General features: G+C 70.9%; 50 protein-coding genes and 3 pseudogenes (2 of these 53 only partly in view). 25 read left to right on the top strand and 28 right to left on the bottom strand.

Annotated features, from left to right (window positions below; genetic code table 11):
• Positions 1–109: pseudogene (locus ACIPSJ_RS45390) on the bottom strand (D-alanyl-D-alanine carboxypeptidase family protein); its annotated part reaches 737 nt to the left of the window's first position; the annotation flags it as partial.
• 206 nt (positions 110–315) lie between these two features.
• Positions 316–1,464: a transcription termination factor Rho gene (gene rho, locus ACIPSJ_RS45385; protein WP_359217409.1), complete on the bottom strand. Its 1,149-nt coding sequence runs from the start codon at positions 1,462–1,464 to the stop codon at positions 316–318.
• Positions 1,465–1,824: 360 nt separating this feature from the next.
• Here rho and ACIPSJ_RS45380 point away from each other — a divergent pair, with 360 nt between their 5' ends.
• From ACIPSJ_RS45380 to ACIPSJ_RS45365, 4 genes are all read left to right on the top strand, one after another.
• Positions 1,825–3,066 carry a cytochrome P450 gene (locus tag ACIPSJ_RS45380; protein ID WP_401355122.1) on the top strand — a complete coding sequence of 414 codons (1,242 nt, stop codon included), beginning with the start codon at positions 1,825–1,827 and terminating at the stop codon, positions 3,064–3,066.
• Positions 3,067–3,190: 124 nt separating this feature from the next.
• Positions 3,191–3,961 carry an SDR family NAD(P)-dependent oxidoreductase gene (locus ACIPSJ_RS45375; RefSeq protein WP_401355120.1) on the top strand — a complete coding sequence of 257 codons (771 nt, stop codon included), beginning with the start codon at positions 3,191–3,193 and terminating at the stop codon, positions 3,959–3,961.
• Positions 3,962–3,967: 6 nt separating this feature from the next.
• Positions 3,968–4,408, top strand: coding sequence for a VOC family protein (locus ACIPSJ_RS45370; RefSeq protein WP_401355117.1), 441 nt, complete (start codon positions 3,968–3,970; stop codon positions 4,406–4,408).
• 13 nt (positions 4,409–4,421) lie between these two features.
• Complete coding sequence (locus tag ACIPSJ_RS45365; protein ID WP_401355114.1) at positions 4,422–5,939, top strand: MFS transporter; 1,518 nt, start codon at positions 4,422–4,424, stop codon at positions 5,937–5,939.
• A 71-nt stretch (positions 5,940–6,010) separates the two neighbouring features.
• On the opposite strand, the gene ACIPSJ_RS45360 is transcribed toward ACIPSJ_RS45365, so the two are convergent.
• Positions 6,011–7,297, bottom strand: a complete 1,287-nt coding sequence (locus tag ACIPSJ_RS45360; protein ID WP_401355111.1) for a cytochrome P450 — start codon at positions 7,295–7,297, stop codon at positions 6,011–6,013.
• 388 nt (positions 7,298–7,685) lie between these two features.
• Between ACIPSJ_RS45360 and ACIPSJ_RS45355 the strand changes: the two genes are divergently transcribed.
• Positions 7,686–8,642 (top strand): hypothetical protein, encoded by a 957-nt coding sequence (locus ACIPSJ_RS45355; RefSeq protein WP_401355109.1) that lies wholly within the window; start codon positions 7,686–7,688, stop codon positions 8,640–8,642.
• 3 nt (positions 8,643–8,645) lie between these two features.
• On the opposite strand, the gene ACIPSJ_RS45350 is transcribed toward ACIPSJ_RS45355, so the two are convergent.
• The 8 genes from ACIPSJ_RS45350 to ACIPSJ_RS45315 form a co-directional block, all read right to left on the bottom strand.
• Positions 8,646–9,416 carry an SDR family NAD(P)-dependent oxidoreductase gene (locus tag ACIPSJ_RS45350; RefSeq protein ID WP_401355106.1) on the bottom strand — a complete coding sequence of 257 codons (771 nt, stop codon included), beginning with the start codon at positions 9,414–9,416 and terminating at the stop codon, positions 8,646–8,648.
• 49 nt (positions 9,417–9,465) lie between these two features.
• A complete protein-coding gene (locus ACIPSJ_RS45345) occupies positions 9,466–10,452 on the bottom strand; it encodes a LysR family transcriptional regulator (protein WP_401355104.1) in 987 nt (328 codons plus the stop codon).
• Positions 10,453–10,636: 184 nt separating this feature from the next.
• A complete protein-coding gene (locus tag ACIPSJ_RS45340) occupies positions 10,637–11,593 on the bottom strand; it encodes a fumarylacetoacetate hydrolase family protein (protein ID WP_401355101.1) in 957 nt (318 codons plus the stop codon).
• Positions 11,594–11,599: 6 nt separating this feature from the next.
• Positions 11,600–12,970, bottom strand: coding sequence for an FAD-binding oxidoreductase (locus ACIPSJ_RS45335; RefSeq protein WP_401355099.1), 1,371 nt, complete (start codon positions 12,968–12,970; stop codon positions 11,600–11,602).
• A 31-nt stretch (positions 12,971–13,001) separates the two neighbouring features.
• Positions 13,002–13,871 carry a cyclase family protein gene (locus tag ACIPSJ_RS45330; RefSeq protein ID WP_401355097.1) on the bottom strand — a complete coding sequence of 290 codons (870 nt, stop codon included), beginning with the start codon at positions 13,869–13,871 and terminating at the stop codon, positions 13,002–13,004.
• Positions 13,868–14,872, bottom strand: a complete 1,005-nt coding sequence (locus tag ACIPSJ_RS45325) for an amidohydrolase family protein (RefSeq protein WP_401355094.1) — start codon at positions 14,870–14,872, stop codon at positions 13,868–13,870. Before ACIPSJ_RS45325 ends, ACIPSJ_RS45330 begins: the two co-directional genes overlap by 4 nt.
• Positions 14,869–15,993, bottom strand: a complete 1,125-nt coding sequence (locus ACIPSJ_RS45320; protein ID WP_401355092.1) for an FAD-dependent monooxygenase — start codon at positions 15,991–15,993, stop codon at positions 14,869–14,871. The genes ACIPSJ_RS45325 and ACIPSJ_RS45320 overlap by 4 nt, the downstream gene beginning before the upstream one ends.
• A 50-nt stretch (positions 15,994–16,043) precedes the next feature.
• Entirely contained in the window at positions 16,044–16,349 is a 306-nt protein-coding gene (locus ACIPSJ_RS45315) for an antibiotic biosynthesis monooxygenase (RefSeq protein ID WP_365688991.1), read from the bottom strand.
• A gap of 254 nt (positions 16,350–16,603) precedes the next feature.
• Between ACIPSJ_RS45315 and ACIPSJ_RS45310 the strand changes: the two genes are divergently transcribed.
• The 6 genes from ACIPSJ_RS45310 to ACIPSJ_RS45285 all read left to right on the top strand — a co-directional run bounded on the left by ACIPSJ_RS45310 (position 16,604) and on the right by ACIPSJ_RS45285 (position 23,653).
• Entirely contained in the window at positions 16,604–17,569 is a 966-nt protein-coding gene (locus ACIPSJ_RS45310) for a fumarylacetoacetate hydrolase family protein (RefSeq protein WP_401355089.1), read from the top strand.
• Positions 17,566–18,501, top strand: a complete 936-nt coding sequence (locus ACIPSJ_RS45305) for a VOC family protein (RefSeq protein WP_359217454.1) — start codon at positions 17,566–17,568, stop codon at positions 18,499–18,501. Before ACIPSJ_RS45310 ends, ACIPSJ_RS45305 begins: the two co-directional genes overlap by 4 nt.
• 48 nt (positions 18,502–18,549) lie before the next feature.
• A complete protein-coding gene (gene hisD, locus ACIPSJ_RS45300) occupies positions 18,550–19,851 on the top strand; it encodes a histidinol dehydrogenase (protein ID WP_359217457.1) in 1,302 nt (433 codons plus the stop codon).
• The gene (locus ACIPSJ_RS45295; protein WP_359217460.1) at positions 19,848–20,609 is read left to right on the top strand and encodes an SDR family NAD(P)-dependent oxidoreductase; all 762 of its coding nucleotides are present in this window, start codon (positions 19,848–19,850) and stop codon (positions 20,607–20,609) included. Before hisD ends, ACIPSJ_RS45295 begins: the two co-directional genes overlap by 4 nt.
• A gap of 296 nt (positions 20,610–20,905) precedes the next feature.
• Entirely contained in the window at positions 20,906–22,813 is a 1,908-nt protein-coding gene (locus ACIPSJ_RS45290) for a hypothetical protein (protein ID WP_359217464.1), read from the top strand.
• A 99-nt stretch (positions 22,814–22,912) separates the two neighbouring features.
• Positions 22,913–23,653 (top strand): class I SAM-dependent methyltransferase, encoded by a 741-nt coding sequence (locus tag ACIPSJ_RS45285; protein ID WP_401355086.1) that lies wholly within the window; start codon positions 22,913–22,915, stop codon positions 23,651–23,653.
• On the opposite strand, the gene ACIPSJ_RS45280 is transcribed toward ACIPSJ_RS45285, so the two are convergent.
• The 7 genes from ACIPSJ_RS45280 to ACIPSJ_RS45250 form a co-directional block, all read right to left on the bottom strand.
• Positions 23,631–24,374: a GntR family transcriptional regulator gene (locus ACIPSJ_RS45280; protein ID WP_359217470.1), complete on the bottom strand. Its 744-nt coding sequence runs from the start codon at positions 24,372–24,374 to the stop codon at positions 23,631–23,633. The genes ACIPSJ_RS45285 and ACIPSJ_RS45280 overlap by 23 nt on opposite strands.
• A gap of 121 nt (positions 24,375–24,495) precedes the next feature.
• The gene (locus ACIPSJ_RS45275; protein ID WP_359217473.1) at positions 24,496–25,662 is read right to left on the bottom strand and encodes a serine hydrolase domain-containing protein; all 1,167 of its coding nucleotides are present in this window, start codon (positions 25,660–25,662) and stop codon (positions 24,496–24,498) included.
• Positions 25,663–25,750: 88 nt separating this feature from the next.
• A complete protein-coding gene (locus ACIPSJ_RS45270; protein WP_401355082.1) occupies positions 25,751–26,155 on the bottom strand; it encodes a nuclear transport factor 2 family protein in 405 nt (134 codons plus the stop codon).
• Positions 26,156–26,168: 13 nt separating this feature from the next.
• Positions 26,169–27,137: an acetylxylan esterase gene (locus tag ACIPSJ_RS45265; RefSeq protein WP_401355079.1), complete on the bottom strand. Its 969-nt coding sequence runs from the start codon at positions 27,135–27,137 to the stop codon at positions 26,169–26,171.
• A 246-nt stretch (positions 27,138–27,383) separates the two neighbouring features.
• Positions 27,384–27,971, bottom strand: a complete 588-nt coding sequence (locus tag ACIPSJ_RS45260) for a hypothetical protein (RefSeq protein WP_401355076.1) — start codon at positions 27,969–27,971, stop codon at positions 27,384–27,386.
• 251 nt (positions 27,972–28,222) lie between these two features.
• The gene (locus ACIPSJ_RS45255; protein WP_359217485.1) at positions 28,223–29,002 is read right to left on the bottom strand and encodes a ferredoxin reductase; all 780 of its coding nucleotides are present in this window, start codon (positions 29,000–29,002) and stop codon (positions 28,223–28,225) included.
• A complete protein-coding gene (locus ACIPSJ_RS45250) occupies positions 28,995–29,600 on the bottom strand; it encodes a sulfite oxidase-like oxidoreductase (RefSeq protein ID WP_401355073.1) in 606 nt (201 codons plus the stop codon). The genes ACIPSJ_RS45255 and ACIPSJ_RS45250 overlap by 8 nt, the downstream gene beginning before the upstream one ends.
• A gap of 310 nt (positions 29,601–29,910) precedes the next feature.
• Here ACIPSJ_RS45250 and ACIPSJ_RS45245 point away from each other — a divergent pair, with 310 nt between their 5' ends.
• The 3 genes and pseudogenes from ACIPSJ_RS45245 to ACIPSJ_RS45235 all read left to right on the top strand — a co-directional run bounded on the left by ACIPSJ_RS45245 (position 29,911) and on the right by ACIPSJ_RS45235 (position 32,470).
• Positions 29,911–30,489: a DUF2637 domain-containing protein gene (locus ACIPSJ_RS45245; RefSeq protein ID WP_401355071.1), complete on the top strand. Its 579-nt coding sequence runs from the start codon at positions 29,911–29,913 to the stop codon at positions 30,487–30,489.
• Positions 30,490–31,435: 946 nt separating this feature from the next.
• Positions 31,436–31,641 (top strand): annotated as a pseudogene (locus tag ACIPSJ_RS45240) (transposase); the annotation flags it as partial.
• A 544-nt stretch (positions 31,642–32,185) separates the two neighbouring features.
• Positions 32,186–32,470, top strand: a complete 285-nt coding sequence (locus ACIPSJ_RS45235) for a hypothetical protein (RefSeq protein WP_401355069.1) — start codon at positions 32,186–32,188, stop codon at positions 32,468–32,470.
• A gap of 42 nt (positions 32,471–32,512) precedes the next feature.
• On the opposite strand, the gene ACIPSJ_RS45230 is transcribed toward ACIPSJ_RS45235, so the two are convergent.
• A complete protein-coding gene (locus ACIPSJ_RS45230) occupies positions 32,513–33,412 on the bottom strand; it encodes an alpha/beta fold hydrolase (RefSeq protein WP_401355067.1) in 900 nt (299 codons plus the stop codon).
• An 85-nt stretch (positions 33,413–33,497) separates the two neighbouring features.
• On the opposite strand from ACIPSJ_RS45230, the gene ACIPSJ_RS45225 reads away from it, so the two are divergent.
• The 7 genes from ACIPSJ_RS45225 (at position 33,498) to ACIPSJ_RS45195 (ending at position 42,780) form a co-directional block, all read left to right on the top strand.
• A complete protein-coding gene (locus ACIPSJ_RS45225) occupies positions 33,498–34,088 on the top strand; it encodes a TetR/AcrR family transcriptional regulator (protein ID WP_401355064.1) in 591 nt (196 codons plus the stop codon).
• Between the two features lie 57 nt (positions 34,089–34,145).
• Positions 34,146–37,400 carry a hypothetical protein gene (locus tag ACIPSJ_RS45220; RefSeq protein WP_401355062.1) on the top strand — a complete coding sequence of 1,085 codons (3,255 nt, stop codon included), beginning with the start codon at positions 34,146–34,148 and terminating at the stop codon, positions 37,398–37,400.
• Between the two features lie 64 nt (positions 37,401–37,464).
• On the top strand, positions 37,465–38,973 hold the full coding sequence (locus ACIPSJ_RS45215) for a hypothetical protein (RefSeq protein ID WP_401355059.1): 1,509 nt from the start codon (positions 37,465–37,467) through the stop codon (positions 38,971–38,973).
• 26 nt (positions 38,974–38,999) lie between these two features.
• Positions 39,000–40,340: a hypothetical protein gene (locus ACIPSJ_RS45210; protein ID WP_401355057.1), complete on the top strand. Its 1,341-nt coding sequence runs from the start codon at positions 39,000–39,002 to the stop codon at positions 40,338–40,340.
• A gap of 270 nt (positions 40,341–40,610) precedes the next feature.
• Positions 40,611–41,483 carry a DUF6192 family protein gene (locus ACIPSJ_RS45205; protein ID WP_401355054.1) on the top strand — a complete coding sequence of 291 codons (873 nt, stop codon included), beginning with the start codon at positions 40,611–40,613 and terminating at the stop codon, positions 41,481–41,483.
• Positions 41,484–41,485: 2 nt separating this feature from the next.
• Entirely contained in the window at positions 41,486–41,896 is a 411-nt protein-coding gene (locus ACIPSJ_RS45200) for a hypothetical protein (RefSeq protein WP_401355051.1), read from the top strand.
• The gene (locus tag ACIPSJ_RS45195; RefSeq protein ID WP_401355048.1) at positions 41,896–42,780 is read left to right on the top strand and encodes an IS5 family transposase; all 885 of its coding nucleotides are present in this window, start codon (positions 41,896–41,898) and stop codon (positions 42,778–42,780) included. Before ACIPSJ_RS45200 ends, ACIPSJ_RS45195 begins: the two co-directional genes overlap by 1 nt.
• 106 nt (positions 42,781–42,886) lie before the next feature.
• Here the strand turns inward: ACIPSJ_RS45195 and ACIPSJ_RS45190 are convergent, their stop codons facing one another.
• Positions 42,887–43,030, bottom strand: coding sequence for a hypothetical protein (locus tag ACIPSJ_RS45190; RefSeq protein ID WP_401355045.1), 144 nt, complete (start codon positions 43,028–43,030; stop codon positions 42,887–42,889).
• A gap of 46 nt (positions 43,031–43,076) precedes the next feature.
• Positions 43,077–44,189 (bottom strand): RICIN domain-containing protein, encoded by a 1,113-nt coding sequence (locus ACIPSJ_RS45185; protein WP_401355043.1) that lies wholly within the window; start codon positions 44,187–44,189, stop codon positions 43,077–43,079.
• 380 nt (positions 44,190–44,569) lie between these two features.
• Between ACIPSJ_RS45185 and ACIPSJ_RS45180 the strand changes: the two are divergent.
• Positions 44,570–44,900: pseudogene (locus tag ACIPSJ_RS45180) on the top strand (hypothetical protein); the annotation flags it as partial.
• A gap of 270 nt (positions 44,901–45,170) precedes the next feature.
• Here the strand turns inward: ACIPSJ_RS45180 and ACIPSJ_RS45175 are convergent.
• The 7 genes from ACIPSJ_RS45175 to ACIPSJ_RS45145 all read right to left on the bottom strand — a co-directional run bounded on the left by ACIPSJ_RS45175 (position 45,171) and on the right by ACIPSJ_RS45145 (position 54,253).
• Positions 45,171–45,377 (bottom strand): hypothetical protein, encoded by a 207-nt coding sequence (locus ACIPSJ_RS45175; protein ID WP_401355041.1) that lies wholly within the window; start codon positions 45,375–45,377, stop codon positions 45,171–45,173.
• A gap of 375 nt (positions 45,378–45,752) precedes the next feature.
• The gene (locus ACIPSJ_RS45170) at positions 45,753–47,231 is read right to left on the bottom strand and encodes an aldehyde dehydrogenase family protein (RefSeq protein WP_401355039.1); all 1,479 of its coding nucleotides are present in this window, start codon (positions 47,229–47,231) and stop codon (positions 45,753–45,755) included.
• Between the two features lie 23 nt (positions 47,232–47,254).
• A complete protein-coding gene (locus ACIPSJ_RS45165; RefSeq protein ID WP_401355036.1) occupies positions 47,255–48,277 on the bottom strand; it encodes an ABC transporter ATP-binding protein in 1,023 nt (340 codons plus the stop codon).
• Positions 48,270–50,252: a dipeptide/oligopeptide/nickel ABC transporter permease/ATP-binding protein gene (locus ACIPSJ_RS45160; RefSeq protein ID WP_401355033.1), complete on the bottom strand. Its 1,983-nt coding sequence runs from the start codon at positions 50,250–50,252 to the stop codon at positions 48,270–48,272. Before ACIPSJ_RS45160 ends, ACIPSJ_RS45165 begins: the two co-directional genes overlap by 8 nt.
• Positions 50,249–51,187 carry an ABC transporter permease gene (locus ACIPSJ_RS45155; RefSeq protein WP_359224071.1) on the bottom strand — a complete coding sequence of 313 codons (939 nt, stop codon included), beginning with the start codon at positions 51,185–51,187 and terminating at the stop codon, positions 50,249–50,251. The genes ACIPSJ_RS45160 and ACIPSJ_RS45155 overlap by 4 nt, the downstream gene beginning before the upstream one ends.
• Before the next feature lie 59 nt (positions 51,188–51,246).
• Complete coding sequence (locus tag ACIPSJ_RS45150) at positions 51,247–52,875, bottom strand: ABC transporter substrate-binding protein (protein WP_401355031.1); 1,629 nt, start codon at positions 52,873–52,875, stop codon at positions 51,247–51,249.
• A gap of 574 nt (positions 52,876–53,449) precedes the next feature.
• On the bottom strand, positions 53,450–54,253 hold the full coding sequence (locus tag ACIPSJ_RS45145) for an IclR family transcriptional regulator (protein WP_401355029.1): 804 nt from the start codon (positions 54,251–54,253) through the stop codon (positions 53,450–53,452).
• A gap of 165 nt (positions 54,254–54,418) precedes the next feature.
• Here ACIPSJ_RS45145 and ACIPSJ_RS45140 point away from each other — a divergent pair, with 165 nt between their 5' ends.
• From ACIPSJ_RS45140 to ACIPSJ_RS45130, 3 genes are all read left to right on the top strand, one after another.
• On the top strand, positions 54,419–55,285 hold the full coding sequence (locus ACIPSJ_RS45140; protein WP_401355027.1) for an alpha/beta hydrolase: 867 nt from the start codon (positions 54,419–54,421) through the stop codon (positions 55,283–55,285).
• A gap of 316 nt (positions 55,286–55,601) precedes the next feature.
• On the top strand, positions 55,602–56,180 hold the full coding sequence (locus tag ACIPSJ_RS45135) for a carboxymuconolactone decarboxylase family protein (RefSeq protein WP_401355024.1): 579 nt from the start codon (positions 55,602–55,604) through the stop codon (positions 56,178–56,180).
• A protein-coding gene (locus ACIPSJ_RS45130) for an aldo/keto reductase (protein ID WP_401355021.1) crosses the window boundary here: on the top strand, positions 56,180–56,951 show its 5' portion. 161 nt of this gene lie beyond the right edge of the window; the window shows 772 of its 933 coding nt (coding positions 1–772); its start codon is at positions 56,180–56,182; the stop codon falls past the right edge of the window. The genes ACIPSJ_RS45135 and ACIPSJ_RS45130 overlap by 1 nt, the downstream gene beginning before the upstream one ends.

Raw genomic sequence — 56,951 nt, 5'->3', positions numbered from 1 at the left:
TGCCGGCGGCCGCCGTGCCGGGCGTCAGGGCCAGCAGGCCCGCCACACAGAGGGCGCAGGTCGACACCGTCACTCGGCGAGAGAAGCGGTCAGGGAATCCGATATTCATATGATCAACGTAGGAAGGTGGGCGCTGGACGGCGCGCGGCCTGGGCCGGACGGGCGTCTTGAGCAACCCGGATGCCGCACGCACGGCTCACCCGCCGGTCCGCCGGTCCGTCGATACGCCGGTCCGCCGGTCCGTCGATACGCCGGTCCGTCGATACGCCGGTCCGCCGGTCCGCCGGTCCGCCGGTCCGTCGATACGTCGGTCCGTCAGCCCGCCGGCAGGGTCGGCTGGACCCGGCGCAGGAAGGTGGCGTTGTCCGGGGTCTCGCGCATCCGCTCCAGGAGCGTCTCCAGCCCGCTCGGAGTGCCCTCCCGGCTCTGCAGGGCCCGGCGCAGTCCGCGTACGGCGGTCAACTCGGCCGGGGTGAGCAGGAGTTCCTCGCGGCGGGTGCCGGAGGGGGCGATGTCCAGGGCCGGGAAGACCCGCCGGGAGGCCAGCTCGCGGTCCAGGCGCAGCTCCATGTTGCCGGTGCTCTTCAGCTCCTCGAAGAAGTAGCCGTCGGCCCGGGAGCCGGTGTCCACCAGGACGGTGGCCAGGATGGTGAGCGAGCCGCCCTCCTCGGCCTTGCGGGCGGCCCCGAAGAACCGCTTGGGGCCGAGCAGCGCGCCGGCGTCGACACCGCCGCTGAGGGTGCGGCCGTTGGAGGCGGCCGCGTTGTTGTGGGCCCGGCACAGCCGGGTCAGGGAGTCCAGGAGGATGACGACGTCCCGGCCCTCCTCGACGAGCCGCTTGGCGCGCTCGACGACGAGTTCGGCGAGCGCGATGTGCTCCTTGGCGGGCCGGTCGAAGGTCGAGGCGTACACCTCGCCCTGCACGGAGCGCCGCATGTCGGTGACCTCCTCCGGGCGCTCGTCGAGCAGCAGCACCATCAGGTGGCACTCCGGGTGGTTTCCGGCGACGGCGGCCGCCAGCTGCTGGAGCAGTACGGTCTTGCCGGTCTTCGGCGGGGCCACGATCAGCCCGCGCTGCCCCTTGCCGACCGGCGCGAACAGGTCGGCGACCCGTCCGGCGAGCCCGGCGGCCGGGTGTTCCAGGCGGATCCGCTCGTGCGGGTGCAGCGGGGTCAGCTCACGGAAGTGACGGCGACCGCGCAGCTCTTCGGGCGTACGGCCGTTGACGCGCGTGACCTCGGTCAGCGCGCGCTGATTGCCCCGGACGCCCTCGACGAGGTCGCCCTTGCGCAGGCCGTGACGGCGGATCAGCGCGGCGGGGACCTGCGGGTCGGCGGGGGAGGTCAGGCAGCTCGGGGCCCGCAGCTGCCCCTTCCCGCTCGCGTCGATGTCGAGGACACCGGTGACGGGACGGGCGGCGTTCTGGGCCTGCTGCCGTACGGGAGGTTCGAGTGTGGTGGTCATGAGAGGTGGTCCTTTCGAGGACGGAAGTCAGAAGAGAAGGGGGAGTGGGCCGCGAGCGGGAGGGCGTGTGCGCATGCCTCCGTGCGGCGGGAACGACACCTCGGCGACGGCGGAGAAGCCCTGGCCACGAGGTGGTGCTGAGAAGCCGGCGGGCCGGTCGGGAACCGACGGGCGGTGCGGCTGGAGGAGGTGGAACGGGCACGGCGCCCAGCAGTGGGGCGGCCACACGTGCTGATCGCACTATACCCAGCGTTCCGCGATCGTCAACATGGCACCGGTCACGGATATTCCCGCCCCGCGGGCACCCGGGCGCCTACGATCAGCCGTGTCCGCTCGTACGGCTGTCCGTCAGGAGACCCGGTGGAGACCCCGTCCGTGCCGCACCGCCGCTACCCCGCCACCGGCTGTCCGCATGCCGACAACGCCCGGCTGCTGGCGCGCGGAGCCGTGGCGCCGGTCGTGCTGCCCGGTGGCGTCGAGGGCATGGCCGTCCTCGGGCACGAGACGCTCAGGGACTTCCTCCAGCATCCCGAAGTCGCCAAGAACGCACGGCACTTCACCGAACTGGCGGAGGGCCGGATCCCCGTCGGCTGGCCGCTGCTGACCTTCGCCACGGTACGGGGTATGACCACCGCCGACGGGGCCGACCACCGCAGACTGCGCGGACTGGTCAGCCGGGCGTTCACGCCCCGCCGGGTGGAGCGACTGCGGCCATGGATCGAGGAGTTGACCAGCTCGCTGCTCGACGCGCTGGAGCGGGCCGCGGCCGAGGGCGACGGCGTCGCGGACCTGCGGCGGCACTTCGCGCTGCCGCTGCCCATGGAGGTGATCTGTGAACTCCTGGGCGTGGACGCCGAGTTCCGGCATCGGCTGCACCATCTGTCCAGCCAGGTCGTGAGCACCGACATCGCACCGGCCGAGGCCGTCGCCGCCAACCGGGAGCTGGTCGCGGTGCTCGCCGCCGTCGCCGCCGCCCGGGCCGAGCGCCCCGGCGACGACCTCACCAGCGCCCTGATCGCCGCCCGGGACGAGGCCGGCGACCGGCTCGGCCAGGAGGAGCTGATCGGCACCCTGGTGCTGATGATCATCGCGGGCCACGAGACCACCCTCAACCTGATCACCAACGCCGTGCGCGCCCTGTGCGGCCACCGCGACCAGCTCGACCTCGTCCGGAAGGGGGACGCGAGCTGGGCGGACGTGGTGGAGGAGACGCTGCGCTGGGACGCGCCGGTCAGCTTCTTCCCCTTCCGCTATCCGGTGCGGGACCTGACCGTGGACGGCACGACGATCCCCGCGGGCACGCCCGTCCTGGCCGGCTACTCCGCCGCCGGCCGTGATCCGGCCGCGCACGGCCCCGACGCCGACCGGTTCGACGTCACCCGGCCGGCGCGTCCCGACGCCGTACGCCACCTCTCCCTCGGCCACGGCGCCCACTACTGCCTGGGCGCCCCGCTGGCCCGGCTGGAGGCCACGGTCGCCCTGGAGTGCCTCTTCGACCGCTTCCCCGCCCTGGACCTCGCCGTGCCCGAGGACGGCCTCGCCGTGCTCTCCGGGTTCGTCGGCAACAGTGTCCAGGCCCTCCCGGTGCGGCTGCGCACCTGAGGCGCATACCAGCCATACGAACCCCCGATGGCGTTTCCCCGGTGCATTTCTTGTTCTGGGCAAAGGCCCTACCTACGCTGCCAGCACCGCACTCGGGCGGCATGGGACAAGGGACTTGGCAATCATGGGTCGATTGGCCGGAAAAATCGCTTTCATCAGTGGAACGGGGGCAGGAATCGGCCGGGCCGCGGCCCAGGTATTCGCGGCCGAGGGCGCCACCGTATTCGGCTGTGACATCGATGAGAACAGCGCCGCCGAAACCGTCGCACTCGTCGAGAAGGCCGGCGGTGTGATGCGTTCGCTGGCGCCGGTCGACCTTTCCACCGAGGCCGGGGCCCGGGAGTGGATCGAGACGGGGATCGCGGAATTCGGCGGGATCGACATCCTCTACAACAACGCCTCCGCGCTCCGGAACGGCCCGTTCGAGACGATGCCGGCCGAGGACTGGTATTTCACCATCAAGAACGAGCTGGACATCCCCTACTTCTGCACGCAGGCCGCCTGGCCGCACCTGATCGCGCGCGGCGGCGGGGCCGTCCTGAACGTCGCCTCCGTGGCCGCCGAGCGCGGGGCGCTGTTCATGCCTATGGTGCCGCACGGCGCCGCCAAGGGCGGGGTCCTCGCGATGACCAAGCACCTGTGCGCGGCCGGCGCCCCGCACCACATCCGGGCCAACAGCATCGCCCCCGGCATGACCCGCACCTCCGCCACCGCGCCCTTCCTCGACGACCCGGACGGACCGAAGGCCCAGCTTGAGGCCCGCATCCCGGTCGGCCGGGTGGGGCAGCCGGAGGACATCGCCCGTGCCGCGGCCTTCCTCTGCTCCGACGAGGCGGCCTTCGTCAACGGCGCGAACCTCATGGTCGACGGCGGCGACAGCGCGATGGCGGGCTGAGCGCGCATGCACGCACGACTCGACCACGTGGGCCTGAACGTACACGACCTGCCTGCCCAACTCTCCTGGTATCAGACGGTCTTCGGACTGGAGACCGTCTTCGAGTTCCATCTCGACGGCCCCGGACTGACCGGAGTCGTCCTGGAACACCCGCACGGCTGGCGCATCGAGCTGCTCGCCAGGCCCGGATCCACACCCGGCCTCCGGGCACCGGACCCGATGACGGCCGTACTCACCGAGGGGTACGGGCACTTCGCGGTCACCACCCCCGAACTCGACCCCGTGTACTCCGTGTTGACGGCTCATGGAGCGAGCGAGGTACTCGCTCCCGGCCCGTCCCCCGAACCGGGGGTGCGGATGGCCTGGGTCAAGGACCCCGAGGGAAATCTCATCGAACTCATAGAACGCGGCGAAGCGACCGAACGCGGCACCACTGTCCATCCCTGAGACGGAGTACGGAATGACCGACGCTGTGAAGAAGCTGGACGTGGGCACGCTCATAGCCTGTTGTCTGGCGGTTGCCGCCGCGCAGCTGTGCATTACCGTCCCCTCGCCCATCAACGGGGAAATCCAGACCGCGTTCGGGGCCTCAGGATCGCAAGTCGCCTGGGTCACCTCGGCGTTCATTCTGCCCACCGCGATCCTGGAACTGAATTTCGGTGTGGTGGGCGACCTGTTCGGCCGTAAGCGGCTGCTGGTCCTCGGCGGATTCGTGCTGGCGCTCGGTGAACTCCTCAACGCCACCTCCCAGAACATCACCATGCTCTGGATCGGCCAGGCCCTCGCCGGTGTCGGTGCCGCCGCGCTCTTCCCGAGCTCCCTCGCCGTGATCGCCGCCGCGACGCCCGAGGAGAAGGACCGCGCCAAGGCGGTCTCCATCTGGGCGCTGAGCATCTCCCTCGCCTCCGCCGTGGGCCCGCTGTCCTCCGGCATCCTGGCCACGGTCGCCGACTTCCGCTGGGCGTTCGTGCCGCCGGTCGTCCTCGGCATCGTGGTCGGCATCGCCGCCTGGGCGCTGGTCACCGACTCCAGGGCGCCCGAGGGCCGGGCCCTGGACTGGCCCGGTCAGATCAGCGTCGCCGTCGGTCTCACCGCTCTGCTGTGGGGCATCATCGAGGGCGGCGACCGCGGCTGGAGCAGCCCGTCGATCGTCTTCGCGCTGACCCTGGCCGCCGTGGCCCTGGTCGGCTTCGTGATCGCCGAGAAGCGCGCCGTGTCCCCGATGTTCAACCTGGACCTGCTGAGGATCCCGTCGTTCGCGGCGGCCGCGGTGGTCGCGCTGACCGGCATGTTCGGCTTCATCGGCACGGCCTACGTGGTCTCCATCCGGCTGGGCGCGGTGATGCACCTCAGCGCGCTGCGGGCCGGCCTGCCGTTCGTGATCCTCCAGCTGATCCCGCTGCTGCTCGCCCCGGTGCTCAGCAAGATGCTCACCCGGGTCGAGCCGCGCTGGCTGCTGATGGGCGGCCTGCTGCCGATGGCCGCCGGCCAGTTCTGGATCGCCGCGCTGCCGATCACCACCACCTCCCTCGCCGCCTTCATCGGCCCGGTGCTGCTGCTCGGCGTCGGCTTCATCTGCGTGGTCTCCTCGCTGACGTCGGCCGCCGTCAACGCGGTGCCGATCGAGATGACCGGTATGGCGAGCGGCGCGACCAGCCTGGTCCGCGAGTTCGGTCAGGGCCTCGGCCCGGCCGTGATCAGCACGGTCGCGATGAGCGCGGCCTCCTCCGCGCTGGTCGGCAAGCTGTCCGGCGCCGACGCCGGCATGGAGGCGGCGGCCGGTCCGCTGGCCGTGGTCAACGCGGGCAGCGACAGCGCCAAGGCCGCCGCGCGGGACGCCCTCGCGCACGGCATGTCCCTGGGCGTGGTGATCTGCGGCTGCGCCTCGCTGCTGGGCGCGGTGGTCACCCTGCTGCTGGTCCGCAGGAGCACCGCCCGTGCGACGGTCACGGCGCCGGTGCCGGCCGCGTCCGCCTGATCCGCAACGCGCCGGGAAGGCCGGGGCCGGTGCCCCGGCCTTCCGCCGTGCCGGGACCTGCTCGCCCCCGATCAGTGAAAGCGGGCCCGCAGGCCTGCCGGTGCGAGGCGGCCGGCGAACTTCGGGGCCGCCGAGGAGGCGTTCGGTGACTCGATGGTGAAGCGTTGGGCGAGCCGCGAGGTGGCCAGGGTGAGCTGCCGCACGGCCAGGGCCGACCCCAGGCAGACCCGGGGTCCGGCGCCGAACGGAAGGTAGGCCGCACCGGGTGCCGTCCGCCCGTCCAGCCACCTGGCGGGGTCGAACTCGTCCGGGTGCGGCCACCACCGGGGGTCCCGGTGTATCAGGTAGGCGTTGAGCAGGACGTCGTCGCCGGGGTCGAGCGACCAGGGACCCAGGCCGGTCGCGGTGGCGGCGGTGCGGGTCATCAGCCACGCGGGCGGATACAGGCGGAGCGTCTCGCGGACCACGGCCTCGGCCAGCGGCAGCCGGCCCGCCGACGCCGGGGCGCCGCCCTTTACCGGCCCGTCCGCCTCGGCGCGCAGTTCGGCAACGAGCCGGGGCCTGCGGGCGAGTTCCCGTACGACGGAGGTGAGCGCGGCGGCGGGCACCCCGTGACCGCCCATGAGGATGCTGTGCAGCGCCGACGCCACGGTGGCGTCGGGCATGGCCGGATCCGCGTCGAGCAGGAACCCGAGCAGGTCCTCCCGTGGCGTCCCGGCGTCGGACGCCCGCCGCTGCCGGACGATCGCGGTCATCGCGTCGATCAGGCGCCGGTAGGCGTGGAAGAAGCGCCGGTGACGGCGGACCGGCAGCCACGCGGGGAACTCGTAGGACGACTCCGTGAACGGCTGGGTGGCGCTGATGAGCTCGTGGAGCAGGCCGGGGACGCCGGCGGAGTCCGTGCCGAAGCAGTAGTCCGCGATCGCCCGGGCGGTGAACGCCCGCATCGCGGTGAGCACGTCCACCTCACGGCCGGCACCGCCGGCCAGGACCGCGTCGAGGAACCCGGCCGTACGGTCGTCGGACGAGGCCGCGGCCGAGCGGCTGAGCCCCGGCCGCAGGGTACGGCGTGCGGACATCCAGGCGGCGGCCTGCGCGGCGGCCTGGTCGAGATCCCGCCGCATGTCGAACGGCGCGAGCTCCGTCACGAAGCCGTGGCCGGTCCTGACGAGCGTCTCGTGGGCCAGGTCCGGGTCGATCACGAACACGGTGTCCTCGTCGAAGGAGAAGACGTCACCGTAGGCGTGGTGGCAGTGGCGCAGGAAGCCGATCCGGTCGGCCTCGTAGGCGCGCATGTTGCCGGTCAGCCAGTGCCCGCGCGGGCCCGGCGGTCGGCCGGACTCCTCGCCGTGTGCCATCCGGCCTCCCCAGAAGGACCGCAGGACCCCTGGTCCGAGATCCTGCGATCGGTGTCGTCCGGTGCCCGCGGGCTACCGGAGTTGGTAGGGCCAGTACGGGTAACGACCGCTTACCCGCTTCCTGCCGACCAGGCGAGCCACCAGGCGTCGTGTCCGTTTCATGAACACCCCACTGCCAACTGGGCGAATATTTGTCCGATCGTGGCACGGTCCCCGACAGCCCGGCAATATGCGCCGACCTGGGTTTCCGAGGAAGGCGCAAAACCATCTGACGATGGGTCAGGTGGGTTTCCTGAGCCGACGGACATGGGGAGAACCTTGGCGTCCGCTGCATAACGGTCCTGGCTGGAGCGGGACTTGATGTCGGGTTATGCCTTATCTTCACGACATGTCCACGCCACCGCAGCAGCCGCCGTCCTCTCCGCAGCAGCCGCAGCCCCCGCAGCAGCCGGCGCAGCAGCCGGACCAGCCACCGGCGATACCGCCGCAGCCGGCCCAGCCCGTCCCGTCGGCCCAGCCCGTTCCTCCGGCTCAGGCCGCGCAGCCGACCGCGTACCCGTATCCGAACCCGCAGTCGCCGCCGCCCCCGCAGAACCCCTACGCCCAGCCGACCCTCGCCAGTCAGCATGCCCAGCCGCAGCAGCCCAACCCCTATGCCCCGCAACCCGGTTACGGCTATCCGCCGGTGGCCGCCCCGCCGTCGGGCGGCGGCGGGGGCAGGGCGGGACAGGCCGTGCTGTGGGCGGCGGTGGGCGCGGTGGTGGCCTCCGCGGCCTGGGCGGCCGGCGTCTTCCTGACCGGGGGCTTCGGGGACAGCGCGGACCTGCGCGGCTACCAGGCGCCCGCCAACCTCTGCTCCGGCGCGGACTACTCGTCGTTCAAGGACGAGTACCCCGAGGACGACTCGTCCCCGACCAAGAACGCGCTGAAGGACCCGGCCCTGGACGAGAGCTACTGCAGTCTCAGTCTCAAGAAGACCGGGTCCAGCTACGGGGACGCCTATCTCACCCTGCAGGTCGACCTCCACAAGAAGACCGACCCGGGACCGGAGTTCACGGCCACCTGGAAGAACTACGGCGACAGCCACACGGACTACGACGTGAGCCCGGTGAGCGGTATCGGCGACGAGGCCTACCTGGTCACCGAGGACACCAGCAACGGCTCCTCCACCAGCGGCTCGCGGTACGCCACCCTCGCGGTCCGGGACGGCTGGATGACGTACACCATGAGCTACAGCGCGTACTTCTCCTCGTACGACAACGACACCGACCCGCCGTCGCTCGACGACGTGACGGGCTGGCTGAAGACGGACACCAAGTCCACATTGGAGCAGCTCAAGGGCTGACGCTCAGTCCTGGTCGAGGGCGTTGGTGATCGCCTTCACCGGGCCGTGCGAGGAGTAGCCGCCGTCGACGGCGATCTCCGCGCCGTTGACGTAGGACGCCTCGTCGGAGAGGAGATAGACGACGAGCGGCGCCACCTCGTCGACGGTGCCGGGGCGGCCCTGGGGCGTCATGGCGAGGTGGGCGGCGACGAACACCGGGTTGGCGGTCGCCATCAGCGGGGTCTCGATGTACCCGGGGTGGATGATGTTCGTCCGGATGCCGCGCGGGGCCAGCTCCAGGGCCGCCACCTTGGACAGGCCCCGCAGCGCCCACTTGCTGGTCGTGTAGGCGACCGCGTGATGGGCGGTGAGCCCGGCGACCGAGCCGACGTTCACGATCGAGGAACCGGCCGGCATCAGCGGGGTGAGGGCCTGGATGCCGAGCAGGGCGCCGGTGGTGTTCACGGCGAAGGCCCGGTTCCAGTCGGCCGGCTCGACCTGGCCGAGCCGGGCCCGCATCGGGATGCCCGCGTTGTTCACCAGGCCGTGCACCACGTCGAGGGAGTCCGCCAGCGCGGCCCAGTCCTCGGCCGAGGTCACGTCCAGGTGGACGTAGCGGACGTCGAGGCCGTCGGCGCGCAGGGTCGCGGCGAGCTTCTCGCCGGCCTCGTCCAGCACGTCGGTCGCGATCACCGTGGCGCCCTCCCGGGCGGCCGCGGCCGCCTCGGCGGCTCCCTGGCCCTGCGCGGCTCCGGTGACGACGACGGTACGGCCCGCCAGGCGCGTGCGGCTCACGGCTTCCACGGTTTCCTCCAGGGGCGTGCGGGGTGTCCTCCCGTCCACGCTAGGAAGCCGCGGACAGCTCCGGAAACGCGCTCTCGGGATGGGTGGCATCCACGTCGGCGATCTCCAGTGGCGGCGGCTCCTCGCCCAGCGCCGCCCCGACCCGGCGGACGGTGTCCCGCAGCCAGCGGTGCGCCGGGTCCGCGTGCCGGTTGTGGTGCCAGTACATGGCCTCCACCAGCGGCACGTCCGGGAACGGCGCCGGTACGACCGCGCAGCGCGCGAAGTCCTCGTAGCGCCGCGCCAGCCGCTCCGGGACCATCGCCACCAGGTCCGTGCCGCTCACCAGGAACGGCAGCACGCTGAAGCCGGGCGTGCTGACCTGCACCTTCGGGGTGATCCCGAGGGTCTCCAGCTGGCGCTCGGCGGGGGTGTGGCTCTTGCCGATGGCGCAGGCCGCGTGCGGCATCTCGGCCAGGTCGCGCAGGGTGAGCCGGCCGTCCACCAGCCGCGGGTTGTCCGGGTCCACGATGCACACGAAACGGTCGTGCATCACGGCCTCGCTCACCCCCGGCAGCTGGTAGCCGAGCGGCACGATCATCAGGTCGTGGCAGCGCAGATGCGTCTCCGTCTCCAGCTGCCCGTCCACGATCGGATGGAAGTCGATCCGGATGCCGGGCGCCTCGGCCGCGATCACCCGCAGCAGCGGCTCCACGAACACCGTCATCACGTAGTCCGACATCACCACGGAGAACCGCTGGCGGCTGCGCCCCGGCTCGAAGTGCCGGGTCAGCGACAGCGCCTCCTCGGCCTTCTGCAGCGAGCCCTGGACGACCGGCAGCAGCCGCTCCGCCAGCGGGGTGAGCTCGTACTCCCGGCCCACCCGGATCAGCAGCTCGTCGTTGAAGTGGCGCCGCAGCCGCGCCAGCGAGCCGCTCATCGCGGACTGGCTGGTGGACAGTCGTACACCCGCGTGGGTGACGTTCTTCTCCTCCAGGAGTGCTTCCAGTGCCACCAGAAGATTGAGATCGATCGCTCCGAGACCCACGGATGTCCCCTTCCGGCCGGCCACGTCTTTGAAGCTTCGGTGAAACGCGAGGTTAACCAGCGGACGGCCGTCGAGGAAGGGGGTCGGGCCGACTCTCAGGAAGATTCGATGCCAGGCATCCGGTCGCCGGATACCCGCAGGTGGGGGGTCTGCGCGTACCACAGGCCCCCCACAGGTCCCCGTGTTACGGCCGGGGCGTGCGACCCCTTTTGCGGGCCCGCGGAAGGTACGCGTCCGCCCGTCCGGGCACGATCCTGTTGGACACCGTGCCCAGTCCCTCGACGGTCAGCGTCACCTCGTCCCCGGCCCGCAGCGGGGGCGGTGTGCGCTCCCCCACACGGCCCCAGAACTCCGCCAGGGCGCCCCAGCCGCAGGTGCCGGACCCGAGGATGTCACCGGGGCGCACCCAGGCGTCCCGGCTGGCGTAGGCGATCATCTCCTCGAAGGTCCAGGAGACGTTGGCCAGGGTGTCCCGGCCGATCAGCTCGCCGTTCAGGGTGACCGTCATCTCCAGGTCCAGGAAGCCGTCGGGGTCCCGCCGGTCCTCCACCTCGTCGGCGGTGACCAGGAAGGGGCCGAGCGTGTTGGCGAAGTCCTTGCCCTTGGAGAAGCCCAGCCCGAGGTTCTTCTCCGGCTTCTGGAGGTCACGGGCCGACCAGTCGTTGAAGACCAGGTATCCGATGATGTGGTCCTTCGCCTGCCCGGGCGTGAGGTCCCGGCCGCTGCGGCCGATGACCGCGCCGACCTCCAGCTCGAAGTCGAGCACCGAGCAGCCTGCCGGGATCGGCACGTCGTCATAGGCGCCGTAGGCCGCATGGGGGTTGGTGAAGTAGAAGTTGGGCGCCCGGTACCACTCCTCGGGCACGTGCTCCAGACCGTCGAGCGACTTCGACACGCCCTCGATGTGCGCCTCGAACCCGACGAAGTCCCGGATGGACGGCGGCTTCAGCGGTGGCAGCAGCCGCACCTGATCCACCGTCAACTCGCCTGACCCGCCCAGGGCTTCGATGCCGGCGGCGTACAGCACCCCGGCCTCGATCAGGGCCAGCAGGGTCACCCCCTCGGGCAGCGGGTGGATCACCCCGTCCCGCACCGCGCCGGCGCGCTCCTCGCCCTGGTACTCGTATGTCGCGAAACGCATGGCTGCTCAGCTCTCCCAGTGGTTGGTGTTGGTGACGGTCCCGGCGCTCAGATATCCGGCGAACACGCCCTTGGGGTCGCGGGCGGCCCGGATCCCGTTCAGCCGCCGCCACTGCTCGTCCCCCATGAACCTCACCTGCCGTACGGTGAAGTCGGAGTCGCCCAGGTACTGGCCCGCGGTCACCGGCTGCATGGCCGCCATCGCCTCGTCCAGCCAGGCGCGCAGCTCCGCGTCCCGTGTGGAGTCGTCGTGGACGACATAGGTGGCGCTGTAGATCTCCGACTGCATCGAGAAGGCCATGTCGGGCAGTGCGCGCAAGGGGGCCATCGAGAACCAGATGGTGAAGGTCTGCCGGGTGGGGTGCTCGGTGAACGCCTTGCGGATCGCCGGGACGACCTCCTCGGCGGTGCCGGTCAGCCAGGCGTTGTCGACGAAGTAGCGGTGGCCCTCCGGGTTGGCGGTGCGCTGGCCCGCCAGCTGCTCGGCGAGGGTGGTGGGCTGCGCCTCGACGCGGAACAGGGCCCGGTCGGCGTACGGGTTGGCGTGCAGCGGCGCCAGCGCCTCGGCCGCCTCCTCGGGGGTGTCGGTCATCGAGACGCCGGTGACCAGCAGCACCGGACCGTCGAGGTCGGGCGGGGTCTGGGTGAGCGCGACGATCTCCACCAGGTCGGAGACCGTGTGGTGGGTGTCGTGCAGCCAGGTCATGACCTCGTCGAAGAGGTCGAGCGGGTAGGCGTGCACGGTGTGCGCCAGGTGCCGGGGGAGGGGGCGGGTGCGCAGGTGGAAGCGGGTGACGACGCCGAAGAAGCCGGGGCCCGCCCCGCGCGCCGCCCAGAACAGGTCGCTGTTCTCGCTCTCGTCGGCCCGGACCAGCTCGCCGTCCGCCGTGACGACGTCGATCGCCACGATGTTCTCGGCCGCCCAGCCCCAGCCGCGCGCGTTCCAGCCCTGCCCGCCCTGTAGCAGGAAGCCGCCGATGCCGACGGAGGGACAGTGCCCGCCGTTGAAGAAGCGCCCGAACCCGCCGAGATACGGGTTGAGTTCGTCGCCGCCCTTGACGCTGGGGGTGGCGGAGACGATCCCGGTGGTCTCGTCGTACGCCATCTCGCGGAAGTCGCCGAGGTCGATCAGCAGCGCGTCCCGGCGGACCGACCAGGCGGCCCAGCTGTGCCCGCCGGAGCGGACGGCGACCTGCCAGCCGCGCTCCAGGGCGAACCGGACGCCTTCGACGACGTCCTGTTCGGTGGCCGCCCTGAGGACGGCGGCGGGGGTGCGGTCGGCCGGGCGGCGGGCGTTGAAGACCCGGCCGAGGCAGGCCTCCTCGAAGTCCTCGTCGCCGGGGAGGTGGAGGGTTCCGGAGAAACGGTTCGTGTTCACGTGGGGGCTCATTTGCGGCTCGCTGGACGGGTCACTTGACGGCGATGGGGCTGACGGGGGCACCGACCGCGCCGGTGACCGGGAGCGGGGCGGCGACCAGCAGGAACTCGTGGACACCGTCGGCCGCGCAGTCCTCCGCGAGGGCGTCCAGGTCCCACATCCCGCCCAGCGGCAGGCCCATGGCGGGGATGGCGATCCGGTGCAGCGGGTCCGCCGCCGGCTCGGCGAACTCGTGCGGCCGTACCTCCAGGCCCCAGGTGTCGGTGGCGACGGCCGCTATCTCCGTGCGGTGCAGCCAGCCCAGGGTGGTGAAGGACAGGCCGGGCGCGTCCCCGTCCGCGTACCCGTCCCACGCGCCGAGCCGCCGTACCCGGCCCAGCTGGCCGGTGCGGACGAGAACGATGTCGCCCCGGCGCACGCTCGACGTGGCGCCCTGCGCCTCGATCGTGTCGCGCAGGTGCTCCTCGGTGATCGCGAAGCCGTCCGGGAGTTCACCGCGCGCGTCCCCGGCCACCCGGCCGACATCGAGGAGCACCCCGCGGCCGGTGAACGCGCCCCGTATGCGGTCGATGCCGGTCACGGAGTCCCCGCCGCCGGTGACGGCGGTGCGCGGACGGTCGTGCCACGCCTGCTCGTCGCCGTGGACACGGCCCGGCCCGTCCCACCGGGTGGCGGCCCGTGACGGCAGCAGGTCCCGGTCACCGCGGTGCGGGCCGGACTCGTCGAACTCCTGGGCCAGCGAGAAGGAGCGGCCGCGCCGGACCAGACTCGCGGCGTGCGCGCGGATCGCGTCGTCGATGAGGTTGAGCGTGCCCAGTACGTCGCCCTCGCCCCAGCGGCCCCGGTTCCGGTAGGCGGCGCGGGCCTTGGCGAGCTCTTCCTCAAGGGGGCCCAGGATCATCGGGCGTCTCCTTTCACCAGCAGGTCGAGCGCGTTGCCCCCGGCGATCGCGTCCCGGGCCGCCGGATCGAGACCGGCCGCGTCCAGGCGGGCCACCGGGTCGGTCACGCCCATGTCGAAGGGGTGGTCGGTACCGAGCACCACCCGGTCCGCGCCCACCTCCTCGACCAGGTGCCGCAGCGCGCGCGGGGTGTAGACGAGGGCGTCGAACCACATCCGCCGCAGATAGGAACTGGGCGGCTCGGCGCAGCCGCGCGCGTCCGGCCGTACCCGCCAGGCGTGGTCGGAACGGCCGATGTACGTCGGCAGGTAGCCGCCGCCGTGCGCGGCCACCAGCTTCAGCCGGGGGAAGCGGTCCAGGACCCCGGTGAAGATCAGCCGGGAGAGCGCGACCGTGGTCTCGGTCGGCTGGCCGACCGTGTTGCCGAGGTAGTGCGAGGCGAGCCGCTCGCCGAGCGAGCAGCCCCACGGGTGGACGAAGACGACCGCGCCCAGCTCCTCGGCCTTCAGCCAGACCTCGTCGTGCGCCGGGTCGGCCAGCTCGCGCCCCTCGACCGTGGTGGAGACGCTGATGCCGGACAGGCCGAGTTCGGTGACCGCCTTGTCCAGCAGGGCCACGGCCAGGTCCGGGTGCTGCAGCGGTACCGTGCCGAGGCCGCGGAGCCGTTCGGGTACGGCGGCGCAGTGCTCGGCGACCGCCTCGTTGACGGTACCGGCCAGCCGTACCGCCAGATCGGGTTCGGCCCAGTAGTGGTGCATGGGCATCGGGCCGACCACCTGGAGGTCGACGCCCATCGCGTCGAGATCGGCGAGCCGGGCCTCCACGTCCGTCAACTTCCCCGCCAGACGCTGGAGTTGCGCCCGGTTGGTCGCGAGGGACTCCGGGGAGTGGGCGCGCTGCTCGGCGGCCAGCTCGGCCGCGAAGCCCTCGGTGCCCGCCACCAGGGCGTCGGCCTCCGGGACCGCGAGGTGGCCGTGGAAGTCGACGACGGGCGTGCTCATGCGGCGGCCGTCAGCGAGGAGAGCGTCTCCGACATGATCCGCGCCGGGTCGGCGCCCGGGGTGTCCGGGTGGATCTCCCACTCGGCGAGCTGGAGGGAGTTGTCCAGCACCATGCGGACCCGCGGCAGGCGCCGGGCCATGAACCGCTCCAGGGCCCGCTCCAGCGGTTCGTCGCCGACGACCAGCTCGGCCAGCAGCACCGCGTCCTCCATGCACATCGCGGCACCCTGCGCGATCAGCGGCGGGCAGGCGTGCGCCGCGTCGCCGATCACCATGGTCCGGCCCCGGTACCAGGGCTCGTCGATCAGGATCGCCTCGATCCACCGGTAGTCCACCGCCGTGTCGTCGGGCAGCGAGGCGAGGATCTTCCCCCAGGTGCCGCCGTAGCCGGCGCCGCGCTCGCGCATCAGGTCCAGGGAGGCGCGCGGGCCGATCAGGGAGGCGTCCAGGTTCTCGTCGAGGAGGTAGGCGTAGCACTGGTCGTCGGATATCGGGCTGTACCCGGCCTTGTAGCGCGGGCCCCCGTAGTAGACCTCGGCGCAGTCCATCTCGGCGGGACGCCGCGCCACCACCCGGAAGATCGACATGCCGACCGGGCGGGGCTTCGCCTCGATGCCGATGAGGGCCCGCATCGACGAGTTGATGCCGTCCGCGCCGACCACCAGGTCGTAGCGGCCGGTGGAGCCGTCGGTGAAGGTGACGTCCACCTGGTCGTCCTGCTCGGCCAGCTCGCGCACGCTCAGGCCCAGCCGGACGGTGACGCCGTGCGCGTGCACCGCGTCGCAGAGCGCGTTCTGCAGGTCGGAGCGGAGCGCGCCCGCCGTCGACGGCAGGTCCTCGCCGCCGGTGTGCGGGGTCCGCAGTTCGGTGATCAGATCGCCGTCGGCCCGGCGCAGCCGCATGTGGTCGAAGGGCACCGCCCGGGCCAGAACCCGGTCCAGCACGCCGACCGAACGCAGCGCCTTGAGCGCGTTGCCCTGGATGGTGATGCCATGTCCCACCCCGAACCACTGGGGGGAGATCTCGACGAGCTCCGCCTCGACACCGCGCTGGGCGAGGGCGAGACACAGCACGCTTCCGGTGATGCCGCCGCCGACGACGAGCACCTTGTTCACGGGCATGGGCGATCCTTGCGAAGGTAGAAAGACAGACAGTTGGGGGTCAGCGGCACTCAGCCGGTGTAGCGGGGGCCCAGCTCGTGGTAGTGCTCGACGGCCGGCGGGGCGGCGAAGAACGGGCCGACCAGGGCCCGCCAGCGGGCGAACCGCTCCGACTCCCGGAAGCCGACCGTGTGCGCCTCGACCGACTCCCAGCCGACGAGCAGCAGGAACGTCCGCGGCCGCTCGTCGCAGCGCAGCAGCTCGGCCCAGCGGAAGCCGTCGGCCTCGGCGAGCACCTCGCGGGCCTTGCCGAAGACCTCCTGGAACTCCGCTTCCCGGCCTTCCTCGACGGTCAGCTCGGCATGCTCGACTACCACGGTGTGCTCCTAGCGATCGGGGTGGCATCGAGCCTGATCGGCGGTACCTGCAGGGTCAACGGATCGAGTCATCGGCAAGGGGGACGTCATCCATCCCGTACGGCGATGGAGCCGCCCGCCCGGCCCGGCCGCATCCGCGCAGGCAGGGGGTGGGACCGCAGCCGATGGCAGCCATCGTGAACGGCCATTTCCGCCGACCGCGTGCGATGCCTAGCGTCGAAGGCGAGCCCCCACCCGTACGAGGAGAGCCGCCCGTGCCCGAACCTTCCCCCTCCCACGCCGGACCCTTCGCGCTGGGTACCTTCCGCGGCGCCGCGGCCGCCTTCCCCGGCCTGGTCGCCGGCCCACGGGTCCGCGACCTCTCCGACCGGGCCGGGTCGGTGCGCGAACTCGTCGAGGACTGGGACGCCTGGCTGCCCCTGCTGCACGAACTGGCCGCCTCCGCCGACGGCACCTGGCACGACCTGGCGGACCTGCGGGTCCTGACCCCGATCGAGCCCGGCCAGATCCTGCAGAGCGGCGCCAACTACCGCAAGCACGTGGTGGATCTGGTTGCCGCCGAGAAGGAGAGCGTGCACGGCGCCACCCCCGAGGAGGCCCGCGCCGACGCCGAGAAGATGATGGACGAACGGAGCCGCAACGGCGTCCCGTACATCTTCCTCGGCTCGCCGCGCGCACTGTGCGGACCGTACGACGACGTCGTACTGCCCGCACTCGGCGAACAGCACGACTGGGAGCTCGAACTCGCCCTGGTCATCGGGAAGTCGGGCAAGGACATCCCGGCCGAGGAAGCCATGTCGTACGTCGCCGCCTACACGATCAGCAACGACCTGACGACCCGTGACCGGCTCTACCGGCCCGACCTGAAGGCCATCGGCACCGACTGGTTCACCGCCAAGAACGCCGACACCTTCCTGCCGACCGGACCCTTCCTGGTCCCGGCCGAGTTCGTCGGGGACCCGGGCGACCTGCGGATCACCCTGCGGCACAACGGCGTGGTCCGGCAGGACGAGTCCACCAAGGACATGATCTTCGACATTCCCCGGCTGATCGCCTACGCCTCCACGACCACCACCCTGCGCCCCGGCGACCTGCTGCTCACCGGCTCCCCGGCCGGCAACGGCGCGCACTGGGGGGTCTTCCTCAGGCCCGGTGACGTGATCGACGCGGAGATCACCGGCCTGGGCCATCAGCGCAACACCGTCAGGAGCCACGCATGAGCTTCCAGCCGATCACCCACCTGCGCCATGTCGACCTGGCCGTACCGGACTTCGCCACCCAGCGCGCCTTCTACGGCACCACCTGGGGCCTGACCGAGGTGGCGAACGACAGCGGCATCGCGTTCTTCGCCGCCGAGGGCAGCCCGGAGCAGTACATCGTCCGGATCCGCGAGGACGAACGCAAGCGGATGGACCTGGTCGCCTTCGGGGCGGTCTCGGCCGCGGCGGTCGACGAGCTGGCGGTGCGGCTGGGCCGGGCCGGGGTGCAGATCATCCACGAACCCCGCGCCCTCGACACCCCCGGCGGCGGCTACGGGCTGCGCTTCTTCGACCTCGACGGCCGGGTCGTCGAGGTCTCGGCGGACGTGGCCACCCGCACCCACCGCAAGATCGAGGAGCGCGAGGCCATCCCGGTACGGCTCTCGCACTGCGTGATCAACTCCCAGGACCCCGAGCGGCTGCGCGACTTCTACATCGAGCACCTGGGCTTCCGGCTCACCGACACCCTGTACTCCACGCACATGGGTGACCTCATGTACTTCCTGCGGTGCAGTCCGCTGCACCACTCCTTCGCCATCGCGCGCGGCCCCCATGTGTCGCTGCACCACGCCTCGTTCGAGATGCGCGGGGTGGAGGAGTACATGCGCGGCACCGGGCGTGCGCTGCGCGCCGGGACCCGCCTCACCTGGGGCCCGGGACGGCACCTGGCGGGCGACAACACCTTCTCGTACTTCCACGACCCGCACGGCAACACCGTCGAGTACACCACCGAGCTCGCCGTCCTCGAAGAGGACCTGTGGCACCCCGGCCGGCACGACGTCGACGACCCGATCACCCAGGACCAGTGGGGCACCGCCGACCCGATGAGCGAGTCGGTCGCCAAGGAGCAGTTCAACGACCCCGACGTGCTCTTCGAAGCGCCTCCCGTCTGATCCTCCGATGATCCTCCGAGCCGAGAACTCTTGAGAAAGGCCGCAGCTGTGGCAGAGATCCTGAAGCACGCCGTGCCCAAGGCCGAGGTGGCCGCCTCCCTCGACCAGGTACGCGAGACGGTGGCCGGTGTCATCGCGGACATCCGGGAGCGCGGTGACGAGGCCGTCCGCGCGTACTCCGAGAAGTTCGACAAGTGGAGCCCTGACTCCTTCCGGCTGAGCGCCGAGGACGTCGAGAAGATCGTCGCCTCGGTGCCCCAGCAGGTCATCGACGACATCACCTTCGTCCAGGAGCAGGTCCGTAGTTTCGCCCGCCACCAGCTCGCCTCGATGGGCGAGTTCGAGGTGGAGACGCTGCCGGGCGTGCGGCTCGGGCAGAAGCACATCCCGGTGCAGGCGGCCGGCGCCTACATCCCCGGCGGCCGCTACCCGCTCACCGCCTCCGCCCACATGACCATCGTCACCGCCAAGGTGGCGGGCGTGCCGCGAGTGGTCGCCTGCACCCCGCCGATCCGCGGCGAGATCCCCGCCGCCACCGTCGCCGCCATGCACCTGGCGGGGGCCGACGAGATCTGGCTGCTCGGCGGTGTCCAGGCGGTGGCCGCGATGGCCGTGGGCACCGACACCATGGAGCCGGTCAACCTGATCGCCGGACCCGGCAACGCCTATGTCGCCGAGGCCAAGCGCCAGCTGTTCGGCGAGATCGGCATCGACCTGTTCGCCGGACCGACCGAGATCCTGGTCCTCGCCGACGACCAGGCGGACCCGTTCGTCTGCGCGGTCGACCTGCTCTCCCAGGCCGAGCACGGCCCGGACTCCCCGGCCGTCCTCATCACCACCTCCCGCGAGGTCGCCGAGCGGACCGTCGCCGAGGTCGAGCGGATCCTCCCCTCCATGCCCACGCGCGACTACGCGGAACCCGCCTGGCGCGACCACGGCCAGGTGCACGTCGTCGACTCGATCGACGAACTGTACGAACTCGCCGACGCGTTCGCCTTCGAGCACGTCGAGGTGCTGACCGCCGAGCCGCGTCTCGCCCTGGAGCGGATGACCCAGTACGGCGCCCTGTTCCTGGGCGAGGGCACCTGTGTGTCGTTCGGCGACAAGGTCATCGGCACCAACCATGTGCTGCCCACACGTGGTGCCGCCCGCTACACCGGCGGCCTGTGGGTGGGGAAGTACCTCAAGACGGTCACCTACCAGGAGGTCACCGACACGGGGTCGCAGGCCTTGCTCGGGCGGCTGTGCGGGCGCGCGTCCCGGGTCGAGCTGTTCGAGGGCCACGCCCGCTCCGGTGACGTACGGGCCGCGAAGGCCGCGGGCGACGAACTGCCGTGGAACCAGGCGTGAGCCTGGACGGCCGTACGGCGCTGGTCACCGGCGGGGGCGGCCCGCTGGGCCGCGCCTTCGCCCTGGCGCTCGCCGGCGCCGGGGCCCGGGTGATCCTCGTCGGACGCAACGAACAGGCCCTCGCCGAGGCGGCGGCCAAGGTGGGGGAGGCGGCCCGCACGGCCGTGTGCGACGTCGCCGACCCCGCCTCCGTACGCGCCCTGGCCGGGGAACTCGCCGACGAGGACGTGTCGGTGCTCGTCAACAACGCCGGCGTCGCGGGCCCGGTGCGGCCGCTCGTCGACATCGAACCCGACGAGTGGGACGACGTGTTCGCCGCCAACGTACGCGGCGTCTACCTCGTGTGCCGGGCGTTCCTGCCGCCCATGCTGGCCGCCGGACGGGGCGACATCGTCAACGTCGCCTCGGTCAGCGGCAAGCGCCCGCTGCTCAACCGCACCCCGTACACCGCCTCCAAGATGGCGCTGATCGGCCTCACCCGGACTCTGGCGGGCGAGGTGGGCCCGCGGGGCGTCGCGGTCAACTCCCTGTCCCCGGGCCCGGTGCGCGGCCCGCGGATGGACCGCAACTTCCGGCTCACCGCCGAACTCACCGGCTGCACGGTCGAGGAGGCGGAACGGGACTTCGCGTCCCGGGCCGCGCTCGGCCGGCTGGTGGAGGAGGACGAGGTCGCGCGGGCGCTGGTCGCGATGCTCGCGATGCCCGGACTGTGCGGCGCGGACATCGACCTGTCGGCGGGGATGATCGCACCGGCGTAACCACAGAGACGTAACCACATAGAGGAACACGGCGAGGTGGACGGCATGCGGGCCGTCCGCCTCGCCGTCGTGTGTTCCCGCCACACAGGGCTGTGACCACTCTGTGTAATCGCCATGAACCAGGCGCCACGATCGAAGCCATCGGGTTCCGGGATGCGTGTGTGCGAAGTCTGTCCCCCCTTGACCGGGGCTGCTTCACTCCCACCTCAGCACCTCAGGTGCCTTCGCCGCCCAGGTCCCGACCGGCGGCCAGTAACTCTGCGCGACGGCGCACTCCACCCGTGGAAAGGCCTGCAATGACGCTGACATCCCGACGCTCGTTCCTGATCGCCGGATCGGCCACGGCCGCGGCCGTGCTCGTCCCGGTCGCCTCCGGCACCGCCACCGCCGCACCGAAGGCGTCCGGCAAGACGATCTCCGTCGCCGCGGGGGAGACCTACGAACTCGCCGCGACCACCCGGGTCAGCGCGCTGACCATCGGCACCGGCGGCAAGATCGTCGCCCCGGACGGGTACGACATCAGCCTGACCGTGGACGGCGTGGAGACCGGCCAGCTGCTCACCGCCACCGGCGGCACCGCGACCCTCATCCAGGCCGGCACCTACCGCGGTGACGTCGTCCTGACCGTCGCCGAGTCCAACGACGTCACCTACGAGACCCTCACCTTCCCCTTCCGGCAGGCGCTGTACGTCGGCTCCGACGGCGTCGACTCCGCGAAGTCCGTGCTCTCCGCGGTGCGCGGCGGCAAGGTCACCGACGCCGCCGCCCGGGGCGTCTCGATCGCCTCCACCGGCGAGTGCTTCAACGGCGTCTACGTGGAGAGCGGCAGCTACACCCTCCAGGGCGCCACCATCAACCTCACCGGCAACGGCCGTTCGGACTTCGCCGGTTACGGCGCCGCCGTGGTCGGCGACGGCTCCTCGACCAAGCTGGTCGTGGACGGCGCCCGGGTCAGCAACACGGGTGTGGTCCGCACGACCGTCATCGCCAACGGCGGCGCCAACGTCCTCGTCAAGGACTCCTTCCTGCGGGCCCGCAACGGTGTGCTGCCCTCCGACTACCAGGCCACCGTCGAGACCCCGTACATGGAGTCGGTGCCCTGGATGCTGGGCCTGGACGGCAACGTCCGCGCCACCAACCTCATCGGCAAGGGCAGCATCGCCACCTACCTCAACTCCACCGTGTTCTCCGAGACCTGGGGCGCGCTCTCGGTCGAGGGCGGCAGCGGCCTCAAGCTGACCGCGATCAACAGCCACGTCGGCAACACCGGCGACTACGGCTACGGCACCTACGCCATCGGCGACGCCACCGTCCGGGTGCTCGGCTCCCGCTTCGACGTCGGCTCCTACGCGACGATCATCGCCGGACCGGCGGCCGTCGTGCACTACGGCGACAGCACCCGCTCCGCCGTCGCCGCGCTCAACACCGAACTGGACCTCGGCCTCTCCAATGGCGAGCTGCGGAGCATCCCGGAGCGCAGCACCGTGGTCAACTCCGGCCACTTCGGCTACATGTTCTTCGGCGCCGGCCAGCTCACCCTGGACGGCGGCACCGTCATCAACTCCGAGCGGGCCACCTTCCTCAACAAGGGCCAGCAGACCACCATCAAGGTCGACGGCTCGCAGGGCGCCCGCCTCAACCCGCGCGACGGCGTCATCCTGCAGATGATCGAGCTGGACGACCCGGGCCCGGTCCCCGTCAACGGCAAGATGATGAACGTCGGCGTCTACACCGAGCCCACCACCGACCCCACCAAGAACTCCTCCTTCGACGTCACCGCCGTCCACTCCACCGACGGCGCCGCCACCTTCAGCTCCATCAGGCTGAAGGGCGACTTCTACAACGGCATGCGCAACGGCAAGAACATGGTCCTCACGTTCGAGGGCTCCACCGTCGAGGGCGTCATCTCGGCGACGAAGACCAAGCACCGGGTGTCCTCGATCGACTCGTCCACCTTCTACGAGCTCGGCATCGTCACCAACACCGCGCAGGCCGCGGTCAACAACGGCGTGGTCGTCCAGCTCAACAGCGGCTCGGCCTGGACGGTCACCGGCACGTCGTACCTCACCAGCCTCACCCTGGCCGCCGACGCCGCCGTGAAGGCGCCGCGCGGCAAGAGCGTGAAGCTCACCGTCGACGGCACCGCGACGGCCCTCACCGCCGGCTCCAGCTACACGGGCGCCCTCGTGCTCACCGTCGCGTGAGACCCGGCACCGTGAGGTGAATCCCGGCCAGGGCGCGGTCTCTTCCACGGACCGCGCCTTGGCCGCGTCCGGCGCCGGCCGCTCCCGTAAGCTGGCCGGATGTTCAGCCCCGAAGGCCCGAGCCTCAGCGAGCTCGCCGTCCAGGCACTGACCTCGGTCGAGCGCGGCTACGACCTGCTGGCCCCGAAGTTCGACCACACTCCCTTCCGGACGCCCGACTCGATCCTGGAAGCGGTCACGAAGGCGCTCACCCCGCTCGGCCCCTTCGAGGACGGACTCGACCTGTGCTGCGGGACGGGAGCCGGTCTGGACGTGCTGGCCCAGGTGTGCCGGACCAGTGCCACCGGCGTCGACTTCAGCGCCGGCATGCTCGACATCGCCCGGCGCCTGCCGCCGCCCGACGGGCCGGACGTCCACTGGGTGCACGCCGACGCCCGGGCCCTGCCCTTCGGACCCGCCTTCGACCTGGTCGTCAGCTTCGGGGCGTTCGGGCACTTCCTGCCCCGGGAGCTGCCCGGTCTGTTCGGCCAGGTCCACTCGGTGCTGCGGCCGGGCGGCAGCTTCGCCTTCCCGGTGCTCGCCCCACCGCGCCCCACCGGCCTCGGGTTCTGGATGCTGCTCGGCTTCGACGCCGTGATGCGGGTGCGCAACGCCCTGTGGCGGCCGCCCTTCGTCATGTACTACCGCGCCTTCCGACTCGGCGAGGTGCTGGGGGAGTTGGAGCGCACGGGGTTCGCCACCGACCTGTACGCGCTGCCCGATTCCGGCGAGCGCGCGGACGGCAGCCCGCGCGCCCGGCTGGTCGTGGCCCGGAAGGTCAGCCCGCGGCAGGGACCGTGAACTCGTAGATCAGCGCGTCCAGCTGGGCGTCCACCACCAGGTCGGTGATCTCCAGCGGACGGGCGTACTGGTCGTGCACCCGGCGGGTCACCCGCACCGAGGAGGCGTCCGCGACCTGGGTGATGGAGTCCCGGTGGTGCAGGGTCAGACCGGCCTTGCGCATCCAGTCGTAGGTCCGGCGCAGCTGCGCGGCGGCGGAGCCGTCGGCCCGGTCCCGGTAGCGGCCCAGCTCCTCGACCTCGGTCAGGGCCACCGCCGAGAAGGACGTCACGGCGGTCCGCAGGGCGCGGCCGTCGGGGGAGGCGCATTCGTAGCGGTGCATCAGGGTCGGCCGGTGCGGGGCCAGGCCCAGCGCCGCCGCGTGCTCCGGCGGCGGCTCCTCCCAGGTCACCGTGGCCCGGTCGACCGCGCCGTGCTCGGTTGTGCCGACGCCCACCGGGAACGCCAGGGAGACCGGGTTCTCGACCGGGCGGCCGTGCAGCGTCGCATGGCTGCCCCGCCGGTCGGTGGCGACCAGTCCGCTGTGCCGCAGCACCTCAAGCGACTGCCGGACGGTCTCCCGGCTGACCCCGAAGTGCTGCGCCAACTGCCGTTCCCCCGGCAGCCGTTCGCCCGGCGGGATGGTGCCGTCGCGCAGTTCGCCGAGCAGTTGTGTCGCGATCCGCCAGTACAGGGGCTGCCCTTCGCTCTCGGAGTGGTCGTGCGGGGTGGTGCGGGCCATGCCGCGCCTCCTGTGGGTGACAAGAAGTAGCCGTGCGGGTTCGTTCCGCGACCACATCTAGCATTGGTCTAAACCATCAGGGAAGAGCGGCCCATGGCATTCGGCCGAAACCGAACGGGCCTCACAGACTCGTGTAAAGGGCGCTGACCAGGGCCGTCTTCCGGGGATCGTCCGCGATCCGCGGCCCCATCCGGTTCATGACATAGCCGAGCGAGACCCCTGCCTCCGGGTCGGCCAGCCCGCAGGAGCCACCGAACCCGTCGTGCCCGAACGCGCGCGGGTTCGGCCCGTACGAGCCGTTCGGCCCGCTCAGCCACAGCCCGAGCCCGATCTCGGTCTCGTGCTCGAAACCCGCCCCCAGGACCAGGTCGCGGCAGCTGCCCTGCCCCTCGCGCACCCGCTCCGCCGCCTGGGGCGACAGCAGCCGCAGGCCGCCGTACTCGCCCCGGCCCGCGAACACGCCGTACAGCGCGGCGACCGCCCGGGCCGTGCCGTGTCCGTTGGCCGCAGGGATCTCGGCCGCCCGCCACCGCGGGGTGTTCGCCTCGGTCGCGCCCGCCGCCGGGTTGGCCAGGGCGGCGATCGCGGCGGGCGCCAACTGGCTGAAGATCGCGGCCTGTTCGCTGTCCGACAGAACCCGCGGATGCTCCAGCTCCGCCGCCCGCCCGGCCTCCTTCTCCGGCAGCCCCACGGTGAAGTCGATCCCCAGCGGCCCGGTCACCTCCCGCTCCAGGAACGCGCCCGGCAGCAGCCCCGACACCCGCCGGACCACCTCGCCGACCAGGAAGCCGTAGGTCAGCGCGTGATACCCGGACCGGGTCCCCGGCTCCCACCAGGGCTCCGTCGCCGCCAGCCGGGAAGTGGTCAGCTCCCAGTCGTACAGATCGTCGAGCGAGTGCGGCTCGCGCAGCCCGGACAGCCCGGCGCGATGCGACAGCAGATGCCGTACGAGGACGCCCGCCTTGCCGGCCGCCGCGAACTCCGGCCAGTAGTCGGCGACCGGCGCGTCGAGGTCGAGCAGCCCCCGGTCGGCCAGGATGTGCGCGCACAGGGCCACCGGGCCCTTGGTCGTCGACCAGACGTTGACCACGGTGTCCCGCTCCCACGGCCGGGTGTGTGCCGGGTCCGCCCAGCCGCCCCAGAGATCCACCACCGTCTCGCCGCCGACCGTCACCGCGACGGCGGCGCCCAGCTCCCCGCGGTCCCGGAAGTTCTCCTCGAAGGCCTCCCGCACCGCCGCGAAACGCGGTGCGCAGTGACCCTGGACCTGTGGCTCGTGCTCGGACATGCGCCCTCCGTCGTACGCCGGAAACCCGGGCCGCGACGCTGCGGCCCAGGCACCTCGAACGTACCGACTGGTCGGACTGGAGGGAAGGTCAGCGGAAGAAGAGGTTCCCGGACGGCTCCTGGTGGCCCTCGGCGGTGTGCCAGTAGTCCCGGGTCTCCACCGCCAGCCCCCGCGCGTCGAAGCGCGCGAACACGCACCCGGCGACCGTGACCGCGGCGCCGTCCTCCTCCGCGAACACCCGGAACTCCGCCACCGCGATCCCGTCGGGACCGACCAGCGGCGCCGAGAACCGGACGTCCGCCACCCGCTCCCCCTCGAACGACCAGCGCAGATACGCGGCGAGCTGGTCCCGCCCGCGGTGCGGTGCGCGGAACGGCATCGAGCGGTGCACGCAGTCCTCGGCGTACAGGGCGAGCAGCGCGTCCACGTCGTGCGCGGCCCAGCCCCGCTCCCACACCCGGACGAACCGCTCGGCGGCCTCCCGCGGGTCCATGCCCCCGGTCACCTCAGGCGTACGAACCGAGCCAGCGCACCTTCGCCGCCTCGTGGTACGGACCGCCGCCCTCGTGGTCGTTGAAGTCGTACACCTCGATCGCCTTGTCCTCGTGCGCCCAGGAGTTGAAGGCCGCGAAGACCGTGGACGGCGGGCAGGTCTGGTCCTCCAGAGCCGCCGAGAACAGCGCCGGGGCCCGGCCGCGCGCCGCGAAGTGCACCCCGTCGAAGTACGACAGCGTGCGCTGCACGTCCGCCGAGCGGCCGCGGTGCGTCTTCAGGAACAGGCCGATCTCCCGGTACGGGTGACGGTCCGTCAGGGTGGTGGCACGCGGGAAGTCGCACAGGAACGGCACGTCCGGGGCGACCGCGACCAGGTCCGGGACCAGACCGCCGACCGCGATGGTGATCCCGCCGCCCTGGCTGGCGCCGAGCGCCACGGTCCGCGTCGCGTCGGTCAGCGGATGCGAGCGCGCCGCCTCGACCGCGCGGACCGCGTCCGTGTACACCCGGCGGTAGTAGTAGTTCTCCGGCGCGTCGACGCCCCGCGTCATGAACCCGGGGTACGCCGGCGCCCCGCCCACCGGGTCCGCGGTGCCGCCGCCACCGCCCCACGCGCTGCCCTGGCCCCGGGTGTCCATCACGAAGTGCGCCCGGCCCGTCGACGCCCACAGCAGGTTCTCGTGCGGCAGCCCGCGCCCGCCGCCGTAACCGATGAACTCCACGACCAGCGGCAGCGGTTCGGCGGCGCCGGCCGGCAGCCGCAGCCAGCCCTTGACCGGGTGCCCGCCGAACCCGGCGAACGTCACGTCGTACACCTCGACCGTGGACAGCCCGGTGTCGACCGGCTCGAAGCGGGCGTCGAGATCGTGCTCGCGGGCCTCCTGGAGCGTCTTGGACCAGAAGGCGTCGAAGTCCTCGGGCGCCACCGACTCGCTGCGGTGTTCGCGGAGCTCGTCGAGGGGAAGGTCGAACAGGGCCATCAACAGCCGCCTTTGCGAAGGGTAGGTGCGGATGATCACACCGTACGTCGGTGGTCCGACGACTCGCCAGGCCTGCGCGCCGCCCGCCCCCTACGACGATCCCCTGCCGGCCGCGGTCGATCTGCTGGTCAAAGGCGCCGCACTGCCCGTCCTCGACGGCGGACGGGAGATCCCGGGCGGCCGGGTGGCCAGAGCGGGTGGTCGGGTCACCTCGTCCGGTGCGGCGGTCAGCGAGCCCGAGTGGCTTCAGGCGCGCCCACGGGTCCAGTCCGGCCCGGTGCGCGCCCACTCCTGCTCCCACTCGGCCAGCCGGTGGCGCAGCGCGACCCGGCGGACGACACCGTGGCCGAACAGCACCACGGCCGCCGCGCCGCCCGCCCCGCACACGCCCACGGTGACCGTGTGCTGCCAGACGGCGACCTCATTGGCCGGCGGGGCGACACCGCGCCCCTTCCGGTCGAACCACACGTCGACCGTGTCACCGGCCCGGGTCCCCGCCGGCACCCGGGCCAGGGCGGTCTTCGTGCCCTTGCCGGGTTCGGTCCAGCGGACCTCCGCCTGGTAGGCGTGCTCCCGGTCGCCGCCCTGCACGTACGGCAGCTGCTGCGGCGTGTCGCCGACGACCACGGCCCGGACCATGTGCCGCTGGGCCCGCTCCGCCGTCGCCACCGACCGCGCCTGGTCATGGGCCCACAGCCCCACCATCGCCCCCACCAGGGGCGCACCCACGCACAGCAGCACCGCGACGCCCAGCGCGATCCACGCCTCCACCACGTCCGACCTGCGGCGCAGCGGGTTCTGCCGCCAGCGCCAGCCACACACCCGGGTACGCATGTCGACCTCCTCGCCGCCACAGAAGCCGAAGGGCCGGACAGTCGGTCCGCAGCTCCCAGCGTGCCCCCGCTGCACGCGAGCGTCCACACGGGTCTGGTACCCCGTACGGAGTACCCCGCTCACCCTGCGCAGCCACCCGGTGCGACAGCGGCCGAAGCACGCCGTCCGGCGCGCGCCGCACGCCCGCACCTCCGCACCCCCGGGCCGTCGTACCGGCGCTCCCCGCGTACTGGTGCTCCCCGTACCGGCGCTCAGCCGAACCGCTCGATACGGATCCGATCCACCGGCTGCCCGGCCGCCACCAGCAGCCGCGAGGCGTGCTCCGCGAACCCGTTGGAGCCGCACACATAGGCCTCCCACCCACCAGCGGGCGGCTCGGCCAGGAGCGGGGCCACATGTGCGGCGGCCATACGTCCCACCGGCACACCCGGGGGCGCGGAGCGGGTGAACACGGTCGTGGTCTCCGCGCCCAACTCGCGCGCGTAGATCAGCTCCTCGGGGGAGCGGGCCGACACCACCATGCGCAGCGGCACGTCCAGCGCCCGCGCCCGGTGGTGCCGGACCATCGACATCAGCGGTACGACGCCGGAACCGGCGCCGACCAGCAGCGCGGGCCGGTCGCCGGGCCAGGCGAAGAAGCCGCTCAGCGGGCCGCGCACCTCCAGGGTGTCGCCGAGCCGGGCCACCGTGTGGAACCAGCCGGAGACCTCCCCGCCGTCGACGTGGTCCAGCGTCAGCTCGACGTGACCGGAGTCGTCGGGCGCGGAGGCGAGCGAGTAGTGACGCTGGGCCGCGTAGCCGTCCCCGGCGGTCAGCCGCAGCATCAGGTGCTGCCCCGGCAGATGCCCCGTCCAGCCCGGCACCGCCAGCCGGAACGTGGCCGCGTGCGGGGTCTCCCGCCGTATCCCGGCGATCGTGGCCGTCTGCCACACCGACGCGGCCCGGTTGCTGACCGCGATGCGGCCGGGCACCGCGAAGCGGGTCGCGGGAGTGAACGTCCCGGCCGCCGTCGTTCCCGTGGCCTCAGTCACCGGAGTACCTCTGCTCCTCCCAGGGGTTGCCCCGCGCGTGGTACCCGTTCTGCTCCCAGAACCCGGGCTCGTCGTGGTCGAGCAGGGTGATGCCCGCGATCCACTTGGCGCTCTTCCAGAAGTACAGGTGCGGCACCAGCAGCCGGGCCGGCCCGCCGTGCTCGGCGGCCAGCGGCTGGCCCTCGTACGCGAAGGCGATCCAGGCCCGCCCGCCGACGAGGTCCGCGAGCGGCAGGTTGGTGGTGTAACCGGTGTGGGAGTAGGCGAGGGCATGGGTGGCGGCCCCATGGGGGCGCACCACATCGAAGAACGCGTCCAGCGAGACGCCCTGGAACCGCACCCCGAACTTGGACCAGCTGGTCACGCAGTGGATGTCACCCTCGTACGCCGAGGCGGGCAGTGCGTGCGCCGCGTCCCAGTCCCAGGTGTGCGGCTCGGCCACCAGCCCGTCGATCCGGAACGACCAGTCGGCCGGGGCCAGCTCCGGTGTCACCTCGGCGGACAGCACGGGCCAGTCGTCGCCCGCGTCGTACTGGCCGGGCGGCAGTCCGGCGTTGGCTGTGCGGGGGCGGCCGGTGAAGCCCCGGGTGATGTTCATGCTTCAACCGTACGACGTCCGATCGGGTGCTCCGACCCAGGTCAGGGCACCGATCATTGCGGCCTTGTGAACGATCCGGCCTGCGTGGTACTCGGCCTGGGCGAATGCGTTGGAGGTCGTGGAGGAGTTCCCGCCAGTTCCCGGGTTTTCCCTGGAGTTCCCGCCCTGGTGTGCACTGGTTGTGCACTGGGCGCGGAGGGGGCGGGGACCGGGTGACCGGGCGGGAAGGGGACGGTGGGTATCGGGTTGATGGCCGTGGGTTGGGCTCCGAGGCGGGGTGCGGCTTCTCTGTGCGCTGGTGGTGGCAGGGGTGGCGGCGTATGCCTCGTATGTCCATCAGTGGTCGTTCGCTCTGCAGGCGGGAGCGGACCGGGTAAGTGCGTCGCTGTGGCCATTGTCGGTCGACGGACTGTTACTCCTGGCCACACTCGGTCTGCTGAAACCGGAGGGCGAGGCCGATCATCGTGCCAGGTGGGCGGTGCGGACAGCGTTCTTGCTGGGTATCGCGGTGTCTCTGGCCGCGAATGTTGCGGCGGCGCCGAGGCCGGAGTGGCGGTCGGTGCTGGTGGCCGGCTGGCCGCCGGTTGCCCTGCTGTTGTCGGTGGAGCTTCTGGTGCACCGGGTAGGGGGCCGCCGGACGGAAGGAGCGGCGTGGGCGTCTGACCGTGACGGGGCGGGCGTGAACGGTTCGGATCGCGATGAGGATCCGCTGCTGGTGCGGGCGAGGAAGCTCGATCTTGAGCATCGTGAGATGCACCAGCGGCCGGCTTCGGCAGAGACGCTACGCAAGGAGTTGCATGTGGGAGCGCAGAGATCAAGGACGTTGGTTGCGCTCGTGCGCGGTCGAAAGGGGCGCAGCGAGAAGGGAACCGAAGGTCATGCGGAATGATGGCATGGTGTGCTCCAGCTCTCGGTGGCCAGATGCCTTCACCTCGCGCCCGCTGCACCGAACAGGCCTCGGCTTGAGTCAGCGGATTGTGTGGTGGCAATCAACCTAAAGGGTATTGCGCGAGGCTCTGAGCTGGACATATCCCTTGTATGGCTGTGGTGCTCCGACACGGCCCAGGTCATGTTGCCTACGAGGTCAGGGACTTGGCGGATGCGCGCTTCATCAGCATCGCGCCAGGGTGGTGACGGCCGTCACGAGGACCGAGGTCAGAGTGAGGGTGGCCGGGCGGCCGTTGCCTTCACGGATCGCCAACGATGCAGTCGGTGCGGCAGCAGCCGCAATCCGTGGCAGCAGCCATCATCGCAATAGGCGAGTTCCTCATGAAATACTACGAGAAGCTACTCAAGTGGTACCCGAGACGAGGCACGAAAACCGTGAGGCTCTACTTCATCTTGGCACCCACCTGTGCCTGGCACCAGTAGACCACCGCGCGAGCGCCGGTTCGCATCACTCCGGACCTCGCGCCTCGGCAAAGTGTCCATCTTCTTGGCAGCCGCCGGCGCCGGAGTCTGGATTCTCGGCTTCGTCGTCTGGTCCCTCCAGGGGCACGTAGTTGCGGTAGACGTGCTGCTGCGTTTCCTCTCCCCGGCATTGGAGGTCGCGGCGATAGCACTCGCCTACCTCCATCATCGACGAGATACGCCAGTACGGACCTGAAGAAGCCGTTCGAAGCGGTGCATACGAATTTCTCAGCGGTCGCACAACTGCGGATCGACAGCTGGCTGACGGCGTCAGGCGACACTCCACCCCTCCGTCGAAAAGCGCGGTCGGGCAGCCAGACCGCTGTGAATAGCTGAGGTAGGACGCCCGGCCGGGAAGTCCCGGCCGGGCGTCCTACCTGGAAGCTCCAAGGGCCGCGTTCTGTGTGGGACCTGAGCATGTTCCTGGCCGACTCACTCCGGCCAGAGTCCGGCGGGGGTCAGAAACCTCCGCCCACACCTCACCCCTCCGGCTCCTGCACCGAAACCCCCGACACCCGGCCCTGGACGGCCACTTGGTTCGAGGAACCGACGGCCCGCCACCCACTACGACGTGGGCAAGACCGTGAAGCGAGCCGAGACGATCATCAAACGGAACCGGCTCCGGCACTGAAGAAGCGCCTAGTTGATCGTGTAGGGGACCTCGGTTGAGTCGGCCAGGCCTTCGCGCGCAGCCATCAGCCTTCCCGGTGTCCGCGCCGCAGTGGCAAGCTGGGGATGGCTACCCCAGGCATTCGGCCGGCCTTTGGCTCGCTCATCCAGGGCTGACGCGTTCTCAGCCAGCGAGATGAACTGATCGAGTGTGTACGCGTCGCTGCGGACGGATTACCCGGTTCGCCATTGAGCGGTGTGCATCGTGAAGTCACAGGTCCGGTTCTGGCGGGATGCCGGGTTCGGCTGCGCCCACGACCGGCCCCCGGCTGCGATCCGTCAGCAGGTCGGCACACCGTGAGAACGCGGGAGGGTGCGGGGGGTGCAGGAGCGGCAGCGGATCACCGCTCGCCGGAGCGAACTGGATGTTCTTGCCGAGGAGTTGGGCAAGCAATTCCAGGAGGCAGGCCGAGCGGCACGAACTGGCGATCGCGGAGCGGAGTGTTGAACCGTCTGGCCGAGCAGGCCCGGGCCGATGCCGGGCTGTCGCTCTGGCATCGACGAAGGTGGCCGGGCGGGCAGTCCTGCTCATCCCGCACCGCGGTGACGCGGCCGACGAGGGCGGGCTGCCCGGCGACTACCGCAAGATCCTGGCGATCGTGCGGGAGGCGGACGGCCCGGTGCAGGTCAGAGCGGTCGGTGAGCGGCTGGGGTTGGACGCCTCGGTACACGGCAAGCTGGAACCTTTGCTGGCGAAGATGACCAAGCTCGCCGCCCGGGGCCGGCTGCACAGCGGGGCGACGGGCGGTTCACGGCCTGTCCGTAGGCGCGCGGGGCGGGCCTGTAACTGACGGGCCCCCGACGGCCATGGGGATCGCCCTCCTGCTAGAGCACTAATGGCCGCTGAAGAAGTCGGTGAGGGCGGCGGCGACGGCCTCGGGCTGCTCCTCGGGGATGTAGTGACCGGCATCGGGCACGATGACGCCGGTCACGTTCTCGGCCCACGGGCTGATGGAGGCTGCCATATCCGGGATCGAGCCGTGGCTGCTGGAGATTCCGAGGACGGGCGCGGTCAGTCGCCGTTGCTCAAGTGCCGCGCGGTTCTTGCGCGCGGACTCGGCGGCGTCGCGGTAGTAGGCGAGGCCGGCGCGCAGGCCGCCATCGACGGCGAGGGCTGCGCCGTAGTGGTCGAGCTCTGCTTCCTCGAACGCGTCGGGCGCGAGGGACTTGGTCTTCAGGAACCAGCTGATGTACTCCCGCTCGCGGCCGGCTATCAGCGTCTCGGGAAGATCGGGCACCACGTGGAACGCGAAGTGCCAGGTCTTGAACGCCAGAGTCGGGTCGAGAGGGATCGCTTCCGGCATGGTGATACCGGGAATTCCGGCGTCGAGCAGCGCGACCCCGTGCAGTCGGCTCTCGTAGTTCAGGGCGAGGGAGAAGGCGACCCAAGCGCCGATGTCGTGCCCGGCGAGCCAGTAGTCCCGCACGCCGAGAGAGTTCACAGCGGCCTGGATGTGCGCGGCGACCGTGTGCGTGTCGTAGCTGAGTTCCGGATGCTCGGAATTGCCTTGGCCAGGCCGGTCGATCGCTATGACCCGGAACCGATCGGCGAGAGCGGGCATGACCTTTCGCCAGGCCCACCACGTCTGCGGGAACCCGGTGAGCAGGACGACGACCGGTCCGTCCGGCCGACCGCCTTCGACGGCGTGCAGGCGGACGCCGTCGGCGTCGACCCAGCGGTGCGTGAATCCGGCCAGGTCATGCAGGGGCAGGGCGGGGACAGGGTTGGTCATGGGAATCCTCCATCGAGGCGGGTGGACCGTGATTCGACGCTAGCACGTCTTGAACTGATCGGTCCAAGATGGAAGGATGGGTCGCATGGCAGGCAAGAAGCAGTTCGACATGGACACGGTGCTCGACGCCGCGATGATCCAGTTCTGGCGCTCCGGCTACGCCGACACCTCGCTCGATGACCTGTCCCGGGCGACCGGCCTGAACCGCAGCTCGATCTACTCCTCGCTCGGCGACAAGGACGCGCTCTTCCTTCGCTGCCTGGATCGCTACGCCACGCGCTACGGCGACAAGTTCGACGCCGCCCTCTCGTGTGCGGCCGAGGACCCCGTCGCCGCCGTCCGTGCCTTCTTCGATGTCACCCTGGGGCGCATCGCCGACCCCGCCGTGCCCGACGGATGCCTGATGGCCCAGTCGGTCATGGCGAGTCCGGCGCTGAGCCCGAGCGTCGCAGAGCATGTCAAAGAGTTGTTCGGCCTACAGCGCCCGCGCCTGCGCACCGCGCTGAAGGCCGGCGGAATGTCCGACGAGAACGCCGAGGACTTCGCCGTACACGTAGCGGCCGTGAACCAGTCTCTCGCGGTGATGGGTAGGGCCGGGTCGAGCCCGGAGCAACTCCGGGCGATCGTCGGTGTGACCGTCGACGCGCTCGCGCGGGCGCTGAGACCGATCGGATAGCTGGCATATCAAATTTCTGTCTGAGAGGTTGTTCAGGTTCCGGCAGCCGAGGGCGCGGTGCGGCTGGACCAGGTCTACCGCGTACCCGGCGGAGCCCCGCCCGCCGCTGTCCCGTCGAACGGCGGCCAGGCCGCCGCGCCCGGGCCGGGGTCCGGGCACACGCTGCCCGTGTCGAACGCGCTGAGGCAGTTCGACTTCGGGCAGTTCGTCCTCCTCTACCACCAGGTGCAGGTCGGTGCACGGTGGCGCTCGGTGCCCGTCGTGCTCACCGTGGAGGACACCATCGAGATTCCTGCGGGCCGTGACGTCGTCAGCCATGTGGGCGGCGTACCGCTGGAGATGCTGCTGAGCGGCACCTACCCCGGGCACCCGGTCACGTCCGCACAGTCCAAAGCGAGGGAGGTTGTCTTCCCGGACCTCGACGCGCTGCGGAAGGCCGCCGCGGGCGGCGTCCTCACGGCGAGCGGTACGCGCTACGCGGCCGTGCTCAGGCAGGCCGGCCTGGAACAGCTCATCGCCGGGCAGGAGATGACGGTGCTGGCCCGCAGGGTCACCGAGGACGGTACCCCCGGCGCCATGGAGCCGGTCACGGTCCGCGCCGAGATTCAGCAGACCGCAGTGCAGGACGCCGAGCTGCATCAGGCGATTGCCGAACGCTCCTGGAAGGGAGCCGAGTTGGGTGAGGCGCAGATCGCCGCACTGGCTCGCGGCGAATCGGCCGTCGTCGCCGACAGCGCGCAGCGCCTGGTACGGCTGATGCCCGTGCGGCCCGAACCCGTCCCGGTGACCAACCGGTTCACCGTCACCGATGTCGCCGGTTTCCTCGCCCACCAACTGGTGCCGGGCACAGGCGGCAGCGCCGTACCGGTCGCGCTCTCCGGCGAGGCCGTCGCCGCACTGCGCGGCGGCCGCCCGGTCCAGGCCATGGCGGGCGGCGAGCGGGTCGAACTGCAGCCCGCCGCGGGCGCGGAGGTGGAGTCCGCCAACAGCGCGGGCGACGGCATCTCGAACGGAGCGGCCCGGATCCCGGTGATGATGATGCGGCGCAAACAGGACGGCCCGCTCCCCGGCGAGGACAAGGCCGGGAACAAGGAGAACAAGGAGAAGCCCAAGGGCGTGGAGCCCGCCGGGCAGACCGGCTCCACCTCGACCCCGGCCTCCACCAGCGGCCCGGCGGGCGGCAGCGCCACGGTCACCGGCAGCCCGCCACCGGGCGGCACACCGCTGCCCGGGCAGCAGACTGCCGGGTCCGGCGCCGACGACGAGCCGACCGCGCCGCCCCGACCGCAGGCGCTGAGCGTCGCGGTCCACCTGCCCTGGCGGCAGACCTGGTCGCTGGACGGTCTGACCCGGGGCAGCCTCGTCTCCAGCATCGCCCTGGCGCCCGGCGAGGTGACCGTGCTGAACCTGTCGAGCTGGGAGCGGCGCTCCAAAGCCCTGGAGCAGTCCACCGAGACCGAGACGGAGCAGCAGTTCGACTACACCTCCACCACCCGGGACACCGACGACGTCTTCTCCGAAACGGTCAGCAAGAACGACTTCCAGCTCCAGGTGGGCGCGAACCTGGACGCCTCGTACAGCACCGGCGTCGCCTCGATCTCCGTGGGTGTCAACGGCAGCCTGTCCAGTGCCAACAGCCTGCAGGAGACGCTGCGCACCACCAGCCAGCACCTCCAGGAGGCCACCTACAAGGCGTCGACGCGGGTGCGCAGCCGCCGCATCACCAAGATCACCGAAACCCGGGAGCAGGGCTCGCTCAACGAGGTCACCCGCACGATCCGCAACCCCAACGAGTGCCGCACCCTCACCCTCGACTTCCACGAGGTGCTGGCGCACTACACCATCAGTACGGTCTTCCGCCCCGACCGGGTCCGCATGGTCGTCCTGGTGCCCAACCCGGTCACCCTCACCAACTTCAGCCCGCTGTTCATCCGCAAGAACGAGACCGCCCTGCGCCAGGCTCTGCTCGATCCGGCGCTCGCCCCCGGCTTCGAGGCGCTGCGGCTGCTCGCCAGCTACCAGTTCGCCTACGACGAACTGGTCAAGCAGGCAGATGAGCAGGCCAAGAACGCTGTACTGCAGCAGGAGCGCAAACCGCCGGCCCAGGCCGATCCGCCCGACCCTGCCGCCGCCGAGAAGACCGCGCTGCTCGCCGCACTCGCCGAGGTCGGCCAGGCCGTGGAGACGCTTACCAAAGGAGCGATGGACCCCGCGCTCAAGCGGATCGGCAGCCACAGCGACGTCGCGTCGACCACCCGGCAGAGCGCCCAGCGCTGGCTCTACTGGAAGCTCCTCCAGCGCAAACTGCCACCCGGGATGTCCGCAGCCCTCACCGGCATCGCCGGAAAGGCGGCGAACGTCCTGACCGTCGACGACGCCCGCAGAGTGCAGGACAGCATGCCACAGCCGGGCAGCTCCTCGGCGAGCCTGAGCAGCCTCGGTGAACTGAGCGACCAGGAGAAGGAGGACGCCGGACTGGCCGCTCTCATAAAGTCCCAGCCGGACTACGGCCCCTTCGACTGGGGGACCTTCTGGTACTCCCGCGTCAAGGACAACCGGCTCTACGACGTCGACGACGCGGGGCTGGCGGCACGCGCCGACCGGCTGCGCGAGGCGTTCCTGCGCTGGGAGGGCAAAGCGGCCGCGGGGACAGGCCAGTTGGAGGCCCAGCAGGCCCTCAAGGACGCGGAGCAGAAGCAGGACGAAGCCACCGTCGCCGACAAGCTGGAGATGAAGTACGGGCTGGAGAACGTCTGCGACGCCCGCGAACGCGCCGAGACCCTCCAGGCCCACCTGGAGGACCACCGCAACTACTACCGATACGTCCTCTTCCAGGCGCTGCCTCCTTCGGAGCAGCTGTCCCTGCTGATGCAGACGGCGCCCCAGCTGAGTGTCGGCATGTTCGAGCCGCACGTGGTGGCGATGAACGGCGGCGACCTCGCCGTGCCGCTCACCCCGCTCGGAGAGTCCACGCTCGCCCGGCTCGTGGGCGACATTCGGCACAGCCTGGCTGACGCGTCCGACGAGGCGGCCGCCGCCGCGGAGCGGATGCCGCCCGACACGGTCGTCCTGCCCACCCCCGGCGTCTCCGTGGAGACCTGGCTGGGAGACTGCACCGGCTGCGACGAACACACCGAGCAACTGCGGGCCGCCGAGCTGGAGTCGGCCCGGGCGCGTGCCCGGCTGCTGCGCCTGGAGGGCGATCTGCGCCAGGCCAGGCTGGCGGCCGACCCGCCTCAACTCGCGCCGCTCTACCCGAACTCCCCTGCCCCCGCGGACCGCCCTCCCACACTGGAGGATCTCGGTGGCTAGCAAGCGCCGTCCTGGAAAGGTTCCGCAGCTTCCCGTTCAACATGCAGTACCTGTACGGCAGTTGGTGGTTTCTGCCGAGAGGCAGACGCCGAACAGGGCGGCCGCCGGACCGCCCCGCCGACCCTCCGGCTACCAGGCACGCATCCGCTATGCGCAGGGCCGCTACCTCCTGGAGGGTCTGGAGGCGGCAGGCCTGCCGCAGCAGCCGTCCCTGCCCGGCTTCGTACTCACCGAGGACCATGAACAACAGCGCTCCGTACTGGAAGCCCACTACCAGGTCGGCGGCTGGCCCGCCTTGTACGACATCTACGCTGCGCTGCGCCCGCGGCTCGCCGTCGCCCTCGGCCAGGAGGCCCAATCTGTCAGCGACTTGGCCGAGGCCCGCGTCCGGGACGTGTGGGGGAGCGAGATGCGCGCCCTGGACACACGCACGGAGTGCTGGCTGCAGCGCATCGAAGACGAGGCGCGGATCCTCGTACTGCGCCGCATCGCACTGAGCGAGGCGCAGATCAGGGTGGAGGCGGAGCGCTATCTGCTCGGTGTGAGCGACGCGGCGTTCGACGGAGACACACTCCGGCTGCCCCGCCCCGGCCTGTTCGCCACATCTGCCGCCGAGGCGGCCGTACGGGAGCAACTGCGCAAGCTGCGGCCCGCCGAGCAAGCCGTGGAGAAGGCCGCCGAGGAGGCCGCGGTGGCTCAGCGCCTCGCGTACGCGACGGACGAGGGGGTCCCGCCAGTGCTGCCCTTCCCGCCCCCGGACAACCCGCAGTGGAAGGCGGCCCGCATCGCTTACGCGCGCACGGTGCTCGCCGCCGGTCAGGACTCGCCCGTCCTGTACTGGGTGCGCGGCCTCTCCCCGGACGCGCACGGCCGCACGATCGCCGAGCGCCTGCGCCGGGAGCTGGAGACCGCCTGGAACGCGGGGCGGCGGGTGAGCCTGCGGATGGAGGAGTCGCCGGCGAGGGCCCGCTCGCCGCTGGTCGGCGGCGCGCTGGCCGGGCACCCGGCCGAACAGCGCCTCGGCCAGTGGTTCGGCGACCCCGAACGGAACGGGCCGTGGCGCTACCCCCTGATCATCGAGGAGGCCCGGGGCGGAGTGCTCGGCTGGGTCGAACCCGCTCTGCAGTGCCGGGCCGTGAAGGAGGCGTACCGCTACAGCGGACGACACGAGCTGACGAAGGCGCTGCTCATCGGCGCCGGAATGCTCGTGCTCTCGGGAATTCTCGTGTTCGCCGGAGCGGGCGCCGTCGCCACCGGATTGGACGTCGTCATCTCTGCGTCCGGGCTCGCCGACGAAATCATCGAGCATGAGCGGGCGGACGACGACTACCGCGCGGTACTCGACCGTACCCGGCTGCTCACGATTCCGCCGCGCGCATGGGGTGTGGTCGGCCAGACCCTCGGTCTCGTCGCCTCCACCGTGCCCGGTGCGGGCGGTCTGCTGCTCGGCGCCGCTGGAGCTGCGGCAGGACTGGCCGGAGGGCTGGTGCCCGGGGACGCCGACCCGGTGGCGGCCGGAACCGCGGAAGCCGCCGCCGACCCGGGCGCGACCGGCGCACCGAACGGGCCCTGACGGTGGGCGGGCTCCCCAAGGGGGCGGTGGAGGCCGAACTGTTCGAGCGGTTCGGCCTGGCGCTGGTGAAGGGCATGTACGGTCTGGGCGCTGATGCCATGCTCGTCCTCGGCCCGAGCCGCCGGGTCTGGCAGGCGTTCCTGCACGAGCCCGCGGTCATGCGCTGCCTGGGCAGGTTCGCGGACGTCAAGCTCGGCATGCTGGCCCGCTCCAGCACATTGCTGGAGGTACTGGAGGAGGCGGCCGAGGAACTGCGTACCGCGGTGAAAGCCGTGGGCGGGGCAGGCCAGGAGATGGCCCGCGCTCTGGAGGCGATCGACGTCGACTTGCGCACTGTAGGACGGGCCGTCGGCGCGGAGCCGCTGCCCGCGATGACCCGCAACCGGGGCTGGGAGCGCCTCTTGGCCAAAGGGCGTGCCGACCCCGGTCTCGGCAGGGCGCTGAACGCCTTCGAGGAGGCCCTGCGGTACGGGAACGCCGCCGATCTGCAGGCCGCGCGCAAGCGGCTGCTGATGCACGGCGGGCTCAACGGCGACGACAGGCGGCGCCTCGTACGTCTGGTGGACCGGCTACTGAACATCCCACCCCCGGTGGACACCGGCGCCCTCCTGGACACGGTGGTGAGCCGGCTCGGACAGCTGGCCAAGAACTCGCCGCTGCTCGCCGAACGGGTGGCCTTCCTGGAGGCGTGCCGAGCGACGACGGGCCGTTGGGCGCAGGCCCTCACCGAGATCAACCGCCTCGCGACAGGAGCGACCAAGACGGAGTGGGGCGAACTCGCCCACAACGTCAAGGGAATCCTGGCCGAGGTACTGGCACAGGCAACCCCCGGATTCCTGAAGATGCGCGGAATCGCCTTGGACGAAGCCGAGTCGCTGGCCCTGCGGCTCAACGTGATCTCCCGCCTGGCCGGTGAGAAGGTGACCTGGATCGTCAAGGAGAGCCACACACTGCGCGCACCGGGCGTCAAGGGCGCCGGGAACGGGCTCTTCGTCGATCACGGTGTCTTCGTCGTCAGCGTCGGCAAGGGCGCGGGCGCCGAAGTCGCCATCCCGTTGATGTTCACCCAGATCAAGGGCGGCGACCGGGCTTCGGCCGAGGGCGCCGTCCAGATGCTCACCGACCTGCTCCGCGGCGAGGCGGGCCGGATCAACATCGACAGCATCGAGCACCACCTGGTGTTCCGCTCGGAGGCGCTGCCCGGACAGCTGTTCGTCGGCACGATCCTGCCGCACTCGCCCCCTTCCGGGCCGATTCCGTCCGAGGCCGTCGTGGACCTGCTGCCGCTGGCCTCCAAGGCGATGGACGAATTGACGAGCCTGGTCATGGACGTGGTGTGGAAAACTCTGCACCCTTCCAAGCCGTAAGACGTCCTTGCGTCGCGCACCGCTTAACCGCGATCTTTCGTGATTGGTCGTCAGAAGCTGTGCCAGAACCGGTGATCTGTGACGTTCTGCTACTGGTGTACCGGTCTGTGACTCCGGGGGCTGTGGTCGCAATAGGGACTGAGATCGGCCATGTTGGCTCAGTATCTGGTGATGTTGGCGGTGCCAGGTGGAGTCTGGCCACAACACCGGGCCGGGGTTCCGCAGCCGACGCAGGACGCCGACGCTTCGGCCCGCGCCGGGTGGTGCGCCATGGCCCCGATGGTGGAGATGGTCGGGAAGGTCACGCGAAGCCGGTACGACGAGCTGGTGGCCGAATCTCTGGACATGGTGGAGGAGGACACCCGCTGCCAGTTCTCGCCCGGGGACGCCGCGCTTGAGCTGGAGCCGCTGCGCGGGCACGGCGGTCACCTGCCGCTCGTCGAGGGTGACCAGGGTGTGGAGGAGTCGCTGCGGCTGTTCGCCGAGGAGCTCGGGCTGTCCATCTACATCGTCCGCACGCACCGGTGGGTGGCCGCGCAGTGGCTGGAGGAGCACCGGCAGACGGGGGTCTCGTACGAGGTGCACCGGATCCTGGCCTCCGCGCCGGACCGGTTCGAGCTGATCGGGAACCCTCCGCTGAGCGAGCGCACCGGTCGGCGCCGCCGGAGTGCGGAGGTTGCGAAGAAGGTGGTGGGCTGGAAGACGGAGGAGGTCCTGGTCCCGGTCACCACCGAGGAGAAGGTCGAGGCGATCCGGGAACTGGCGCGCGATGACGAGGCGCGGGAGAACGTGAACGAGGTCCAGTTCGAGCAGGCCGGCCTGGATGAGGACGAGTTCGACGAGGAGTACGAGGAGGCCTTCGCCGAGGAGGGCGCGCCGTTCGGCGATCCGGCCCGCATCGTCCACAGCTGGCGGAAGTCGATGGAGTTCAACGCCCTGATCGCCGTCTGCCAGGGGTTCATCGCCGGGGCTGCCCGGCTGGTCCCGAAGCTGCGCGGGCACGAGTTCACCGGCACCCAGACGAAGGTGTTGGAAAACCACCTGGAGAAGATCCGCGCGACGGCCGACTGGATCGAGACCGTGGCCGCGACCGGGCAGGTCGACCTCGACGAACAGCTCGCCCAGCTGGTGCGGGGCCAGTAGCCATGGGGGCGGGTCTGCCCGCCCACGTCCACGGCCAGGTGGTCCGCAAGGCCCTGCGGGAGGCACGGCCGGCGGGGCCGGCGCTCCCGCAGCTGTGCCGGGCGACCAAGCGCACACCGTCGCAGGTCTGGGCGGGCCTGAGATTCCTGCGGAAGGTCGCGGTCAAGGAAGGACTCCCGCCGGTGACCTACAGCCGACGGGACGGCTTTCAGATGTCGGAGGAGAGCGAGGTCTGGATCTCCTACGAACGGGCGATCTTCCAGGCCGAACTGCACCGGATCACCAACTTCATCACCGGCATCATCGCCCCCCACGCCAGGAAGGCCCCCGACGACGAATGGATCCGCCTGGTCCTGGACCGGCTCGGTGGTGTCAAGGCCACCCTGGAAGTCCTCACCCGCATGGAACGCTGATGACCACGAACGGGACTCGGCCGCCGGCCGTGCGCGAGCGGTGCTACCCCAGTGATACCACGGACGCCGAATGGGCCGTCCTCGAACCGCTGCTGCCCGTCCCGGCCCGTGAGTTGCCCACGGGCGGGCGCCCGGAGAAGCATCCGCGCCGCAACGTCGTCGATGCCATCCGCTACGTCAACGACAATGGCTGCAAGTGGAGGTCGGTTCCCGTCGACTTCGGGATCCCCTGGCGCACGGTCTACGGTTTCTTTCAGAGGTGGCGGGCGAGTGGGGACCTGGCCCGCATCCATGCCGAGCTGCACCAGCTGGTCCGCCTTCACGACGGCCTCAATCCCAACACCGTCGCGGTCATCCTGGACTCCCAGTCCGTCAAGGGCGCGGAGACGGTCGGCCAGGACACCCGCGGTTTCGACGGCGGGAAATTGATCAACGGCAGGAAGCGGCACCTGGCCGTCGACATGCGCGGCATGGCGCTGGCCGTCATGGTCACCAAGGCCTCGCCGCACGACAGCATCCCCGCCCGTGACCAGCTCTTCCGCCTGCGCCTGACCCGTCCCGAACTCGCCGTCGCCTGGGCGGACTCCGCCTACGGCGACGGCTTCGCCGTCCTCGCCAAGCGGTGGCGAGTCGAGCGGGCCATCTCGTGGATCATGAGAGCCCGCAGAAACGTGCGGGACTACGAAAGGCTCATCTCCCACAGCGAGGCTCAGATCACCTGGACCTTCATCACCCTCATGGTCCGCCGCCTCACCCGCCCTCCCCGGCCACCACGCACCTCACCGCACCCCGTCGAACCAGCGAAAGCGGCCGTCAAACCCTCGCCCATACGCATCCGGAAGCAGACGCAGACGATCCGTCTGGCCCCCAGCACCTTGCGCTGATCCCGAACACAGAAGGCCGACGCCGCTGGCGGCCCCGGCCCCGGCCTCGGAACTGGGGACCTCGGGTAATCGACTGTCGCGTATTCCTCGTGCCGAGGGCTCGGGGTCACTGTGAGTGGTCGCCGGGGGCTTGGTGGCGCCAGGTTCCTTCGGCCTCTTCGGCGAGGCGGGCTGTGGTGTCGTCGTGGTAGTCGAGCATCCGGGCGATCAGGTCGTCGCCGGGCTCGATTCCTGACGCTGCCCCCCCCATGCGGCGGGTCTGCCGCATGGGAAACGCCGGGGCTCGGGCGGTGTGGTCAGTGCTGTTCGGGGGCCTTCACGGCCGGTCGGGGCCACGCGTCGGCGATGGAGGTGTTGGGGTCACGCGTGGTCCATTCGAGGACCACGGTGCCGTTGAGACGTTCGAGGACGTACTTGTCACTCCGGTACCAGATTCCCTCGGTGACCCGCTTCCCGGCGAAGTACTTCCGTTCGATGGTTACTTCCCTCTTGTGCTCCTTGACCTCCTCGTGGGTGGTGGTCACCTTCAGTTCGTGGCTGACGGTCGTGCTCAAGGAGGCGCCGAATCCCTTGAAGCCGAAGCTGGCCTCAGCGGTGACCGAGATGCTGGTGGTGTTCTCGACGGTCTTGGCATCAGTGGTCGTCAGGCCCACCGTCGTCTTCTCCGTGTGGGTGTAGTCCGAGGCGCCGCCGTGCTCGTAGGAGAAGACCCGTTCCCAGAAGCCGTACCGGCGCAGGATGTAGTAGGGGCTCTCCTTCGCCTGGCGCCGCAGGTCGTAGGCGGGGTCCTTGACCAGCGGGAAGGGATAGGCCATCGCCCCGACCTCCACCGGCTCCGTCTTCTCGGAGGAGGTCGGACTGTAGCCGGTCATCCGGTGGATGTCGCCGATGCCGGGGTAGGTGGCGTCGGGCAGGTCGAGGATGGGCTTGTACTCGTCCTCGATCTCGAAGAGCCAACGCTGTGAGTCGGCGTTAGGGCTGTCGGCCTGGGTCCATTGCTGGAGGGGGGTCCCCGGATCCGTGCTGTAGGAGAAGGGCTGTACCAGCAACTGGCCCTTGTCGTTGATGACCTCGACGGCGCCGCCGGTCACGTCGTGCAGGAGCCACCGCTGGGCGGGCTGGTCGCTCAGCGGCTGAAGGTGGAACTGCTCCAGGTGCCATCCCGGACTTGCCGAGTTGCGGGCGACGTTCGCCACGAGGCCGCTGGCCTTGTTGGCCAGCAGGTACATGCCGAAGTCGAGCGGGAAGACATGCCAGATCTGGCTGGCCCGATTGTGGTCGGACTGGGGCTGGAGGTGCCACAGCTGAAGCTCCATGGACGCGTCATGGCTGTACGCCCCGACGTTCATGTACAGACCGCTGCGCTTGTTCTTGAGCCGGTACGACCTGCCAGCCGGGATCTGTGGCATCGCGGCCACTCTTTCACTCGCGGAGGATGAGACCCGCCGCTGCACTAGGCAGCAATTATCGTCGTGTACGCGCTATTGCATCACTTAATGCAGCGGTTTAGGAGGATATGAGCCAATCATGAGAGCTTTGTGACGTCTAGGAAGCACTAGGCCACCTGCGCCTCGATCCACCACCTAGTGGCCGGGCTGTGGACGGAGAAATCAGTTAGCCGCAGCGGTCAACAGCGTCAGCGTCGGGTTGCCGGGAAGGGCCCGATGCGGCTGATTCGGGCTTTACTGGTGGGCTCGCGTATTCAACTGTCGCCAGTTCTCCGGAGCCTCCAGCTCGATGGCGGCGCCTGAGTGAGCTAGCCGTTGCCGTCTGAGAGACGTGCGCGCATCAAAGCGGCTGGCCGATCGCCACCGGCGCGGTCGAGGGCGCCTGTCGCCACTTGATCGCCGACCGCCTCGACATCACCGGCGCCCGCTGGGGGCTCCACGGAGCGGAAGCTGTACTGCGAACTGCGTGCTGTCGTCTCCAACGGCGACCTCGACCCGTACTGGCGCCACCACGCCGCCCGCGAACACGAACGGCTCTACCCCGCACCCGACCAGCCGAACTACGACGACACGCGGCACGCCGACCTGACCGGCAGCGATCACCTCTCAGGGCGAATCGCCAGGAACCGGCCACCTCAGTCGGCCCCCTCAGGCTGGCGCGCACCTGAATGATCGAGACTGGGGTTACGAGTGGGTGCCGGAATGCGAGGCGGAGGATGCCGATGCGGCCAGATGAGTTCGGCGCCGTCAACGGTGACCCCACCTTCGACAGCGGCCCTGCCCTGAACGAATTCTTCGCTCACTGCGCCACCCACCGAGTCGACGACGCCGACATCTCGGGCGACTGGTACACGAAGCGGCAGCGGAGCGAACCATCGTCGGGAAAACCGCCGCGGCGGTAGTGCCGCCCGTGCCCTCCGGGCGCACCTCGCCCAGGAGACGTCAGAACACCACGAGCGGGGCGTTCGGACCGGGCTCGTTGTCGAAGCGGAAGTTGAATCTCGCCTCGCCTCTGGAGCAGCTCATGGTGGTGACGATCTCGGTTCCCCAGCCGAAGTCGGTGTCGTCACCAAGACAGGTGCTGCGGTTCGCCGGGTGATCGACGCCGAAAGGCCGGCCTCCGTGTACCTGACGCTCACCGATGTCCACGGGATGCGATGGCCCGGTGCGGACCGCACGGTGGCAGCGGATGTCTGCGGGGTCGGCGTGCTAGCCGGATTCGGAAGCGCCGCGCAGGCCACCGGGGAACGCTTCGACACCACCGCGCAGCGCACCCGCGAGAGCTCGCCTCTTGTCATGATCCGGCTCACAGCCCCGGCACGATCGCCCTCATGGCGTCCGCACCTGAGTGCGACGCCGTCGAGGCTGTCATCACCGCCGGCTGACGCCGGGGGCCGGCACGATCAGCCGGAGGGGCGGCACGATCAGCCGGGGCGGCACGTGTATGCCCGCGGCTGATCGTGCTTGTCATGCGGAGGCCGGACGGGATGTGTCGTTTCCCGCCCCCGCGCGACGCGTCGGTGCTCATCCGGCGTTGATGACCACCGCCTTGACCTGGGTCCAGTCCTCCAGGTAGTCCGGGCCCATGGAGCGGCCGAAGCCACTGTGCTTGTAGCCGCCGAACGGGGTGCCGATCGAGCCGTTCGGGCCGCCGTCGCCGACCGTGTTGACAGCGACCTGGCCGGCCTGGACCCGGCGGGCGAGGCGGACCGCGCGGCCGATGTCCCGCGTCCAGACGGTGGCGGTCAGGCCGTAGCGGGTGCCGTTGGCGATCGAGACGGCCTCCTCCTCGTCCTCGTAGGTGAGGACCGACAGCACCGGACCGAAGATCTCCTCCTGGGCGATCCGCATGCCGGGTGTCACCCGGTCGAAGAGGGTGGGCTCGACGAAGTATCCGCCGTCGTAGGGAGCCCCGGTGAGCTTGCCGCCGCCGATGATCACCTCGGCGCCCTCTTCCCGGCCGATGGCCAGGTAGTCCAGCACCCTCTTCTCCTGGCGGGCGTTGATGAGCGGGCCCATGTCGACCGGCTGGTCCCACAGCCCGACGCGTACGGCACGGAAGGCGTCGGCGATCGCGGAGACGAGGCGGTCGTGGAGGGAGGAGTGGACCAGGACGCGGGAACCGGCGGCGCAGACCTGGCCGCTGTTCATGATGATGCTGCGCACGATCGCTGGAACGGCCCTGTCGAGGTCGGCGTCGGGCAGCACGATCTGCGGGGACTTGCCGCCCAACTCCAGTTGCAGGGGTATGAGGTTGCGGGCGCACGCCTCCATCACGGCGGTGCCGGTGGCGGGGGAGCCGGTGAAGCTCATCTTGCGGATGCCGGGGTGGGCGGGCAGCGCCGCGCCCGCCTCCGAGCCGTACCCGGTGACGACGTTCAGGACGCCCGGCGGGAGGCCCGCCTCCTGGGCGAGACGGGCCAGGTAGAGGGCGGTGAGCGGGGCGTCCTCGGCCGGTTTGAGGACGACGGTGTTGCCGGCCGCGATCGGGGCCGCCGTGTTGAAGACGGTCATCGGGCCGGGCGCGTTCCACGGGATGATCGCGCCGACCACGCCGTACGGCTCGCGCAGGGTCAGGCCCAGCACGTCGGGGGAGCGGGTGGGGAGGGTGTCGCCGAAAACCTTGTCGGCCTTGCCCGCGAGGTAGGTCAGGCGCGCGGCGATGGGGGAGGGGCCGACCGGGTGGCCGACCTCCATGGCCTCCAGGCGGTTGATGTCGTCGTCGTGTTCACGTACCAACTCGGCCCATCGGTACAGCAGTTCGCCGCGCGTGGCGGGGCTGGTGTCGCGCCAGGCGGGCAGGGCGCGTTCGGCGGCGCGTACGGCGTCGTCGACGTCCTCGGCGGTGCCGCGCGGGACGCGGGCGAGCAGGGCGCCGGTGGCGGGGTCGAGGACGTCGATGACGGCCTTGGAGCGGGCGGGGACCCACTCGCCGTCGATCAGGTGCGTGCCGTCGGGCAGCAGAGCCGCGATCTCGGCGTGGGCAGGTGCGGTGGTGGTCATTTCGATCCTTTGGGGAGGAGGGCTCACGCCTGCTGGCCGGCGGCAATCTCGTCGTAGCGGTGGCAGGCGACGGCCACCCCGTCGCGGTCGGTCAGCTCAGGCGGTGTCGTCCAGCAGATGTCCTGCGCGAACGGGCAGCGCCGGGCGAAGGCGCAGCCCCCGCCGCCACGGTCGGCGGACGGGGCGGTGATGCGGAGCCGCTGGGCCTGGCGGCGGCGCTGGACCACCGGATCCGGCACCGGCGCGGCGGCCAGCAGGGCGCGGGTGTACGGGTGGGCGGGGGCCTCGGCGACCCGGGCCGCCGGGCCGCGTTCGACGACCCGGCCGGCGTACAGGACGACGATGGTGTCGCTCAGGTAGCGGACCACGGCCAGGTCGTGCGAGATGAAGAGATAGCTCAGGCCGCGGGTCTGCTTGAGCCGGGCCAGCAGGTTGAGCACCTGCGCCTGCACGGAGAGGTCGAGAGCGCTGACCGCCTCGTCGCACACGACGAAGTCCGGTTCCATGACCAACGCCCGGGCGATGGCGATGCGTTGACGCTGGCCACCGGAGAACGCCGCCGGGTAGCGGTGGGCGGCGCCGGGCGGCAGGCCGACGTCGTCCAGGGCGCGCAGGACACGCGCGCGGATCTCGTCGGCGGGTAGCCCCAGGTTGTACCGCAGGGCCTCGCCGAGGGTGTCGCCCACGGTGTGCGCCGGGTTCATGGAGCCGTACGGGTCCTGGAAGACCACCTGCATCCGGCGGGCCAGCGACCGGCGGTCGGCACGTGTGCTGTGGGTGATGTCCGCGCCGTCGAATTCGACGGTACCTCCGGTCGCCGGCACGAGCCCGAGGACGGCCGACCCGATGGTCGACTTGCCGGAGCCGGACTCGCCGACCAGGCCGACGGTCTCGCCGCGGCCGACGGTCAGGTCCACGCCGCGTACGGCGTTGACGTCGCCGCCCCGCAGCCGGGACCGGCGGTAGGTGACGTCCAGGCCGCGCACCCGCAGGAGTTCGGTGTCCGTGGCCGGCAACAACCCGGTGACCGCGCTCTGTTCAGTCATGCGGGCCTCCTCCGATGAGTTCGAGCGGGCGGATGCACCGCGCCGACCGTTCCGGTTCCACCAGATGGGAGATCACGACGGGTTTCTCCTTGCACGCCTCGGTCACCCGCGGGCAGCGGTTCTGGAAGTGGCAGCCCACCGGCCACTCGGGCGGCGGCGGCACCGCGCCCTCCACGGCACGCAGCGGTTCGCCCGGCACCGCGTGGTGCGGGTCGGAGTCCAGCAGCCCGGCCGTGTAGGGGTGGGCCGGCGCGCTGACCAGCGCGGTGACCTCCGCCTCCTCGACGACCTCCCCGGCGTACATCACCACGGCCCGGTCGCACAGGTCGGCGAGCACCCCCCAGTCGTGGGTGATGAGGACGACGGCCGTCCCGGTGCTCTGCAACTCCCGCAGCAGGTCGAGGATCTCGGCCTGCACGGTCACGTCGAGCGCGGTGGTCGGCTCGTCCGCGATGACCAGGGTGGGGTCGCCGGCCAACGCCGCGGCGATACCGACGCGTTGGGCCATGCCGCCGGACAACTGGTGGGGGAAGCTGGCGGCGACGCGGGCCGGGTCGGGCAGCCGTACCTTCTCGAAGAGTTCGAGCGCCCGCTGCCGGGCCTCCTTGCGCGAGCAGCCGGTGTGGACGCGGACGGCCTCGGCGACCTGGGCACCCGCCGTGAACGACGGGTCCAGGCTGGAGATCGGGTCCTGGGAGATCCAGCCGATACGACGGCCGCGCACCGTGCGCAGTGCCGCCGCGTCCACCTGGGCGAGGTCGGCGTTCTCGAAGAGGATGGTGCCGGAGACGATCCGGCCGCCCGCGGGCAGCATGCCCAGCAGCGAGGTCGCGGTGATCGTCTTGCCGCAGCCGGTCTCGCCGACGATGCCCAGGACCTCGCCGGCCCTGAGGTCGAAGGACACGTCCCGGATGACGTCGGTGGGCGTGCCCTCGATGGTCAGGGACACGGTCAGACCGCGTACGGAGAGCAGGGCGTCCGCGTCGGGTTCCTCGACGGCACGAGAGGTGTCCGGGGCCTCGGCCCGGGGCGGCTCGGGCGCGGCTCCCCGCGGCCGGCCCATGCGGCGGGAGGGCGGCTTGTCGGCCGGGGGCGCGTACCGTTCGGCCAGGGTGTCGCGCAGGCCGTCGCTGAGCAGGCCGAGTGCCAGGATGAAGCTGATGATCATGAAGCCGGAGGGGACCAGGAGCCACGGGTCGGTGCCGATGTTCTTGGACGCCTCGGCGATCATGCTGCCCCAGCTGGCCTCGGTGGTGCCCAGGCCGAGGAAGCCGAGTCCGGTCTCCAGGAGTACGGCGTAGGCGCCGTAGACGGAGGCCTGGACGAGGATGACTCCGGTGACGCGGGGCAGGACGTGCCGGCGGATGATCACGCGGTCCCGGATGCCGTTGGCGACGGCGGCGCGGACGTACAGCTCCTCCTTCACCCCCAGGGTGGCCGAGCGCACGACCCGGGCCAGCAGCGGGGCGCCGAGCAGGCCGTTGGCGGCCATCGCGGCGCTCTCGTCGTTGGTGAAGACCGAGAGGACCACGAGGAGCACGATGATGACCGGGACGGCCGAGACCAGGTCGGCGCTCTTGAGGACGAACCGGTCGAACCAGCCGCCTCGGTAACCGGCGATCATGCCCGCCGGGACGCCGATCGTGAGGTACACCGCGAGCGTGATCACCACACCGAGGAGCGTGACCTGGCCGCCGTGCATCAGCCGGCTGAGCACGTCCCGGCCCAGCTCGCCGGTGCCCAGCCAGTGCGCCCCGCTCGGACCCTGCAGCGCCGCGGTCAGATCCTGCTGGTCCGGGTCGTAGGGCGCGATCCAGGTGGCCAGCAGGGTGACCAGCAGGACGAGCAGCAGGTAGGAAGCGGAGACGGCCGAGGCCGGCCTGCGCAGCAACCGCGCGGCGAAACCGCGCCGTGCCACCGCCGGACGGCCCTCCTGCCGCGTGGTCGGACCCTGAGGGGTCGGTCGGCCTTTCATGTCCGCACCTTCGGGTTGAGCATCGTGTACACCACTTCGATCAGGAGGTTGACCAGCATCACGGTCACGGTGAAGACGAGGGCGACGCCCTGGACCATGGGGATGTCCTGGGTCTGTGCGGCGGTCACGGCGAGCCCGCCGAGGCCCGGCATCACGAAGAGCGTCTCGGCGAGCACCGTGCCGCCGAACAGCGTCACGACGACCACGCCCAGGACGGTGACGATCGGCGCGGCCGCGTTGCGCAGCACGTGCCGGAAGATCACCGACCGCTCGGGGATGCCGCGGGCCCGCAACACCCGCACGTACTCGCGGTTCAGCTGGGTGAGCACGCTGTCCCGGGTCTGCTTGGCCACCGGCGCGGTGGCCGGCACGCCCAGCGTGAGCACCGGCAGGACCAGCGACTCGAACCACCGCACCGGAGAGTCGGTGAGCGGCACGTATCCCGAGACGGGGAACAGCGGCAGTTGCACGGCCAGCGCGGTCATCAGGACCAGCCCGAACCAGAAGTTCGGCACGGCGAGACCGACCAGCGAGATGCCGTCCACCGCCCGTCCCAGCCAGCCGCCCTTGAGCGCGCTGAGCACGCCGAGCGCCACTCCGGCGACGGCGGCCACCAGGATGGCGCCGCCGATCAGCGAGACGGTGACGCCCACGCGGGAGGTGAGCTGATCGCTCACCGGTACGCCGGAGGTGATCGAGTCACCGAGATCGCCGTGCAGGGCGGAGGTCAGCCAGTCCCAGTAGCGGACCGGCAGGGAGTGGTCGAGGCCGAGCTGCTGGTCGAGGGCCTTGACCTGGGCGGGACTGGCGTTCGCGCCGAGGATGGTGCGACCGGGGTCGCCCGGCACCAGGCTGGTCAGGACGAAGGTCAGGACGGTCACCCCGAACACCACCGGGATGGCGCCGACCAGCCATCGGAAGAGGATCCTGTGCATCTCACCTCACTTCTTGGTCCGGGCGGCCCCCGGAGTCAGGTAGGGGCCGCCCGGGGCTCTTACTTGGTGGCGTAGATGGCCAGCGGGCTCACGAAGGGGGCGCCCGCGCTGACCTTGACCCCGCCGATGCCGGGGCGGACGTAGTAGTTGACCGGGGTGAAGGCGACCGGGGCGAACCAGGCGTTCTTCACCAGGTACTCCTGCATCTGCCGGTCGAGCTTCGCGCGCTCGGCGGGCTCGGCGGCCGCCGCCTTGTCGAACAGGCTGGTCAGCTCCGGCGCGGTGCTGCCGAAGCCGTTGAAGACCTTGGAGCCGGGCATGAACAGGTCCAGGCCCTCCAGGTACATCGGCTCCTCGGTGAAGCCGCCGGAGACCGCGGGGTACTTGTGGTTGGTCTGGTTCTCGACGAAGGAGGTGATGCTGGTGACCGCGGTGACCTTGACCTTGATGCCGACCTTGGAGAGCTGTCCGGCGATCGCCTCGGCCATGGTGTCGAACCCGACGAACGTGGCCGCGAGGACCGGCAGTTCGAAGCCGTCGGCATATCCGGCTTCCTTCAGGAGCTGCTTGGCCTTCGCCGGGTCGTAGGGGTATTCCTTCGCCAGGTCGGCCGAATAGCCGTCGCCGCCCTTGATGACGGTCTGCACGGTCGGGGTCCCGGCGGAGCCGAGCAACGCCTTCGTGACGGCGTCGCGGTCGATGGCGTAGTTGATCGCCTGGCGCACCCGGACGTCACCGAGCGGCTTGGACACCTCGCCCGCGCGGTCGATGAGGCTCAGGCCCTGGAGGATCACCGGCAGTCCGACGGTGCTCATGCCGGCGGACTTCGCGGAGGCGGCGGAGGTGTAGTCGCCCTTGTAGACGTCGATCTGACCCGTCTTCATGGCGTTGACCGCGGTCTGGCCGTTCTGCACGATCCGGATGACGATCTTCTTGTAGTGCTGCTTGGACTTGTCGTAGTAGTCCGGGTTGGCGGTGTACGTGTAGTGGTCGCCCGCCACGCTGTCGGAGGGCTGGTAGATGTACGGGCCCGCCCCCTGGCTGGTCTTGGTCGGCGTCAGGCTGGATGCCGAGGCGAGGCCCTTGGGGCTGATGATCTGGCCGATGCCGTACGACTGGGTCAGCAGCGTCGGCAGGATCGGGTTCGCCTTCGCCAGCTTGATCGTCAGACTCAGCGCACCGGTGGCCGTGATGGTGGCGTCGGTCAGGTAGTGCGCCTGATTGCCCTGGGCCTTCTTCGCGTACTCCAGCGACGCCTTCACCGCGTCGGCGGTCACCGCCTCGCCGTCCGCGAACGTCACCCCGGAGCGCAGGGTGACGGACAGCTCCGTGTTTCCGGTGCCGACGTACTTCCAGGACTTGGCGAGCGCCGGCTGCACGGTGCCGTCGGGGGAGAGGTAGAACAGCGACTCGTAGGACAGCATCGTGAAGTCGACGAAGCCCAGGTCGAGGCTGCCCGGGTTGAGGGTGGGCGGGGCTTGCTGCTCGGCGACGGTCAGGGTGTCGCCGGCGACGGGCTTGCCGCTGCTCGCGGCGCCCGCGGCGGTGTTGGTGCCGCCACCGCAGGCGGCCAGGGTGAGCGAGAGGGCCGTGCACGCGGCGGCGAGGCCGACCCGCGCGGAGGCGACTCGGGAGGCCGTGCGGGTTCTGGGGGCGGGGCTGTCTGACGGTACAACGTGGGCGTTCATGTCTCTCCTTGCTCGGAGCCAGGCGGGGCGGGCCCGTGGGCATCGCGGCTCTGGGCTCCACGGGGAACCTGCTACGACGGCAGGGGAACTCGGCGGAAGCACTGCGCCCGCCGATGGCAGACGGCGGAGGTGCCGGGACTCGCAGCGTCTGTCCGGGAGGTCCCGCCCGCGTCATGTGCGGGAAGGGGCGATTCGGCCGACAGGCCGGGAGAAGAAGGGGCGATACGTCGCGGGGGCCGCCGTAGGACCGCGCCCGATCGGGGACGGTGCCAGGCCGGCGGTGACTGATGAGCGGCGACGAACCGGAGGTGCTCCCGCTGCTCGCGAGGGACTTGCTCAGGTGCTGCGCCCCACCGGGGGCTGTCCGGTGAGGCCGGGCGCGGTGTGCGTCTGGTGCGCTGACGGCGAGACGCGATCTGCCCGGTGCTGTAACCCTGCTGAAACGGTGCGGTGCTGTCTACGGGTCGTACAAGAGGAATGGGGCGACAGACCCGAAAGATAAGCGTGCTTGCGGTGACCGGTCAATCGGCCGGATCCGCCGTACTCGGGGGGACGTGAGGCGAGGGCGTGGGGCTCAGCCCAGCAGGCCGCGCAGCGCGTCGGCCGTGGACCGCACGACGTCGGACCAGCCCAGGAGTGTTGTGCGTGTCTCCAGGAACGTGATGGTCGAGACGCTCACGCCGCCGATCACCGTGCCGCGGGTGTCCCGCACGGGCGCGCCGATGCAGCGGATGCCGATCTCGTTCTCCTCCTCCTCGATCGCGAAGCCGCGTTCTCGTACCCGTGCCAGTTCCGCGCGCAGCTCTGCCGGGTCGGTGAGGGAGTTCTCCGTTCTGGCCGGCAGCCCGGTGCTCGTCACCAGCCTGCCCAGCTCGTCGTCCGGCAGGCCGGCGAGGACGCACTTGCCGATCGCCGTGGTGTGCAACGGCTGCTGCATGCCCACCCGGGAGGACTCCTGCACCGGGTTCGGACCTGCCACCTTGACCAGGTAGGTGAGGGCGTCACCGGTCCGGATGCCCATGTGCACGGTGTTGGCGGTCCGCCGGCTGAGAACCTCCAGCTCCGCGCGCATCGCCTGGTCCTCGGCGCAGCCCTGGGTGACCCGGGCGGCCAGGGCGCGGATCCGCGGGCCGGGGCCGTAGCCGCCGGACCCGTCGGAGGCCAGGAAGCCGATCGCCACCAGGTTCTGCAGGATGCGGTGCGCGCTGGCCTTGGGGACGCCGGCGGCTGCCGCGATGTCGCCCAGCCGGTGCGGGTAACCGGGGGCCGAGGCGGCCTCCAGCAGATTGAGCGCCTTGTCGGTGGCGTTGCCGGCCGCGGAGCTGCGCCCGCTGCGGCCCGCCGCCTGTGAGTCCTCTGAAGTTTCGATCCCGGCCATTGACAGGCTCCAGTCGTAGGGCTTCACTGATGGCCATTCCAGCGTTCCGCTAAAAGATACACCATTCTACGTAGTGGAACACCGGGGCGGCGGGAACGGAGGGCTGCCGTCACCCGCCTCGGAGGACCCCGGGCCGCACTTGAGACCCACCGAGAGGAAACACCCGTGGCGCAGAAGGTTCACAAGGTGAGCACCACGCCCGAGCAGATGGCGGAGATCGAACAGAAGTGGATCGACGAGGTCCGTGAGGACCAGGAGCTCACCACCTTCGGTCTCTACCCCCAGCCCTCGCGCGGCAGTGCCGACGCGGAAGGCAGCTACCAGCTCTACCTGCCGCCCCAGTACGCGACCGAACCCGAACGACGCTTCCCTGTCGTCTACTGGCTGCACGGCGGGTTCGGCAACGCCCGGCAGGGTTCAGAAATGGTTGCGCGGATCGACAAGGCCGTCAGGAACGAGGTCATCCCGCCCACGATCGTCGTCGTACCGCAGATCCTGCCGATCGGCTGGTACGTCGACTCCAAGGACGGTGCCCGCCCGCTCGCCCAGATCACCGCCTTCGACCTGGTCCACCACATGGACACCACCTACCGCACGGTCCCGGAGGCCGCCGCCCGCACCGTCGAGGGCTTCTCCATGGGCGGGTTCGGCGCCCTGCACCTGGGCCTGAAGTACCCGAAGGTCTTCGGGAAGGTGTCCGCGGTCGCCCCCGCGATCCTGCGCGACCTCAAGGACGAGCCCGAGGACCGGGTCAACAACACCTACTTCGGGGACCAGGAGTACTACGACCTCTGCCACCCCTGGAGCCTGGTCCTCGCCAATGCCCCGGAGTTGCGGCGCACCAGCCAGGTCCGGCTGCTGTCCGGCCGCCTGGACACCCGCCTCGCACCCACCATCCGCGACCTCGACGCCCGCTTCACCGATCTCGGTGTCCCGCACGACTTCTTCGAGTTCCCCGACGCCGACCACGAGTACCCGGACATCATGGACGGCTACGGCGACAAGTACTACGCCTGGTGGCGCACCGCCTGACGAGCAGGCGAACTGCGCGCCGCGCGAACCGAGAGCCTCCGTACGGGGCGCCGCCCGCGCCCGAGCCGCCCATCGCTCCTTTCCCGGTGGACCGTCGCGACCTCGGTCCGCCGGCGCCGGCTGCCCGTGCCCAGGGGGCGCCTCCCCCTTTCCCGTCAAGGCCACGAGGCCGGCCTGCCGTCGGCGCACCTCGTGCCGGGCGGGACCTGCCCCCGGGCACGGGTTCCTCCGACGGACTTTCGCCGTCGCCTCCTCTCTTCCGGGCACACCGGCACCACCGGGTGACCCCACCCCTCCTCGAAAGGGCCGCACGACCATGCGCCTGACCCCCCTGACCAGCCTCACCCCCGAGCAGACCGAGCTCCTCGAAGCCATCGTCGGACCCGGAATCGAAGAACCCCCGCCACCCTTCCTCGTCTGGGCGCGCAACATGGAACTGGCGCACTGGGTCGAGCACCTCGGCCGCTACTGCCGGAACGAGTCGCGGTTCCCGCAGCGGCTGCGTGAACTGAGCGTGCTGATCGCCGGCCGCCACTTCGACAGCCAGTCCGCCTGGAACGCCCACATCCAGCAGGCGGTCGCCGAGGGTATCCCGGCCGAGTGCCTGGAGCGGCTCGCGCGCGGCGAGGACCCCGAGTTCAAGGCCGAGGACGAGCGCGTCTTCCACGCCTTCGCCCACGAGATGCTCCACGACCACTTCGTCACCGACGAGACCTACGCCGCCGCCATCGGCCTCTTCGGCGAGGAAGGCGTCCTCGACCTCATCGGCTGCATCGGCAGCTTCTCCATGTCCGCCATGATGCTCAACACCTTCCGGATCCCGCTGCGGCCGCACCTGCCGCGGCCGTTCACGGATGTCGACGGCTTCCAGCACGTCATCGGGGGCGAGGCCTGATGCCGCACTCGCCCCTGGACCTGCTCGACGAACTCCTCGACCAGGACGGCACGGAGGCCGCGGCCCATCGCTTCATCCTCGGCGGCCCGTTCGGCGCCGAGCCGGCCGAGGCCTCCGCCGAGCGCCTGACCCACTTCGCCGACGAGGGCGGCCTGATGGTCGAAACCTCACACAGCTACGCCAAGGGACAGGCCGAGCCGGCGATCGGTACCTGGCTGCGCAGAAATCCCAACACGCTCGCCGTGGTCACCAAGGTCGGGCACGACACCACCGGAGCCGACCTTCCGCTCGATCGCGGCACCGTCCACAGCCATGTACGGGCCGCGCTGGACAACCTGTGCGTCGACACCATCGACCTTCTCCTCTATCACTGCGACGACCCGGCCCGCCCCGTCGCCGAACTCGCGGACACGCTCGTGAGCCTCGTCGAAGCCGGGTACGTCCGGCGCGTGGGCGCCTCCAACTGGCAGGCGGAGCGCCTGTCCGCACTCGTCGTCGAACTGGCCGAGCGGGGCCACACCCCGGTCGCCAGCTACCAGTTCAGCCTCGCCGAACCCGACCCGGCGCTGCTGGGCGGAAGCCTGCACGCCGACCGTGCCGTCATGGACGTCGTGCGCGAGAACCGGCTGCCCCTGCTCGCCTGGTCCTCGCAAGCGCGTGGCTTCTTCGCCCGCGACGAGGCCCCGCGGCCCGACAGCCGACCGGATCCGTACGACACCGACGGCAACCGCGCCCGCCGCCGCCGATGCCGTGAACTCGCCGACCAGCTCG

It is taken from the genome of Streptomyces sp. NPDC090088 (assembly GCF_044747345.1).
Classification (GTDB): Bacteria; Actinomycetota; Actinomycetes; order Streptomycetales; family Streptomycetaceae; genus Streptomyces.
The sequence above is the reverse complement of the archived record's forward strand: the minus strand, read 5'-3'. Positions and strand labels throughout refer to the sequence as shown.

Bases quoted from the DNA above. Each gene is read 5' to 3' on its own strand.
- rho (WP_359217409.1), bottom strand. From the start codon at position 1,464: ATGACCACCACACTCGAACCTCCCGTACGGCAGCAGGCCCAGAACGCC.
- ACIPSJ_RS45375 (WP_401355120.1), top strand. From the start codon at position 3,191: ATGGGTCGATTGGCCGGAAAAATCGCTTTCATCAGTGGAACGGGGGCA.
- ACIPSJ_RS45370 (WP_401355117.1), top strand. From the start codon at position 3,968: ATGCACGCACGACTCGACCACGTGGGCCTGAACGTACACGACCTGCCT.
- ACIPSJ_RS45365 (WP_401355114.1), top strand. From the start codon at position 4,422: ATGACCGACGCTGTGAAGAAGCTGGACGTGGGCACGCTCATAGCCTGT.
- ACIPSJ_RS45360 (WP_401355111.1), bottom strand. From the start codon at position 7,297: ATGGCACACGGCGAGGAGTCCGGCCGACCGCCGGGCCCGCGCGGGCAC.
- ACIPSJ_RS45355 (WP_401355109.1), top strand. From the start codon at position 7,686: ATGTCCACGCCACCGCAGCAGCCGCCGTCCTCTCCGCAGCAGCCGCAG.
- ACIPSJ_RS45340 (WP_401355101.1), bottom strand. From the start codon at position 11,593: ATGCGTTTCGCGACATACGAGTACCAGGGCGAGGAGCGCGCCGGCGCG.
- ACIPSJ_RS45330 (WP_401355097.1), bottom strand. From the start codon at position 13,871: ATGATCCTGGGCCCCCTTGAGGAAGAGCTCGCCAAGGCCCGCGCCGCC.
- ACIPSJ_RS45325 (WP_401355094.1), bottom strand. From the start codon at position 14,872: ATGAGCACGCCCGTCGTCGACTTCCACGGCCACCTCGCGGTCCCGGAG.
- ACIPSJ_RS45320 (WP_401355092.1), bottom strand. From the start codon at position 15,993: ATGCCCGTGAACAAGGTGCTCGTCGTCGGCGGCGGCATCACCGGAAGC.
- ACIPSJ_RS45305 (WP_359217454.1), top strand. From the start codon at position 17,566: ATGAGCTTCCAGCCGATCACCCACCTGCGCCATGTCGACCTGGCCGTA.
- ACIPSJ_RS45290 (WP_359217464.1), top strand. From the start codon at position 20,906: ATGACGCTGACATCCCGACGCTCGTTCCTGATCGCCGGATCGGCCACG.
- ACIPSJ_RS45285 (WP_401355086.1), top strand. From the start codon at position 22,913: ATGTTCAGCCCCGAAGGCCCGAGCCTCAGCGAGCTCGCCGTCCAGGCA.
- ACIPSJ_RS45280 (WP_359217470.1), bottom strand. From the start codon at position 24,374: ATGGCCCGCACCACCCCGCACGACCACTCCGAGAGCGAAGGGCAGCCC.
- ACIPSJ_RS45275 (WP_359217473.1), bottom strand. From the start codon at position 25,662: ATGTCCGAGCACGAGCCACAGGTCCAGGGTCACTGCGCACCGCGTTTC.
- ACIPSJ_RS45270 (WP_401355082.1), bottom strand. From the start codon at position 26,155: ATGGACCCGCGGGAGGCCGCCGAGCGGTTCGTCCGGGTGTGGGAGCGG.
- ACIPSJ_RS45265 (WP_401355079.1), bottom strand. From the start codon at position 27,137: ATGGCCCTGTTCGACCTTCCCCTCGACGAGCTCCGCGAACACCGCAGC.
- ACIPSJ_RS45260 (WP_401355076.1), bottom strand. From the start codon at position 27,971: ATGCGTACCCGGGTGTGTGGCTGGCGCTGGCGGCAGAACCCGCTGCGC.
- ACIPSJ_RS45250 (WP_401355073.1), bottom strand. From the start codon at position 29,600: ATGAACATCACCCGGGGCTTCACCGGCCGCCCCCGCACAGCCAACGCC.
- ACIPSJ_RS45230 (WP_401355067.1), bottom strand. From the start codon at position 33,412: ATGACCAACCCTGTCCCCGCCCTGCCCCTGCATGACCTGGCCGGATTC.
- ACIPSJ_RS45225 (WP_401355064.1), top strand. From the start codon at position 33,498: ATGGCAGGCAAGAAGCAGTTCGACATGGACACGGTGCTCGACGCCGCG.
- ACIPSJ_RS45205 (WP_401355054.1), top strand. From the start codon at position 40,611: ATGGCCCCGATGGTGGAGATGGTCGGGAAGGTCACGCGAAGCCGGTAC.
- ACIPSJ_RS45200 (WP_401355051.1), top strand. From the start codon at position 41,486: ATGGGGGCGGGTCTGCCCGCCCACGTCCACGGCCAGGTGGTCCGCAAG.
- ACIPSJ_RS45195 (WP_401355048.1), top strand. From the start codon at position 41,896: ATGACCACGAACGGGACTCGGCCGCCGGCCGTGCGCGAGCGGTGCTAC.
- ACIPSJ_RS45190 (WP_401355045.1), bottom strand. From the start codon at position 43,030: ATGGGGGGGGCAGCGTCAGGAATCGAGCCCGGCGACGACCTGATCGCC.
- ACIPSJ_RS45185 (WP_401355043.1), bottom strand. From the start codon at position 44,189: ATGCCACAGATCCCGGCTGGCAGGTCGTACCGGCTCAAGAACAAGCGC.
- ACIPSJ_RS45170 (WP_401355039.1), bottom strand. From the start codon at position 47,231: ATGACCACCACCGCACCTGCCCACGCCGAGATCGCGGCTCTGCTGCCC.
- ACIPSJ_RS45165 (WP_401355036.1), bottom strand. From the start codon at position 48,277: ATGACTGAACAGAGCGCGGTCACCGGGTTGTTGCCGGCCACGGACACC.
- ACIPSJ_RS45160 (WP_401355033.1), bottom strand. From the start codon at position 50,252: ATGAAAGGCCGACCGACCCCTCAGGGTCCGACCACGCGGCAGGAGGGC.
- ACIPSJ_RS45155 (WP_359224071.1), bottom strand. From the start codon at position 51,187: ATGCACAGGATCCTCTTCCGATGGCTGGTCGGCGCCATCCCGGTGGTG.
- ACIPSJ_RS45150 (WP_401355031.1), bottom strand. From the start codon at position 52,875: ATGAACGCCCACGTTGTACCGTCAGACAGCCCCGCCCCCAGAACCCGC.
- ACIPSJ_RS45145 (WP_401355029.1), bottom strand. From the start codon at position 54,253: ATGGCCGGGATCGAAACTTCAGAGGACTCACAGGCGGCGGGCCGCAGC.
- ACIPSJ_RS45135 (WP_401355024.1), top strand. From the start codon at position 55,602: ATGCGCCTGACCCCCCTGACCAGCCTCACCCCCGAGCAGACCGAGCTC.